Origin of the sequence: Paenibacillus tundrae (assembly GCF_030812775.1) — a bacterium.
GTDB classification, from domain to species: Bacteria; Bacillota; Bacilli; order Paenibacillales; family Paenibacillaceae; genus Paenibacillus; species Paenibacillus tundrae_A.
In genome coordinates this window covers 1-57,671 of record NZ_JAUSTI010000027.1, presented here as the reverse complement: position 1 = coordinate 57,671, position 57,671 = coordinate 1, and the positions used below count along the sequence as shown (strand labels likewise).

At 45.5% G+C, this 57,671-nt stretch carries 48 protein-coding genes, 2 tRNA genes and 1 other annotated feature (1 of these 51 running past the window's edge); of the genes, 3 read left to right on the top strand and 47 right to left on the bottom strand.

The features are described from left to right. The 44 genes from J2T19_RS27010 to J2T19_RS26795 form a co-directional block, all read right to left on the bottom strand. Window positions 1-469: the beginning of a LysM peptidoglycan-binding domain-containing protein gene (locus tag J2T19_RS27010; protein ID WP_307221440.1), read on the bottom strand. It extends 1,151 nt beyond the left edge of the window; 469 of the gene's 1,620 nt are visible here — the first part of the coding sequence; it begins with the start codon at window positions 467-469; its stop codon lies off the left edge, out of view. A gap of 198 nt (window positions 470-667) precedes the next feature. Then, window positions 668-1,552 carry a branched-chain-amino-acid transaminase gene (gene ilvE / locus J2T19_RS27005; protein WP_056697918.1) on the bottom strand — a complete coding sequence of 295 codons (885 nt, stop codon included), beginning with the start codon at window positions 1,550-1,552 and terminating at the stop codon, window positions 668-670. Window positions 1,553-1,696: 144 nt separating this feature from the next. Further along, complete coding sequence (pheA, locus tag J2T19_RS27000) at window positions 1,697-2,578, bottom strand: prephenate dehydratase (protein WP_307221437.1); 882 nt, start codon at window positions 2,576-2,578, stop codon at window positions 1,697-1,699. Beyond that, window positions 2,575-3,543 carry a homoserine kinase gene (gene thrB, locus J2T19_RS26995; RefSeq protein WP_307221436.1) on the bottom strand — a complete coding sequence of 323 codons (969 nt, stop codon included), beginning with the start codon at window positions 3,541-3,543 and terminating at the stop codon, window positions 2,575-2,577. Before thrB ends, pheA begins: the two co-directional genes overlap by 4 nt. Continuing rightward, window positions 3,540-4,610 carry a threonine synthase gene (gene thrC / locus J2T19_RS26990; RefSeq protein WP_056697925.1) on the bottom strand — a complete coding sequence of 357 codons (1,071 nt, stop codon included), beginning with the start codon at window positions 4,608-4,610 and terminating at the stop codon, window positions 3,540-3,542. The genes thrB and thrC overlap by 4 nt, the downstream gene beginning before the upstream one ends. A gap of 33 nt (window positions 4,611-4,643) precedes the next feature. Next, the gene (locus tag J2T19_RS26985) at window positions 4,644-5,930 is read right to left on the bottom strand and encodes a homoserine dehydrogenase (RefSeq protein ID WP_307221433.1); all 1,287 of its coding nucleotides are present in this window, start codon (window positions 5,928-5,930) and stop codon (window positions 4,644-4,646) included. A gap of 103 nt (window positions 5,931-6,033) precedes the next feature. Next, on the bottom strand, window positions 6,034-6,471 hold the full coding sequence (locus J2T19_RS26980; protein WP_056697934.1) for an ACT domain-containing protein: 438 nt from the start codon (window positions 6,469-6,471) through the stop codon (window positions 6,034-6,036). A 315-nt stretch (window positions 6,472-6,786) separates the two neighbouring features. Next, window positions 6,787-8,097, bottom strand: coding sequence for a GTPase ObgE (gene obgE / locus J2T19_RS26975; RefSeq protein WP_307221432.1), 1,311 nt, complete (start codon window positions 8,095-8,097; stop codon window positions 6,787-6,789). Between the two features lie 17 nt (window positions 8,098-8,114). Next, window positions 8,115-8,852 (bottom strand): Spo0B domain-containing protein, encoded by a 738-nt coding sequence (locus tag J2T19_RS26970; RefSeq protein ID WP_056697940.1) that lies wholly within the window; start codon window positions 8,850-8,852, stop codon window positions 8,115-8,117. 151 nt (window positions 8,853-9,003) lie between these two features. Next, complete coding sequence (gene rpmA, locus J2T19_RS26965; protein WP_128103291.1) at window positions 9,004-9,315, bottom strand: 50S ribosomal protein L27; 312 nt, start codon at window positions 9,313-9,315, stop codon at window positions 9,004-9,006. A gap of 23 nt (window positions 9,316-9,338) precedes the next feature. Further along, window positions 9,339-9,668 carry a ribosomal-processing cysteine protease Prp gene (locus J2T19_RS26960; RefSeq protein WP_307221430.1) on the bottom strand — a complete coding sequence of 110 codons (330 nt, stop codon included), beginning with the start codon at window positions 9,666-9,668 and terminating at the stop codon, window positions 9,339-9,341. 14 nt (window positions 9,669-9,682) lie between these two features. After that, the gene (rplU, locus tag J2T19_RS26955; RefSeq protein ID WP_056697947.1) at window positions 9,683-9,994 is read right to left on the bottom strand and encodes a 50S ribosomal protein L21; all 312 of its coding nucleotides are present in this window, start codon (window positions 9,992-9,994) and stop codon (window positions 9,683-9,685) included. 155 nt (window positions 9,995-10,149) lie between these two features. Continuing rightward, window positions 10,150-11,400, bottom strand: coding sequence for an Rne/Rng family ribonuclease (locus tag J2T19_RS26950; protein WP_307221428.1), 1,251 nt, complete (start codon window positions 11,398-11,400; stop codon window positions 10,150-10,152). Between the two features lie 107 nt (window positions 11,401-11,507). Continuing rightward, window positions 11,508-12,368: a M50 family metallopeptidase gene (locus J2T19_RS26945; RefSeq protein ID WP_307221426.1), complete on the bottom strand. Its 861-nt coding sequence runs from the start codon at window positions 12,366-12,368 to the stop codon at window positions 11,508-11,510. Beyond that, window positions 12,361-13,245, bottom strand: coding sequence for a M23 family metallopeptidase (locus J2T19_RS26940; RefSeq protein ID WP_307221425.1), 885 nt, complete (start codon window positions 13,243-13,245; stop codon window positions 12,361-12,363). Before J2T19_RS26940 ends, J2T19_RS26945 begins: the two co-directional genes overlap by 8 nt. 270 nt (window positions 13,246-13,515) lie before the next feature. Continuing rightward, window positions 13,516-14,310: a septum site-determining protein MinD gene (minD, locus tag J2T19_RS26935; protein ID WP_056697960.1), complete on the bottom strand. Its 795-nt coding sequence runs from the start codon at window positions 14,308-14,310 to the stop codon at window positions 13,516-13,518. A gap of 3 nt (window positions 14,311-14,313) precedes the next feature. Beyond that, window positions 14,314-14,976: a septum site-determining protein MinC gene (minC, locus tag J2T19_RS26930; RefSeq protein ID WP_056697963.1), complete on the bottom strand. Its 663-nt coding sequence runs from the start codon at window positions 14,974-14,976 to the stop codon at window positions 14,314-14,316. Window positions 14,977-15,049: 73 nt separating this feature from the next. Continuing rightward, complete coding sequence (gene mreD / locus J2T19_RS26925) at window positions 15,050-15,583, bottom strand: rod shape-determining protein MreD (RefSeq protein ID WP_239293676.1); 534 nt, start codon at window positions 15,581-15,583, stop codon at window positions 15,050-15,052. Then, complete coding sequence (mreC, locus tag J2T19_RS26920; protein WP_307221420.1) at window positions 15,583-16,455, bottom strand: rod shape-determining protein MreC; 873 nt, start codon at window positions 16,453-16,455, stop codon at window positions 15,583-15,585. The genes mreD and mreC overlap by 1 nt, the downstream gene beginning before the upstream one ends. Window positions 16,456-16,642: 187 nt before the next feature. Next, window positions 16,643-17,677, bottom strand: coding sequence for a rod shape-determining protein (locus J2T19_RS26915; protein ID WP_056697973.1), 1,035 nt, complete (start codon window positions 17,675-17,677; stop codon window positions 16,643-16,645). A gap of 205 nt (window positions 17,678-17,882) precedes the next feature. Then, window positions 17,883-18,572, bottom strand: a complete 690-nt coding sequence (gene radC / locus J2T19_RS26910; RefSeq protein WP_128103300.1) for a RadC family protein — start codon at window positions 18,570-18,572, stop codon at window positions 17,883-17,885. Between the two features lie 34 nt (window positions 18,573-18,606). After that, window positions 18,607-19,218: a Maf family protein gene (locus J2T19_RS26905; protein WP_307221417.1), complete on the bottom strand. Its 612-nt coding sequence runs from the start codon at window positions 19,216-19,218 to the stop codon at window positions 18,607-18,609. 93 nt (window positions 19,219-19,311) lie between these two features. Further along, entirely contained in the window at window positions 19,312-19,554 is a 243-nt protein-coding gene (locus tag J2T19_RS26900; protein ID WP_056697981.1) for a DUF4321 domain-containing protein, read from the bottom strand. A gap of 143 nt (window positions 19,555-19,697) precedes the next feature. Further along, on the bottom strand, window positions 19,698-20,918 hold the full coding sequence (locus tag J2T19_RS26895) for an SPOR domain-containing protein (RefSeq protein WP_307221415.1): 1,221 nt from the start codon (window positions 20,916-20,918) through the stop codon (window positions 19,698-19,700). A gap of 218 nt (window positions 20,919-21,136) precedes the next feature. Then, window positions 21,137-22,507 carry a UDP-N-acetylmuramate--L-alanine ligase gene (gene murC / locus J2T19_RS26890; protein ID WP_503128758.1) on the bottom strand — a complete coding sequence of 457 codons (1,371 nt, stop codon included), beginning with the start codon at window positions 22,505-22,507 and terminating at the stop codon, window positions 21,137-21,139. Window positions 22,508-22,512: 5 nt separating this feature from the next. Then, window positions 22,513-23,889 carry a bifunctional folylpolyglutamate synthase/dihydrofolate synthase gene (locus tag J2T19_RS26885; RefSeq protein ID WP_145049913.1) on the bottom strand — a complete coding sequence of 459 codons (1,377 nt, stop codon included), beginning with the start codon at window positions 23,887-23,889 and terminating at the stop codon, window positions 22,513-22,515. 79 nt (window positions 23,890-23,968) lie between these two features. Then, window positions 23,969-26,635, bottom strand: a complete 2,667-nt coding sequence (locus J2T19_RS26880; protein WP_307221412.1) for a valine--tRNA ligase — start codon at window positions 26,633-26,635, stop codon at window positions 23,969-23,971. A 58-nt stretch (window positions 26,636-26,693) separates the two neighbouring features. Then, window positions 26,694-26,971, bottom strand: a binding site (T-box leader). 229 nt (window positions 26,972-27,200) lie between these two features. After that, complete coding sequence (locus J2T19_RS26875; RefSeq protein ID WP_307221410.1) at window positions 27,201-28,730, bottom strand: LysM peptidoglycan-binding domain-containing protein; 1,530 nt, start codon at window positions 28,728-28,730, stop codon at window positions 27,201-27,203. Between the two features lie 200 nt (window positions 28,731-28,930). After that, window positions 28,931-29,833, bottom strand: coding sequence for an RluA family pseudouridine synthase (locus J2T19_RS26870; protein ID WP_307221408.1), 903 nt, complete (start codon window positions 29,831-29,833; stop codon window positions 28,931-28,933). Next, window positions 29,830-31,137 carry a glutamate-1-semialdehyde 2,1-aminomutase gene (gene hemL / locus J2T19_RS26865; RefSeq protein WP_307221406.1) on the bottom strand — a complete coding sequence of 436 codons (1,308 nt, stop codon included), beginning with the start codon at window positions 31,135-31,137 and terminating at the stop codon, window positions 29,830-29,832. Before hemL ends, J2T19_RS26870 begins: the two co-directional genes overlap by 4 nt. Window positions 31,138-31,173: 36 nt before the next feature. Then, entirely contained in the window at window positions 31,174-32,178 is a 1,005-nt protein-coding gene (gene hemB / locus J2T19_RS26860) for a porphobilinogen synthase (RefSeq protein WP_307221405.1), read from the bottom strand. A gap of 143 nt (window positions 32,179-32,321) precedes the next feature. Then, on the bottom strand, window positions 32,322-33,884 hold the full coding sequence (gene cobA, locus J2T19_RS26855; RefSeq protein ID WP_307221404.1) for a uroporphyrinogen-III C-methyltransferase: 1,563 nt from the start codon (window positions 33,882-33,884) through the stop codon (window positions 32,322-32,324). 4 nt (window positions 33,885-33,888) lie between these two features. Beyond that, complete coding sequence (hemC, locus tag J2T19_RS26850) at window positions 33,889-34,845, bottom strand: hydroxymethylbilane synthase (protein ID WP_307221402.1); 957 nt, start codon at window positions 34,843-34,845, stop codon at window positions 33,889-33,891. A gap of 2 nt (window positions 34,846-34,847) precedes the next feature. Further along, the gene (locus J2T19_RS26845) at window positions 34,848-35,498 is read right to left on the bottom strand and encodes a precorrin-2 dehydrogenase/sirohydrochlorin ferrochelatase family protein (protein ID WP_307221400.1); all 651 of its coding nucleotides are present in this window, start codon (window positions 35,496-35,498) and stop codon (window positions 34,848-34,850) included. A 5-nt stretch (window positions 35,499-35,503) separates the two neighbouring features. After that, a complete protein-coding gene (gene ccsA, locus J2T19_RS26840) occupies window positions 35,504-36,331 on the bottom strand; it encodes a cytochrome c biogenesis protein CcsA (protein WP_307221444.1) in 828 nt (275 codons plus the stop codon). A 14-nt stretch (window positions 36,332-36,345) separates the two neighbouring features. Next, complete coding sequence (gene hemA, locus J2T19_RS26835) at window positions 36,346-37,734, bottom strand: glutamyl-tRNA reductase (RefSeq protein WP_307221398.1); 1,389 nt, start codon at window positions 37,732-37,734, stop codon at window positions 36,346-36,348. A gap of 405 nt (window positions 37,735-38,139) precedes the next feature. Further along, entirely contained in the window at window positions 38,140-38,775 is a 636-nt protein-coding gene (gene yihA / locus J2T19_RS26830) for a ribosome biogenesis GTP-binding protein YihA/YsxC (protein ID WP_145049895.1), read from the bottom strand. Window positions 38,776-38,926: 151 nt separating this feature from the next. After that, the gene (gene lon / locus J2T19_RS26825) at window positions 38,927-41,266 is read right to left on the bottom strand and encodes an endopeptidase La (protein WP_145049893.1); all 2,340 of its coding nucleotides are present in this window, start codon (window positions 41,264-41,266) and stop codon (window positions 38,927-38,929) included. A gap of 86 nt (window positions 41,267-41,352) precedes the next feature. Further along, a complete protein-coding gene (gene lonB, locus J2T19_RS26820; RefSeq protein ID WP_307221395.1) occupies window positions 41,353-43,110 on the bottom strand; it encodes an ATP-dependent protease LonB in 1,758 nt (585 codons plus the stop codon). 214 nt (window positions 43,111-43,324) lie between these two features. Further along, on the bottom strand, window positions 43,325-44,422 hold the full coding sequence (gene ispG / locus J2T19_RS26815; RefSeq protein ID WP_128103314.1) for a flavodoxin-dependent (E)-4-hydroxy-3-methylbut-2-enyl-diphosphate synthase: 1,098 nt from the start codon (window positions 44,420-44,422) through the stop codon (window positions 43,325-43,327). A gap of 122 nt (window positions 44,423-44,544) precedes the next feature. After that, window positions 44,545-45,798: an ATP-dependent protease ATP-binding subunit ClpX gene (clpX, locus tag J2T19_RS26810; RefSeq protein WP_145049891.1), complete on the bottom strand. Its 1,254-nt coding sequence runs from the start codon at window positions 45,796-45,798 to the stop codon at window positions 44,545-44,547. Between the two features lie 12 nt (window positions 45,799-45,810). Then, on the bottom strand, window positions 45,811-46,401 hold the full coding sequence (gene clpP, locus J2T19_RS26805) for an ATP-dependent Clp endopeptidase proteolytic subunit ClpP (protein WP_056698043.1): 591 nt from the start codon (window positions 46,399-46,401) through the stop codon (window positions 45,811-45,813). A 374-nt stretch (window positions 46,402-46,775) separates the two neighbouring features. Next, window positions 46,776-48,116, bottom strand: coding sequence for a trigger factor (gene tig / locus J2T19_RS26800; protein WP_145049889.1), 1,341 nt, complete (start codon window positions 48,114-48,116; stop codon window positions 46,776-46,778). A gap of 138 nt (window positions 48,117-48,254) precedes the next feature. After that, window positions 48,255-49,187, bottom strand: a complete 933-nt coding sequence (locus J2T19_RS26795) for a hypothetical protein (RefSeq protein ID WP_370874966.1) — start codon at window positions 49,185-49,187, stop codon at window positions 48,255-48,257. Window positions 49,188-49,547: 360 nt separating this feature from the next. On the opposite strand from J2T19_RS26795, the gene J2T19_RS26790 reads away from it, so the two are divergent. Then, window positions 49,548-49,621 (top strand) — tRNA-Arg (locus tag J2T19_RS26790). Between the two features lie 294 nt (window positions 49,622-49,915). Beyond that, entirely contained in the window at window positions 49,916-51,145 is a 1,230-nt protein-coding gene (locus J2T19_RS26785) for a CynX/NimT family MFS transporter (protein WP_307221388.1), read from the top strand. Window positions 51,146-51,306: 161 nt separating this feature from the next. On the opposite strand, the gene J2T19_RS26780 is transcribed toward J2T19_RS26785, so the two are convergent. From J2T19_RS26780 to J2T19_RS26770, 3 genes are all read right to left on the bottom strand, one after another. After that, window positions 51,307-55,353: a S8 family serine peptidase gene (locus tag J2T19_RS26780; protein ID WP_307221386.1), complete on the bottom strand. Its 4,047-nt coding sequence runs from the start codon at window positions 55,351-55,353 to the stop codon at window positions 51,307-51,309. 397 nt (window positions 55,354-55,750) lie between these two features. After that, entirely contained in the window at window positions 55,751-56,524 is a 774-nt protein-coding gene (locus tag J2T19_RS26775) for a class I SAM-dependent methyltransferase (RefSeq protein WP_307221384.1), read from the bottom strand. A 333-nt stretch (window positions 56,525-56,857) separates the two neighbouring features. Continuing rightward, window positions 56,858-56,931: transfer RNA gene (locus J2T19_RS26770), tRNA-Arg, on the bottom strand. Between the two features lie 308 nt (window positions 56,932-57,239). Here J2T19_RS26770 and J2T19_RS26765 point away from each other — a divergent pair. After that, window positions 57,240-57,533 carry a magnetosome magnetite crystal formation protein family gene (locus J2T19_RS26765; protein WP_145049880.1) on the top strand — a complete coding sequence of 98 codons (294 nt, stop codon included), beginning with the start codon at window positions 57,240-57,242 and terminating at the stop codon, window positions 57,531-57,533. Window positions 57,534-57,671: the final 138 nt, after the last annotated feature.

The following is a 57,671-nucleotide window of genomic DNA, read 5'->3' as shown; positions in this document are numbered from 1 at the left end:
GTGGCGGGGATGATGGTACTGGAGCTTCCGGTGTTACCGGTTCCTCTTTTACACCTGTATGTTCTTTTCCCTCAGGAGAGAGCTTTTCATGAGCTGCAACATTACTCGCTCCGCTCTCTGTTCCTGTGTTGCCCTGAACTTGCATGGAAGGAATGTATACTGTCTCCCCCACCAGTAGAGCATTTGGGTTTTTCAGTTGTGGATTGGCATTGATCATATCCTTCAGCGGGACTCCCCATGCCTGCGACAACTTCCACAACGAATCTCCTTGCTGAACTTTGTGACTGTGTAATACTCCCTCAGGTTTGGGTGTCACAGGTGCAGCAGGAATTTTCACTTTCATCCCAATATCCAACTTATCAGGATCGCTGATTTGCGGATTAGCCGCAATAATTTTGTCGAGCGCCACATTATATTTTTGGGACAGCAGATACAATGTGTCGCCTTTTTTCACCATGTGTATTTTCACTGGGAACTAACCTCCTAGACGTGATACTTGGGCAGTGCATTCGCCCATACCGTTACTACATCCTATGCAGAAATTAGGCTAATGACATCACCTAAACAAAAAAAATCCTTCTCTCTTCAAAAACCGCATACTTTTGGGTATGACGATCCCTGATAGATCAGAAGGATTTCACGTTCTATATTCAGCTATATTCGTTGTTTAGGCTTCCCAAACTTTGTATCCGTCTTTGTCCACAATTTGTCGGAACGCTTCAAGAAGTTTTAATGTTATCGGGCCTGCAACCCCTGAACCGATCGTTCTTCCATCCACCTCATAGGCAGCGATGACTTCTGCAGCCGTACCTGTGAAGAAGACCTCGTCCGCGATATACACATCATGGAGGGTAAACGGAATCTCTTTCAGCTCGATGTTCAGCTCACCACATAGATCAATAATTGCCTGACGCGTAATGCCTTCCAAGGCACCAAGGTAACAAGGCGGTGTGTAAACAACCCCATTTTTGATAATAAAAATGTTATCGCTAGAACCTTCAGTTACATAACCTTGAGAATTCAGCATGATCGCTTCACCAGCACCTGCATAGTTGGACTGGATTTTGACAAGTACGTTATTAAGATAGTTCAACGATTTAATTTTGGGATTAAGTGCATCTGGAATATTACGACGTTGAGAGACAGATACAGCTTTCAAACCAGTAAGATACGCTTCTTCTGGATAGATGGCCAGTTGCTCCACAATAATAATCACAGATGCTTTTGGACAACGCAGTGGATCTAATCCCAAGTTACCCGGCCCCCGCGAAACAATTAAACGAATATAACCATTACGCATATCGTTACGACGTACTGTTTCAGCCATCACGTCTAACATTTCTTCGTACGATAGAGGGATGTTTAGATTAATGGATTTGGCTGAATCATACAATCGATCCAGATGCGCCTTGCATCTAAAAATGTTTCCGTTATATATCCGGATACCTTCGAAAATCCCATCTCCATACAAAAAACCATGATCGTATACCGAAACAGTTGCGTTCTCCTTGGTCACAAATTGACCGTCCAAATAAATCCACTGTTCTGACATGGATGACTGCACCTCCGTTAAATGTCCTATCCTTCACTCACGAAAAATATCATCAGATTCACTTATTGTACAACAATTGACAAGCATTCACGTGTGAGATTTACCCCATTTTTTAGTCCCAACCTCTATAAATCCAGCCTATGATTAGGTTGTTTTCAAAGAGGGATAAGTAAAACAAGGATAGCTTCCAAGGACACGCACCTGGCAATTCAAAGCCTCGATCTCTCCCATCGCTGCCGTCAGCAGCACAGAATCAACAGCTTCTTTTACATCAATATAAAAATAATAACTGCCGAGCCGCTTCTTCGTCGGACGCGATTCGAGCCTGGTCAGATTCAGCTTACGCCAAGCAAACGCGGACAACACCTGATGAAGAGCACCCGGTGCATCCTCAGGTAATGTAACCAATAGACTCGTCTTTACATGATCCGGTTCACGCGGAATCTGAACAGGCTCATGACCAATCAAAACAAAACGAGTGTAGTTATTGTCATGATCAGTAACTCGATCAGCCATAATATCCAAGCCATGCTTCTGAGCGGCTAATCTTGTACCAATTGCAGCCCAGCCTTTACCTGGATTCTTCTTAACCAGTTCCACCGCCTCAGCTGTGCTGTTCACTCCCTCTAGATCCGCATCAGGGGAATGTGTACGAATGAAGTTCTGGCACTGTGGGATGGCTACCGGATGAGACATGAGCTTGGTGATTTTTCCAAAATCATATCCACCCTCATCATTCCTGAACTCCGAGCCATGTCCGATCACATTCTGAATGGATGGGTATACCCATTCGGCTTGCATCGCAATATCCACTTCATTAACGAGCCAGTCCATATGTAGACTAACCGAGCCTTCAATCGTATTTTCGATTGGAATGACACTAAATTGGGAATTCCCGCTATCTGTCGCACGGAAAACATCTGAAATGAGTTTGGAGTGAAGCAATTCTAACGGTTCACCATTAAACAGGAAATCGACTGCTTCATGGGAGACTGAACCTTCTGGCAATACTGCAATTCGTTTCATGCTTTAACGTCCCCTTTAACTCTGTGCAAAAAAGGTATGTCGCCTTGATCAGGCAACACCGTGACACCATCGAGATCCGGATCAAGCCACATTGCCGTTGACGTGATGCCTTCACGTCCCATGGTATCGATTAAATATTGCTCAAGTTCTTTTTTTCGTTGACTATGGCGATCTACAAAGGTAATAACGGTTGGACCAGCACCACTCAATGCAGCACCAAGAGCCCCGTAATCTACCGCATGCTCCAAAATCTCTGCCATCCCGGGAACTAATGAAGCTCTGTAGGGTTGATGCAAACGATCGGACATCGCTTTATGAATCATATCTAACCGGCCACTCGACAGTGCAGCAACCAAAAGAGAAGACCTGCTGATGTTGTGCACAATATCAGACATGCCGAACTGTTGTGGAATGATACCTCTCGCTTTGGTTGTGGATAGTTGAAAGTCCGGGACAATCACAAGCGCCTCTAAATCCTGTGCTGGCTCAATGCGAATATGATCTACATGATCTCCATCCCAGGCCGCAGCGATAATCCCGCCATACAAGGAAGCACCTACATTGTCTGGATGTTTCTCTAGCGAAGTAGCCATGTCCAGAAGCATCGCGTCCGATAAAGGTGAACCAATTAACGCATTAGCTGCGGCGAGAGCACCAACAATAGCGGATGCACTACTTCCTAAACCACGTGTCAATGGAATATTGGACAGCATAGAAATCTCCAGTTCGGGAACGGAGACTCCTGCTTCATTGAATACCATCTGCGCAACCTCGTATATCAGGTTAGATTTATCCGTAGGTAAACCCGTTAGATGGTCTCCATGCAGATGAAAGGTTGTCTGCTCAGCAGGTTTCATTTCAAGCCAAGCATATAAAGATAAAGCCATACCCAGGGTATCAAACCCTGGGCCTAAATTTGCTGTACTTGCAGGTACTTTGACTGTAACTTTTTGTTTCAGGCTCATACGGATTGTTGCTCCAGTTGTGCAATCGCCGCCATAACCGCTTCTTCCGTATCTTCCACGACAAGCGGTTCTGTTGCTACTGTTTTGATTGCGATATTTGGATCTTTCAAGCCGTGACCTGTCAATACACAGACAACAGTCTCTCCACCTTTAAAGTATCCTTCTTGTTTTAATTTATATACTCCTGCGACCGAAGCAGCAGATGCAGGTTCAGCAAAGATACCTTCACGGGCCGCAATGGTGCGGTATGCTGTCAAAATTTCTTCATCGGTTACGTAGTTGATCTGTCCACCGGACTCTTCAGCTGCAGCAACCGCTGTTTTCCAACTTGCTGGATTACCAATTCGAATAGCTGTAGCCACAGTTTCAGGTTCCAGGATCGGTTCACCTTTAACGATAGCCATAGCACCCTCAGCCTCAAAACCAACCATACGTGGCAAGGAATTCGACTTACCTGCCTCTTTGTACTCTTTGAATCCTTTCCAGTATGCAGAGATATTCCCCGCATTGCCCACCGGAATCGCCAATACGTCAGGAGCTTGACCCAATTGATCTACTACTTCAAATGCAGCTGTCTTTTGTCCTTCAATACGGAACGGATTGACAGAGTTTACAAGCGTGATTGGATGTTTGGCTGTGATCTCACGAACAATCTCCAAGGCACGGTCAAAGTTACCATTGATCGCAATAACTTTAGCTCCGTAGATCATAGCTTGAGCAAGCTTACCCAGAGCGATGTTGTTATTCGGAATCAACACGATACAATTCAATCCACCGCGAGCCGCATAGGCAGCAGCAGCAGCAGATGTATTACCTGTTGAAGCACACATGATCGTGCGGCTTCCTTCTTCCATAGCTTTTGCAACAGCCATAACCATACCACGGTCTTTGAACGAACCACTTGGGTTCAAGCCTTCATATTTGAAATATAAGTTCAAGCCAAGTTCTTTGGACAGATTTTCTGCATGAACCAGAGGTGTATTTCCTTCTTGCAGCGTAAGCATAGGTGTATTTTCATTAACCGGAAGGTATTCTTTGTAAGTTTGCAGTAGTCCTTGATATCTCATTGTAAGTAAGCTCCTTTGTCGTTTAAAGTTCTGTTAGCCTTCAACTCGGTAAACACTCTTAATTCGGCGAATAACGTTAAGTGATTCAAAGTGCTTAAGCACCTTGTCCATGCTGGCCTTACTTGCATTATGGGTAACAATAATAATCTCGGCATCAGGGTTAGTCTCATTAGGTTGTTGAACAACCGACGCTAGACTCACCTCATACTCTGCAAAAATTTGCGTGATTTGTGCGAGTACTCCTGCCTTATCGTCTACATGTAACAAGATGAAGTTCTTCGACAAAATCTGTTCGTCACTTTGGAGCCGTTTAGGTTTATAAGGCACGATTGCTTTAAGACCATTTACCCCAAGCTTAAGGTTTTTAATGACAGCCACGATGTCAGCTACAACAGAAGTTGCTGTTGGAAGCTCTCCTGCTCCTGCACCATAGAACATCGTCTCCCCTACCGCTTCACCATGAACATAAACGGCATTGAAAATCCCATTAACGGAGGCAATCGGATGATTTTGTCTAACCATTGTAGGCTGTACACTAATCGTGATCTCGTCATCTTGACGATCAGCAATACCGAGTAGCTTCATTTCGTATCCGAGTCTTCTAGCATACGTAATATCTTCACGGGTCACGGATGATATCCCGCGGACTGTTACATCCTGCAACTCAACATTGGTACGGAAACCTAATGTGCTCAATATCGCCATTTTACGAGCGGCATCGAGTCCCTCTACATCTGAAGTAGGGTCAGTCTCTGCGTAGCCAAGTGCCTGTGCTTCTGCCAAGACTTCCTCATATGAGGCGCCTTCCTGGCTCATTTTAGTCAAAATATAGTTCGTTGTGCCGTTCACGATCCCCATAATTCGAGTAATTCGATCCGATGAGAATCCCTCAATTAGAGTACGGATGATGGGAATTCCACCAGCTACGCTGGCTTCATAAAATACGTCACACTGTTTCTCCTGTGCCTTCGCCAATATCTCAGACCCATGCAGAGCCATTAAATCTTTGTTAGCTGTTACAATGTGCTTGCCGCGCTCCAATGCTTCCAGAATATACGCTTTCGTCTGATCAATCCCACCCATAACTTCGACGATTACATCGATATCGGGGTGTCGAATAACTTCCCAAGGGTCTTCTGTGAGCTTTGCACGATCAACGGCAATAACGCGATCTTTCTCTGTATTCTTTACAGCAATCTTCTCAATAACAATGGGAGAGCCGACCTGACTGCTCAGATCCTCCTGGTTCCCCTCTACGATGCGAACGACCCCTGTACCTACAGTTCCCAAACCCAACAATCCTACTTTTACTGGTTTCACTAACGACATACCCCCTATATCTCTTCTTGCTGTCACCTCTGTACTGTTGTACATCTGAACAACTTGTTCAACCTATATTGAACGTTATGAAGATAACGTCTCGTTAACCTTGCCCTACAATGCGGGTGCGACGAACACCAGGCATTTCCTGCATTTGCTCCAACATATCGCCAATCTCTCCGTGAAGATGCGATATTTCTACCGATATAACAACGTTCGCTCTTCCTTGAAGAGGAATACTCTGATTAATGGTAAGAACGTTAGCACCATAACCAGCCACATGTCCTAACACACGAGACAATATTCCAGACTGATGCTCCAGATCAATGGAAATGGTAACGATTCGTTCTCGTTCCAATTGATTGATCAAATGAATGCCGTCCTTATATTTATAAAAAGCACTGCGGCTTAATCCAACCTGCTCTACGGCTTCATGCACCGTTTTGACATCGCCCGCAGCAAGAAGCTCTTTCACTTGCATCGTCTTCACGACAGCTTCAGGCAAAATGTCCTCACGTACCAAGTAATAGCGTTCGTTCACAGAACGTCCTCTCCTCAAAGACTCATGTATTCATATAGTGGACATTATATAGGATGTGGCGCAAAAGGGCAATACATTACATGTCTATTTTTTAAAAATATGTTCTTCACAGTATACAGCTCATCCTACGTTTATGTTATATCCATAGAACTAAAACCTATCTACACTGTATTCTCTGTCCTTCGTCGTTCTCATGTAAATGTCTGATTTCATTTATATAAAAAACAAAAAAAAGCACAGAACTGCGGGTTGTTATCCCACTGCTCTGTGCAATTATTTAAATCACATTATGCATCGATCCAACATGAATGACGCTTAGTAGTAACTGCTACTCTCAACGAATTCAAATTCAAAGTCGCCGATCCGTACAATGGTACCCTCTTCTGCACCACGTTTACGCAACTCATCATCCACACCCATATAGCGCAATGTACGCGCAAGTTTAAGGATTGCCTCATGTGAGTTCAGCTGCATACGTTTCATCATGCGATCAATTTTGGCACTTTCAACAATGAAGGTATCATTCTCACGCACAATGCGGAAACCTTCATCCTCTTTTTTGTCCAAACTAAACACTTTACGTTCCGAAATATCCGCTACTTCTTCAACAACCGGTTCATCCGGAATCTGATCCAACAGATCAGCCGCACGGTACAACAGCTCTTGAATCCCTTGGCGAGTAAGCGACGAAATTGGCATAACTTCAATATCCGGATGAATCTCACGAACCTGTTGCAAGAACTTTTCTAGATTCTCTGCAGATTCCGGCATATCCATTTTGTTTGCTGCCACAATCTGTGGTCTCTCAGCCAATGCAGGATTGTACTGTTTCAATTCATCGTTGATTTTTTGCCAGTCTTCAAAAGGATCGCGTCCTTCTGAACCAGACATGTCAACCACATGCACAATGATACGGGTACGCTCAACATGGCGTAGGAACTCATGTCCGAGTCCGACCCCTTCATGGGCACCTTCAATGAGTCCTGGCAAATCTGCCATGACGAAACTACGACCTTCGCCCACACCAACCACACCCAGATTAGGTGTTATTGTTGTAAAGTGATATGCACCGATCTTTGGTTTAGCTGCTGAAACGACAGACAGCAATGTCGATTTGCCGACACTTGGGAAACCCACAAGTCCTACATCTGCCATTACTTTAAGTTCAAGCACGATGTATCGCTCTTCGCCTTCTTCACCGTTCTCGGCAAGTTCAGGTGCAGGATTATTTGGTGTGGCAAAACGAATGTTACCGCGTCCACCTCGGCCGCCTTTGGCAACAACAACCTGCTGACCGTGACGTGTCAGATCGGCCAATACTTCGCCGCTGTCCTCATCAACAATAACTGTTCCTGGCGGAATACGAACAATCATATTCTCCGCATTGGCACCGTGTTGACTTTTGTTACGGCCTTTTTCACCACGTGGAGCCTTGAAGTGTCGCTGGTAACGGAAATCCATCAACGTCCGCAAACCTTCATCTACGCGGAAAATGATGTCAGCTCCTCTGCCCCCATCGCCCCCGGCAGGTCCGCCGTTTGGTACATATTTCTCACGACGGAACGAAATAATTCCGTCTCCCCCGTCTCCGGCTTTCACATAAATCTTCGCTTTATCTACAAACATTGGTTAACCCCTTCTTCCTATATTCCACACGGCATTCGGAATTGTATAAACGTATCCTCAGACGGAAGTTGCTCCGTTCTGACTTTTTTTCCTTTAAGTACGGCTTCAAGATGCCTTACCGTTTCTGGATCGGGGGTTTGATCCCCGTCCAATCGGACAACCACATCTCCATGATCCTGTCCGAAGCTCAAGGTCAGTTTGCGAACCTCTCCCCAAGACGACCGGCCGCCGCCAAATTGATAGGCTCGAATTGCATCCGCAATCGCCCCCGTTAGTGACTCGCCATCCTCGGGAGAAACCAGAGCATTAAGCTGCAACTCTTCCTCAACTTCAACATGCAATTCCAATGCAACTCCGCTAGCTCGGAAAGATTGCAGGTAAAACACGAGTGAAGGAATACCTAATTTTGAAATTCGGCTTTCCTCAGTAACCCGTTCCTTTATTCTTTCCACACATTGCACTGATTTATCAAGTTTGCCTAGTCGAAGATATCCATACAACACCTGAAGATCGTTCATCCAGTCATGCCGATGATGATTTAATGATGCGATTGCTGTCTTTTCCATAGATTGTACAATTGTTCTGCGTTCTGCCTCCGCTTGTCTGTTCATCAGATAGAGCGAAACCACCAGCACTGCAACGGACCACAACGCACACACAATACCTGAAATGACTGATGGATACAGCATAACGAAAACCAAAGGAATCAGAAGCGAACATGCCGCAATCCACGGCACTCTTTTCCAAGATTTCATGGCTTCTCCCCGTTCTACACTAACTCGGCTAGTTTAACCCCACCGTATCCAAGTATAACATGTCTTTTCTGTCAGTTCATTAGCGATTACTCTTAAAATACAAAAAGCCTCCGGCAAAAATGCCGAAGGCTCCTTAGGCGGAATGCCGATATTATGCTTCTACTGTAGCTGCTACTGGAGCAACGTCTACAGGATAGATGCTTACTTTTTTACGATCGCGTCCCCAACGTTCGAATTTCACAACGCCGTCAACTTTCGCAAACAAAGTGTCATCTTTACCGATACCCACGTTAGTACCTGGGTGAATTTTCGTTCCGCGTTGGCGAACGAGAATGCTACCACCAGTTACTCTTTGGCCGTCAGCACGCTTAACGCCAAGGCGTTGCGCATTACTGTCACGTCCGTTCTTCGTGGAACCTACACCTTTTTTCGATGCGAACAACTGAAGATTTAATTTCAACATGATTGGTTTTCCTCCTTCTTAAATTATTTGGATTGCTCTATCTTAATATACTTACCGTATGACTCTGCAATATTAGAGAGCATAACTACCATGGATTCGAGTAACAATTGTACCTGAGAAAAAGTTTCCTCTCTTGGAAGCGAAGGTAAAGAACCACTTAAAAAGCCATTCTTCATTTTGGTATCCATCTCGACACCAGTCAATGCCTCAATCGAGTTAACTGTACCTACTGTAACAGCAGACACCCCGGCACATACGATATCTTCTCCCCGCTTGGCAAAATTAGCATGCCCTTGGATTGAGAAGCGTTCGATGTTCCCATCCTCATTACGAAAGATCTGAACGATAATCACTTATCGCACCTACCTTACGCTTTGATTTTTTCGATAGTTACTTTAGTGTACGGTTGACGGTGACCTTGCTTCACATGGTAGTTCTTTTTCGGTTTGTATTTGTATACAACAACCTTTTGACCTTTGCCATGTTTCTCCACTTTAGCCGTTACAGTAGCTCCGGAAACCAATGGTGTACCTGCTGTCAAACCTTTATCGTTAGATACAGCCAGGACACGGTCGAACGTTACGCTTTCGCCATCGTTCGCAGTCAATTTCTCGATGAACAGAACATCGCCCTCTTGGACTTTGTACTGTTTACCACCTGTTTCAATAATTGCGTACATTTGCCTTGCACCTCCTCATGTCTCAGACTCGCCCGGTCTCAGGTGACAGCTCCTTGCGGAACCATTCTTGTACCCGGCCAGTGCGGTTACAGCATGTGCAAGACCAAATAGGCTAAACACATACCTGCTGATTATATCACGCAATATATTAAAAATCAATGCAAAGGTGAAATATATCTTTTCCCCGTCCCATGACAGGATGAACATAGCTCTACATAAGGTAGAGTGCTCTCTTCACGCACCTTTTTACGCGTTAGTTCCAACAGTCCCAATTTGGTCCAGCCCATTACAAACGCTTTGGTGCGATCCTTCTTGAGCTCACTCTCCAGTGCTGCGGATACTTCATGACGATTCGAGGCTTCCGTCATATCGATGAAATCTACGATAATCATGCCACCGATATCTCTCAACCGCATGAGACGCGCAATTTCAATCGCTGCCTGCATGTTCGTTTCCGTCACAGTCTCCTCAAGACTATCTCCACCCGCGCCAGTATATTTGCCTGTGTTCACATCAACCACCGTAAGCGCTTCTGTGTGCTCTATAACAATGTACCCACCTCCGGGTAACCACACCTTACGAGCAAAATCCTTGTTCAATTGCTCTTGCACCCCATAAGCAGCGAATATCGGTTCTGGCCCCCGGTGAATCTGTACTTGTGGCTGGTGTCCTTGACTGATCTCCTCAAGCAGAGCTGTCACTTCACGGGCTTGCTCCTCGCTATCCGTAATCACCACATCACTACCTGGCGTGTATACATCTCTGATAATCCGCTGTACCATACTTTGATCCCGATGAAGCAAGCTTGGAGAAGGCAAACTGTTCGCTTTTTCACGAATCAAGCGCCACTGCTCACGCAATGTTTCAAGGTCAGATTCAATCGCCTCACGCTGTTCCTCTGCAGATACGGTGCGGATAATAAGCCCTTCTTCATCCCTCTTGAGCTGATCACCAAGTGCTTTGAGGCGTGAACGATCCCCTTCGCGGGCGATCTTCTTAGACACGGCTATATAATCTGCTATCGGCATATAGACAAGCCATCGACCCGGCAGTGAATAATGAGTCGTCACCCGGGCTCCTTTACTTCCTACGGGTTCTTTCAGAACCTGAACAATCACATCCTGACCCGGACGAAGCAATTCTGAGATCGAAGGCTTCACTTTGGGCTGCTTCTCCAAATTAGGATGTAACACGTCATCAACGTATAGGAAAGCATTTTTTCTCTGACCAATATCCACAAAAGCAGCCTGCATACCCGGTAATACGTTGACTACACGCCCTTTGAAAAAGGAGCCTAGCAGCCCTCGCTCTCGTGTACGCTCTGCTGTAAATTCCACAGCTTTGCCTTCTTCCAGAAGCGCCATTTGCATGAGGTTATGTTCATTATGTACAATCATTTGTTTCATGGCTTCACCTCTAGAAGACAATTCACATCATCCACATCCATTTCTATATCATTGCAATACCCATATGTACATGTATTACCCCAATGAAGGGCAGGTTCACCAGCAACTTATGACTTATCAGCATTTTGTTTGAAATAGGAACTGATAATCCGTTGCTCAGGCAACACAGCTAAAATTCGCCCCTGTCGATTCATCACATATACCATATGGTACCTCTCTCTCTTTAATAGACGCAAAATGGTGTCCAAAGGTTTCGCCGGAAATGAGATTATCGGCTGTGCCAAACTGCCTATAGCTGCATGATGAACAAAAGCCCCTTCTCTATTCATTAAGAAGCGGATAAATCGATAAGGAATATTACGATAATCTGTAACGTTGGAGTAGAACAGAAACAACCCGACTAAGAGAATATTTAATGGGAGTCCGTAATCGCCAGCAATCCAGCGCACCACAGCATACACAATAACCCCTGTACTGACGAGAATACTTATTCTGTACGTCCACATGAGGGTTGTATAATAAGGAGCAATCAGACTGACAAGTGCCTGTACAATTTTACCACCATCCAGTGGCAGGATCGGCAACAGGTTGAATAAGGCAATAAGCAGATTCCCTTGGATAATGTAGGATAAGAAGATTGGATCTCCAACCTGCATGTATTGCAATAGCAATACTACGCCCACCATAAATATGTTCTGCAAGGGCCCTGCCAGCGCAATCGCAATCTCTCGCCAAGCCGTAAGTTTGCCACCGTCCTCAATTACCGCTACCCCGCCAAAAGGGAGCATCTGAATAGATACAACACGGCAACCCAGAAGAGCTGCCGCTGCTGCATGTCCACACTCATGGATGAACACAATTGCAAACAATGTGATAAGTTCAATAAAATGACCGGTTACAAGTGAAGCGAGCATGATGATGACAAAGAATGGATGCATGGAAACACGTACACCCCATAATCTAATCAAGGGCAACCACTTCTGCTGGATCTATGTATTGTTCGCCCTCTTTAACAGCAAAATATAAGGTAGCGGGTTGTCCATCATTGCTTGATTTCAGGCTCCCCACTGGAGACCCTACCTCCACCCAGTCATTCACTTCAACTTCACTCTCGTGTAATCGCCCATATATAGCAGTCACATTGCCGGTATGCTGAATTACAACCGTTATACCACTTTCCGCGTCCCCCAGAACCTGAAGTACACGCCCAGCATCAGAGCTGGCTACTTGTACAAGGCTTGCACCAGCAGCTTCAGGTACGATTTCCACACCCTTCATGCTCAGGGCAAAAGGCTGAACAATGGTTCCCGAGATCGGTTTTGCCATAAGTGAACGAATCCCTGATCCATTGACAACATCTGTTGTATGTCCTAACACAGGTAAAAAGGAGGGTGGGCCACCAAAGTTCCGATTATACCAAGCGGCCATGGAGGCAAAGTCCATGTCACGATGAAGTGCGTCCGTAATTACTGTTTTGGGTGAGACACTCCATGCATTGTTCAACTGAAACAATCCCCATACCGCACCGAAGACAACAGCACTAATGACTATACGACGTGCTAACGACTTCACTAGATTAAAACGAACCGGATGATCTGATCCGTAGTATCCATTCTCTTTTTTCCATAAAGTCTCCGGATCTCGCTCTTGCTCCGCCCCCAAACTCTTCACACTGAATAGCCCATTCTGACGATCTGCCACCGGATCGGCCGGTTGTTTCCTCCATGCATTCGAATCTGTCCTAGAACTGACTTCCCGCTCTTGGATAATCTCCCTCGTTGCATCATTTAGTAAACGCCGGATGCGCTCTTCTCTTCTCTGCTTGATTCTGAGTTTGGCATTCATAACATATCCTCCCGCCGAGGCTTGTTTAAGATATTCACCTAGATAAGAATCAGAATTCTCTTACTATATCCTATGAAGGTTCTACTCATAATATGAACAAGCCCTAGGTTATTGCGTAAGACTACTGCAGCACGCTCCTTGCTTTTGCTAATTCAGTTCTGATGACGTTTCTATAAAAGTTTAAATAGAGTTTCTATAATGGAGAAAACGCAAAAAAACCGGGCTGTTTGCCCGGCTTTATGTAATAGCTATCTCATCATAGGGTCGTAATTAACCCATACCAAAGAATTTTTTGAAGCGTGTGAACGCGCCCTTTTTCTGCTCTAACTGCATCAACGGAACGGTGTCTCCCAAAATACGACGGGCAATATTGCGGTAAGCAATCGCTGCATTTGAGTCTGGATTCATAACCGTTGGCTCTCCGGAATTCGCCGCTTTGATAACCAGTTCGTCATCAGGAACAATACCGATTAGATCAATGTTAAGCACCTGCAGTATACCGTCGATATCGAGCATATCGCCCGACTTCACCATGTTGTTACGGATACGGTTCACGACAAGCTTCGGAGATTGGATATGTGAGCTTTCCAGCAAGCCGATCACACGATCTGCATCTCGCACAGCAGCGTTCTCAGGTGTAGTTACTACGATCGCTTGGTCTGCACCTGCAACTGCGTTCTTGAACCCTTGCTCAATCCCTGCAGGACAGTCAATAATGACGTACTCAAAATCTTTTTTTAGCTCCAAAATAATGTCCTTCACCTGTTCTGGTGATACGGAGTTCTTATCTCTCGTTTGTGCTGCAGGCAGCATATATAATTCTTCGAAACGCTTATCTTTTACTAAAGCTTGATTCAGACGGCAGCGGCCATCTGCCACATCACACAGATCATAAATGATCCGATTTTCGAGTCCCATAACGACATCAAGATTTCGAAGGCCGATATCCGTATCTACTAGACAAACTTTTTTTCCGAGCAATGCCAGCGCAGTCCCGATATTTGCTGAGGTGGTGGTTTTACCTACGCCGCCCTTACCCGAAGTGATCACGATTGCCTCTCCCATGAGCTACACTCCTTTAAACACATTAAAATCTCGGCGCAACCGAACGATATTGCTCATCTTGTCGATCTGCATCTGATTGTCCTGCAAATAAGCAAATTCCATCCCAGCCTCTCGACTCTCCCATTCATCAGGTGGACGACTGATAATATCTGCAATACGTAGCTGAGTCGGTGCAAAGACCGATGCCGCTATGATCGCAGTTTCGTCCCCACTGATGCCTGCATGAGCCATACCTCTGAGTGAACCCATTATATATATATCCCCGGTACACGTCACCGTGCCGCCCGGATTGATATCTCCAAGAAACAAGAGATTTCCATCATGATGAAGCACCTGACCTGAACGCACCATACCACACATCGTCATAATCGGCGGTGGCCCTTTAACCTCTGGTTTAAGGGCTGGTGAATCAATGGAACGAATGAGTAAATTACCTTTTTGCTTCAATATATCCAGAATCGATTCTTTCTGGTTCTCCGTGACCTCACGACTGCCTAACTTAATATCCACATGAACGATCGGCCCGGTCAAAATATTTTGATGGCTGTGTTCCAGCTTATAGCGGAGCTCATAGAGCAATTCCTCGAATTCACATTGATCGTCCAACAGGAAAACCAAGCCGTCTCGGATGCCTTTAATCGTTACGTGATTCGATTTTACCGTCATAAGCCTGTCCCTCCCATCTCATTACATTTCGTGCCGGAGCCCTCAAGTTCCTGCTTCTGGTCTCACAAATGGTTCAGGATGCTTCTTGTGGCTTTTTCTGCCTCTTCGTAATCTGCTCCAATTGCTTGCGCAAAGGAACATAAATGATCAATGTGAACACAAAATGAATAAATAAATTAGGAATCATATATTCAAACAACGCCCAATCAAATGTCACATGGTTCAAACGGAAAAGCTTGTATAAGAAAAATAGTACCGTGTCATTGAGCAAACTCCCTAAAAAGACAACCGTAACCATGATGGGCAGTGGTGCACGCGGAGCCTGAAAAATGAGTCCGATCATATAAGCAGACAGCCCCATGGAGAATCCATAAGGTCCGATCATTTCACCATAGAATACCACATCATGGAGAAGCCCAAACAGTATACCGAGCACTAACGCTGTATGTCGATGATGATAGACAGCGAAAAAGAGAATCACAATATAAACCAGATTGGCGGAAATCCGCATCTGCCATGCCTCAGGAATCAGCAGGGGGAGTATTGTTCCCTCAGCAATGAACAGCACGAACAACAACAGAATCAAGACTTGCTTACGTGTAACCACTATTCCTTCACCTCAGGTGGAATGATCACGATAAGCTCTTTCCAATCTAGAAAACTGGCATAAGGCTCAATAGTAGCCGTGCTTGTTAAACCAAATTCACTTTTCTCAACACTCTTGACCTCGCCAATTCGCATGTATTTCGGAAAGTTATTAATGATACCTGAAGAAATAATTTCGTCGCCTTCTTTGATATTCGAATCTTCAGCAATCTTCGTCATTTTCAGCATACCTGTCTTCGGATCATAACTCTCGATCATCCCAAACACTTTCTCCTTGCCAACGGCTGTAGCCGCAATGGCATTCGAATTGGGATCATTCGCATCCATCGAAGTCAACAAATTAACGGTTGAAGTGTATGAGCTAACATGACTGACTACACCAACAAGCCCCTGCTGTGAAGTTACCGCCATTCCAGGCTGGATGCCTGCATTTTCTCCAATGTCGATGTTAATCGTTCTACTGTTAGGATCAGAATTGGCACTAATAACTTGTGCAATACGTGACCCGTAATTATAGCGGTTCTTCTGTTCATCGGTAAAATTAAGTGCTTCTTGTAATTGCTTGTTCACTTGTTCCATATCATTATACTTCAATCGATCTCGGGTGTAGTGACCCAATGCAATCCGGAGTTCTTCATTCTCTGAATATACCGCACGCATGTTCGCAACATCTTTGAAAAAGCCCGCTACATAAGAAGCGGGCTTGTAAAATACATATTGTACAAATCCGACTGAATCCTTCAGGAATTTCTCCGGCCAGGATAGAGCGGTTCGCGGACCGAGCGTAAAGCCCATCAACGCGATAAATGTAACAAGGCCCACCAGCAAAACAAAAAGTCTTTTGTTGCCCAGCAGCTTAAACAGTTCCAACACCCTCTAACATCCATTATTCTCTTCCGAGCCATGCCCGGTGGGGAGACTGTCAGATCATAGTCCCGTCGAGAACATTCACAAGCCTCCCCGGGCAGCGGGTAATAGCTCTTTCGGCTGTACCGACCCTCTTCATTGGCTATTGTCCCTTGAGGATTTCGATCTACCTCAAGAGACAATTCGAATACAATTATCGTTTAGAACGAACTGCTGAACTGCTTCTGCTTTTGAATAAATGGATGTTCTCAAGAGCTTTTCCTGTCCCGATTGCCACGCAATCAAGTGGGTTCTCCGCCACAATAACCGGCATACCTGTCTCGCCTGCAAGCAACTTGTCCAAGTTACGCAGCAAAGCACCTCCGCCCGTTAGAACGATTCCACGATCCATAATATCCGCTGCGAGCTCAGGCGGACACTTCTCTAGTGTAACTTTAACTGCGTCAACGATCGCATTTACCGTATCTGCCAGTGCTTCACTGATTTCGTCAGATGTAATCGTAATTGTTTTTGGCAGACCTGTAACCAGGTCACGACCGCGAATTTCCATGGTCTCCACTTGCTCAAGCGGCATAGCTGATCCAATGTCCATTTTCAATTGTTCAGATGTACGCTCACCAATCATCAGGTTATATTGACGTTTAATGTACTGAATAACGGATTCATCCATCTCGTCACCTGCCACACGAACTGAACGGCTTGTTACAATCCCGCCGAGGGAAATAACCGCTACTTCCGTCGTACCGCCACCAATATCTACAACCATACTGCCCGTCGGCTCCCATACAGGAAGGTCAGCACCAATTGCAGCAGCAAAAGGCTCTTCAATGGTGTATGCTTCACGAGCTCCAGCTTGTTTGGTCGCATCTTCTACAGCACGTTGTTCAACGGCTGTAATGCCGGAAGGTACACACACCATTACGTTAGGATGACGTTGAAACATCGAACGTTGTTTTTGTGCCTGACGAATGAAATATTTAATCATCGTTGCCGTTGTATCAAAATCAGCGATAACGCCGTCTTTCATCGGACGAATGGCACGGATGTTCCCCGGCGTACGACCAATCATTTTTTTAGCAGATTCACCCACGGCTTCAATGCTTTTAGTATCTGTGCGCAGAGCGACTACGGAAGGTTCCCGCACCACAATTCCTTTTCCACGTACATAAACCAATGTATTCGCTGTCCCCAAATCAATCCCCAAATCTTTCGTAAAACCACCAAACATGACGTAATCTCCTTTTCTGCCTCATATAGCCGCCCCAGCTTGAGAGCTAGAGCGTTTCATTTGCATTCATACCGCAATCGCGGAGCTAATATTTGCATTCATTTTTTTGTTGTATCCATCGTTTAGTTGCATCAGTAAAGTGAACCTATCTTCTACGGACAACGCCGTCATCATTCATAGGAAAACATCAACGCCAACCATTATATTATACTAAGCCCTTCTCCTTCAAACTTACGTATGTTCCATCTCCGATAATAAGGTGATCTAGCACGTCTATACCTACGATGCTACCGGCTTCAATCAGTCTCTTGGTGATTTGGATATCCTCCGGGCTTGGCGTTGGATCACCGCTAGGATGGTTGTGCGCACAGACAATAGAGGCGCTACTACATTTGATGGCAGCTCGAAACACTTCACGTGGATGGACAATCGAAGCATTAAGGCTACCCATGGAGAGTGTTTCCTGGGCAATAATATGATTTTTGCTATTCAAAAAAAGGCATACAAAATGTTCCTTTTGCAAATAACGCATTTGTTCAACCAGAATATCCGCCGCATCACGTGGTGTCCGGATGGACGGCGATTGTGTCAGCTTGCTCTTGGCAATGCGATGTCCAAGCTCAATACTCGCTTTTAATTGCACAGCCTTCGCTTTACCGATACCCTTCATGGCGGTCAGCTCTTCGAGACTTTGATCCATTAACGAACGGATCCCACCGGCGTCAGTTATAATCCGCTGTGCCAGATGCACTGCAGATTCATTCTTCGTACCTGTCCGAAGTAAAATAGCCAGCAGTTCTGCATGGCTTAATGCGCCCGCCCCATATTCCATCAAGCGTTCTCTCGGGCGTTCTTCTTGGGGGATGTCGCGCATCATATACTGAGCCGACTCCATAGGTTCCCTCTTTTCAATCGTCAATCCTCAAGATTCATGCTCTTGGCAATACATGGATTCCGAATCCATCTAACATGTCACTTAGCAAAGGTAAAGACAAGCCTACCACATTAGTGTAGCATCCTTCAATGCGGTCTACTAGTGAAGCGCCAATACCTTGAATCGCATATGAACCTGCTTTGTCCATCGGTTCTCCAGTCTGAACATATCCACGAATGGTCGCTTCAGACAATTCCTTCATGGTCACATCTGTCTGTCGGTAATTAACCACAGATTGCCCATTACTAGCATCAATACACGCTATCCCCGTAAATACACGATGTGCACGACCCTGAAGTTTGGTCAACATTCGTACAGCATCCTGTTCATCTACGGGCTTCCCTAAAATTTCGCCATCCAGAACCACAATGGTATCACTACCTACAATGACCGCGTCCGATCCACGACCATTAAGATCCCGAAAGACTGCTAGCGCTTTACGCATCGCAAGTTCCTGAACCGTCTGTTCAGGCGTCCATTCTAAGGGTGTGTCTTCATCTGCATGACTTGGTATTACTTCAAAAGCTAAATGAAGTGAAGCGATCAGCTCTTTGCGCCGCGGCGAAGTGGAGGCAAGAATTATAGGGCGCTGTTGTACATTTTCCACAATAACTGGCTCCTTATGCTACAGCGACATCTGCTCGTATCACAAAAATTTGATGTCGTTTGTCTATTTTTCTCGTCATAATCCGTCATTCTCCTACAGTCTGCGATACAGCCATACGGCAAATATAATCCCAAACAGACTTAGGAGGCTCATTTGAAATTGAAGTGAAATGTCGTAACTAAAAATATCTAGATCAGCCTGAGGCGACCAACGAATGGTCGTGGCTTTAGTCAGAAAAGCTACAGCCTTAACGGGCTGTAGTGCCTTGGCGATCCAAGCTCCGGCTAACCAGCCGAGCAATAGGAACAATATTAACATGCCGAAGTTTTTTTTCATCGGTTATCTTCCCTCGCCATTTTTTGACACCCACATTATTATACGGGGTTTTGTACGTCAATACAAACACAAATCCGGCAAGGGGAACTATTTCCAGTTCCTTGCCGGACAGGGATTCCAAGTCATTGTTATGCGAAGAAATGTTATTGTTTCATCATCTCAATCCACTGCTTCTGCTCCAAAACATATTCCATCAGATTAGCCTGAACCGTCCACATGTGCACATCAGCCGGGTTTTTATTGTATTCAGTCACCGCTGTAATTGCATTGTTCATTGACTTCTCCATGCTAGAAACAATCGTACTCGCCTCAGGATTAAGCCCTTGAGCCAAGCTGTTAATACCGCTAAGCCACGATTCATGCTGGTTCTGCAATACACTCATTGTTTCAGCAGGAACGGCCTGAGGTGTGGTTTGTCCAAGTTGATTGATCGAGAGTGTGGATAACTGATCTACCAGCGCCGAGCTACTCGCAAAGAGATTCTCCACATCCTTTTCTAATCCACCCCATGCAGCTAAATTAATGGCAGGCACTGTGATTTCTTTGACATATAATTCAACGCCCTCAGCCTTCAATCTTGAGCTTAACAATTTGGCTTCTTCACGATCCGCAGAGATACCTGCATACACCCGATTTCCATCCTCCGGATCAGTACCTGCCGCTATCCCTACCTGAGCCAATTCAAGCTTGGCTTGTTCCGCACGTTCAGGTGAACTGAAGACGCCATATTGCAGAGCATAATAATTGCCTCCGGTCATTCCCGCCTGATTCGATTCTCCTGCCGCTGCTGTTATTTCTTGTTCCGCCACGGTAGACACCGTCTGATTCCCTGGTAAGTTTACAATGGAGTCTGTGCCATCTTTATTAAAAAAGGACAGGATCACTATTCCAAAGAGTGCCCCGGTGACTAGAGCACCCGTCACTGATCCAATCATTTTCCAACCTCTTGGAGGACGATTGCGCTTATACGAATACTGATCATGGGTTGCTAACCAGTCATGGTCTGTGTATTCCGGGTTATTCCTTGTCGATGCTGGGTCATCTTCATGGAGGTAATCAAACGGTTCTGAATACGCATAAGGAGACTCTGTAGCATTAGGCTTATGATCTTGTCCTCTTTTGGGATTGGAACGAAAATCAGAACCGGGCTCGGATGGGCTCATGCTAGTTAGAACCGTCTCACCCCAATCTACAGGGATAACTTCTGGTTCCCATGCTGGTGTTTTGGCTATATGCAAAGGCTCTTGGTTCTGTGGGATCTCCTCTTTTAACACAAAAGGCTCCTCTACCACTGACTGTCCTTTGTTTACAGGCTTGTCCGACTCCTTATCCCCAAAACGAAACGTCATTCTAGCATTACTCACCCCGAACCCTCTCCTTTGTCCCATAATAGAGGTTGCTCAAAAAGGATCATTTTACCTTACGATCATGAAAACCGGTCTTTTTGAACAAGCATGTATTACAGCTATATGCATTGAACGGGCAGATTAGAACCTTTTAAATACAAAAACCGCCTGCTTCACGAAGAAGACAGACGGCTTGCATGACACATATATTTTCGGTTCTCTGAGTACAAAATGAGCTATTTCAAAGATTTGGCCAGCGTGTCGCCAACCTTCCAAATATCCCCTGCACCCATTGTAAGTACAAGATCTCCTGGCTGTAAACGGTACTGCAGATCAGCCACAACATCTTCCTTCGTTGGAAGATATCGCGCTGAAGCATTGCTGTTCTGAACAATCAATTCTACCAATTTCGCAGAATGAACACCTTCGATTTCTTTTTCACCAGCAGGTGAGTAAATGTCTGTAATCAGCACCTCATCTGCTTCCGCAAAAGCACGACTGAACGCATCCAGCAAGAAGAACGTCCGTGTGTAACGCTGCGGCTGGAACACGGCAATAATCCGTTTTCCTGTCGCTTTGGCTGCACTAATGGTCGCTTCAATTTCCGTTGGATGGTGGGCATAATCGTCGATAATCAACATATCACGTGCTTCACCCAGCACCTGGAATCTGCGTTTGGCTCCATGAAACTGAATAATCGCAGCCGTAATTTGCTCGAATGGAATACCTGCTTCCAGACAAGTAATGACTGTAGCCATAGCATTATAAACGTTATGTTTACCCGGTACAGACAGTTCAACGGTTCCCATCGCAGCACCTTGGTGACTCATCGTGAATGAAATGCGGCGATCGCCCAGCACAATATCTGTTGCTGTATAATCCGCAGCATGATCAATACCATACGTGGTCACACGTGACTTCAATGCCGGAAGAATGGCTTGCACATTCTCATCGTCAGCACATACGATCGCCGTGCCTTCTGGACGAATCTGACTCAAAAACTGCACATACGCTTTTTTGAGTTCCTCGAAGTCGCTGTTGTAGTTCTCCAAATGATCAGCTTCAATATTGGTCACAATGCCGAGCCATGGATGATATTGTAAAAATGAACCATCACTCTCATCGGCTTCAGCAACGACCCAGTCGCCTTGACCAGCCTTCGCGTTGGTGCCCACATTCATAATCTCCCCACCGATAATATACGTTGGGTCTGTATCACATTTTTCCATAACAAGGGCAATCATAGACGAGGTTGTAGTTTTACCGTGCGCCCCAGCAACAGCCACTCCCTTACGCTCGTTCAACAGACGCGCAAGCATCTGAGCTCTGTGCAAAATCGGGATATTGAGCTGCTCTGCCGCAACCCGTTCCACATTGTCAGCCGGAGCTGCCGTTGAGTACACAACCAAGTCAGCGCCGTTAACGTGCTCTGCCGTATGTCCGATATATATTTTCGCTCCTTTGGCTGCCAACTTCTCGGTCAACTCCTGTGAAGCGACATCCGATCCGGTAACGGTGTATCCCATCTCAAGCATAACTCTGGCGATGGCACTCATACCATATCCGCCAATTCCTATAAAATGAACGTGTTCCGATGTATTTAACAAAACTTTCACCAACCTTTTTCAGAATCGGTTTGATGCAAAAGGGCTGCTCGCACATCTGCAATTAAATACAGTGTACCAGACACTACCCCCAGATCCTCCGCTTCCGTCCGTGACTTCAATAGATCAAGTGCCTTCGCCCATTCAGGCTCGACGATGATTTCCAGCTCCGGCTTCGCAATGGCAGGACGTACTCGTTCGACAATCTGCAGCAGATCGGCCGCATCCATTTTGCGTCGGAAGTCTGGTTCGGTCAGGATCAGCGTATCCACTAGTGGCAGTATATGCTGCAAATACGCTTCGTGATGCTTATTCGCCAGCATACCCATCATCAAATTTAACTTATTGTGGGGATATACGTCGATAATGCTCTTGGCTAGGGATTCAGCACCTTCAGGATTATGTGCTCCGTCCAGAACAATTCGGGGTTCGTCGATGACTTTCTCGAACCGTCCTGCCCAGAAGGCATGCTCCATTCCAAGTAGAATATCTTCTTCATCCAACATAAATGCCATGTACTGGCGTAGCAATTCAAGTACCATAAGCGCACCCGCTGCATTGTCGCATTGATGCACACCTTGCATACGAATACGAACGTCCAACTCACGGAAAGGTCCTGTAAAATGAATAGATTGACCCTTCTCGTCGCTATCCAGCCTATGATAAGTAAACTGTCTACCAGCCAAGTATACGGTTGATCGAAGTCGTTCTGCCGTCTCCTCAATCACCTTCACTGCTTCAGGTTGAGTTGCGAGAGTAACGACCGGCACACCCGGTTTAATGATCCCCGCCTTCTCGCTTGCAATCAATTCAATGGTATCGCCGAGTACATCTGTATGATCCATACCAATGTTAGTGATGATCGATACGACAGGTGTAACAATATTCGTTACGTCCATCCTTCCCCCCAGCCCGGTTTCCCATACTACAACATCGGGGTAACACTCTTCCGCGTAGTAAAGGAGGGCAAGTGCCGTCGATACCTCAAACATTGTAGGTGAACCAAGCTCGGTATCCGCCATATCATGTACCAAAGGATGTAATCGATTCGACAATTTCAACAACGTCTCTTCAGGAATATCTTCCCCGTTATACTGAAAACGGTTCGTAAACTTCGTGATATACGGGGATGTAAATGTGCCAACATCATATCCCGCCTGAAGAAGAACTGACGTCAAAAAAGCGCAAGTCGAACCTTTGCCGTTCGTTCCCGCGACATGAATAAATTTAAGACGTTGATGTGGATTACCGAGTCGGGACATCAATTCTATGATTCGCTCCAGTCCGGGTCTGATTCCAAAAGGAATAAGACCATTAATCCAGTCCACAGCCTCGTTATACGTTTGTAAAGGCGTATTTACACCTGTCTCATTAAGTTCAGTCATCTGCTTCACCTTCGGTCATGAGTTTGATTGAAAAAAGCGGCCGGATGGCGTCATTCATGTCCACCCGACCTAGATATTCTTAACCTTTCAGTTCCTTGATCCGGGCAATGACTTTATCCCGTTTATCGGAGTAATCCGCTTGTTTGGCACGCTCTTCTTCGATAACCTTGGCCGGAGCCTTAGCAACAAAGCCTTCGTTTGCCAGCTTTTTCTCTACACGGAGTACTTCGCCTTCAAGGTTCTGTAACTCTTTCTCCAGGCGAGCCACTTCCTGCTCAATATCGATAAGTCCTGCCAGCGGCAAATACAGCTCAGCACCTGTAATGACAGCAGTCATTGCTTTATCCGGTGAATTGAGATCAAGCCCGCTGTCGAACTCGGACGTATTACAGAATCGTTGGATGTAATGGCTATTGCGCTCAATGATGCTATACGCCTCTGGGCTGTTCGCTTTCACCATCAACTCAATCTTCTTACTCATTGGCACGTTCACTTCAGCGCGAATGTTACGAACGGCACGAATCGTATCCATCAACAGATTCATCTCTGCAACAGCTTCCGGGTTTTCCAAAGCTGGATCATATACCGGCCAAGCAGCCAGTGTGATGGTCTCGCCTTCATGCGGCAGATGCTGCCAAATTTCTTCGGAGATATATGGCATAAACGGATGAATCAAGCGCATGGTCTGATCCAGCACATAAGCCAATACGGATTGTGTTTTTTTCTTCGCCACAGGATCCTCGCCGTAGAATGACAGTTTGGCAAACTCAATGTACCAGTCACAGAGATCATCCCAGATGAAGTTATACAGCAAACGGCCTGTTTCCCCAAACTCGTATGCTTCGATTAGACGCGTAATATCTCGGGAAGTTTCGTTCAGACGGTGCAAAATCCAATAATCTGCTGTTCCAAGCTCTCCAGAGATGTCGCGATCTTCGAACGTGAACCCTTCTAGATTCATCAGAGCGAAACGAGAAGCGTTCCAGATTTTGTTTGCAAAGTTACGCGCCTGCTCTACACGCTCCCAGCGGAAACGCAAATCCTGACCTGGCGTACTGCTCGTTGAGATCATATAACGCATTGCATCCGCGCCATATTTCTCGATAACATCAAGCGGATCTACACCGTTACCCAGTGATTTGGACATTTTGCGTCCATCTGCATCACGAACAAGACCATGCATCAAGACATCCTTAAACGGAACCTCATCTGTGAACTCCAATGCTGTAAAGATCATACGTGAGACCCAGAAGTAGATAATGTCATAACCCGTTACAAGTACACTTGTTGGGTAATAACGTTGCAGATCTTCTGTGTCTTCCGGCCATCCAAGTGTAGAGAACGGCCATAGAGCAGAGCTGAACCATGTATCCAATACATCCTCATCTTGTCTAAGCTTACGTCCAGCATTTTCAGGCAAGGTCGTTGGATCTTCTGCGGATACGATGATTTCACCTGTCTCTTCGTCATACCAAGCAGGGATACGATGTCCCCACCACAACTGACGGGAAATACACCAATCGCGAACATTTTCGATCCAGTTGAGATATGTTTTCTCAAAGCGATCTGGGACGAAGTTTACGCCATCTCCACCTTTTTGCTTCTGAATGGCTCTTTCTGCAAGAGGTTTCATCTCTACGAACCATTGCGTGGACAAATAGGGCTCAACTACAGCTCCAGTCCGTTCGCTATGTCCAACTTGGTGTGTATGATCCTCAATGTTAATCAGTACACCGAGTTCCTTCAGGTCCGCTACAATCTGCCTACGGCAGTCGCTGCGATCCAGTCCTTGATATTTGCCAGCCTCTTCATTCATCGTACCGGTCTCATCCATGACCGTGATCTGAGGCAGATTATGACGCTGACCTACTTCAAAGTCATTCGGATCATGGGCAGGCGTAATTTTAACCGCACCACTCCCGAACTCTTTATCCACATAATCATCGGCAACAATCGGAATCTCGCGTCCGATAATAGGCAATACGAGCATTTTGCCAATCATATCTGCATAACGCTCATCCTTTGGATGGACAGCAACCGCTGTATCGCCAAGCATCGTTTCAGGACGTGTTGTAGCTACGGTAACGTAACCACTTCCGTCTTTGAGTGGATAACGCAGATGATACAAGTGACCCTGTACTTCTTTGTATTCAACCTCAATATCGGACAATGCTGTCCGGTTTACTGGATCCCAGTTGATAATACGTTTGCCTCTGTAAATGAGACCTTTCTCGTACAATTGAACGAAGACTTTGCGCACTGCTTGAGACAACCCTTCATCCAGCGTAAAACGCTCACGGGAATAATCGAGAGAAAGCCCCATTTTACCCCATTGCTGACGAATGGTTGTTGCATATTGATCTTTCCAGTCCCATACTTTATCCAAAAACTTCTCGCGTCCAAGGTCATAACGAGTTAGACCTTCTTCACGTAGCTTCTGTTCAACTTTGGTTTGTGTAGCAATACCTGCGTGGTCTGAACCCGGCAACCATAGTGCATCATACCCTTGCATCCGTTTGGTACGGATCAGAATATCCTGTAATGTAAAGTCAAGTGCGTGCCCAATGTGCAGCATTCCTGTTACGTTAGGTGGCGGGATTACAATTGTGAAAGGCTCAGCGTCCTTACGTTGTCCTGCCTTGAAATATCCACGCTCCGTCCAAAAGGAGTACCATTTCTGCTCGGCAGCTTTTGGATCATAGGTTGTTGGCATTTCAGGTGTAGCTGAATTTTTTTGTTCAGACATGTGTCATTCCTCCGTTACTTAATCATCATCGCCAAAAAACAAAAAAACCTTTCATCCATCAAAGGACGAAAGGTTAGCTTTCGCGGTACCACCTTTGTTTCACGCAGACCAAAAAATACAGATCTCCCTTACGGGTACACGTGACACTTCAAGCAGATAACGGCTGCTACCGGCCTATCCTACCTCACAATGAAATCATCCATCAGATCATTCCGTGAATTCAAATAGGCAACTCCCGGGCGACTTCGAACAGTTGGTTCCTGCGGAATTTCTCAGCGATACAATCCCACTCTCTGAAAGGTCATCCTGTCTACTACTCCCGATCCAAGTTATTCTTCAAAAAACCTAAACACATCATACCCTGACCATGCGCGATAGTCAACCTGGTAACGGCGGAATAAGGCAACCCCATGCATACTTAGCCAATAAACTTAACCACTAAGATGTCGTCAATGAAGCCCGCTTCAGAACACAAACGAACATAACATTTTCGCTTTTTCAAAAAAAGCCGCAAAAAACCCGCCATCTCTAGAGATAACGGGTGAAGTTCACTCATTAATTTCGGTTACGGTATATATAAGATCTGCCCTTCTTCAACAACCTGCTCGGATAAACGATTATAGAGCTGAAGCTCCCGGGTGCTTAACTGGTACCGATCTGCAATCGTATCCAGCGTCTCTTCTCGCTGAACTATGCATAATTTCACTTTACGGAATGGGGTCTGTTCCACAATTGTACCAAGGAATAGATTCTTCCATTGCCCGTCATCAGACGAATAAGCCTCTACCGGCGCTGCATTTGTGGACACGTCATCTTCACGATCTGCATCTGCCTCACGTACAGCTCTGCCAGAGGATAACAAGGAGGAGATACCCACTCCATTTTCCTCTCTTAGAGAGGATTCTTTTTTGCTACCAAAAGCCACTTTGAGCTCCGGCTTGTCTTCCGTCTCAGCTACAGGTTCAGGGATAAGCGCACTTTGTTGAGCAATTACTTCTGCATCCAAAGCCTCCTGTAAAGGTCGGTCTGCTCCTTCCGCTTCTAAATCAGAAGGGGCAAACACTTCCTGCCAGTTCTCCTGAGCTTCGGCAACTGGGGGATCCTCCTGTTCAGGAACCGATCGAGCAGATTCAAAATGCCACACATTGGGCGTCTCTTCTTGAGCTGTTGGCTGGTCTAATCCAGCATTCGTATGTAAGGTCTCCACAGAAGGCTCGGACCAAACAGACGATGGTTCTTCAGCCAGCGGTACTAAGGGCTCTGATTCAGGATAAGAGGCTAGACGATCCGCAGTTTCAGCCAAAAAGGAAGATACCGATGATGGCGTGTCAGCGACTTCATTCTGAGCTGGTTCCTCTCCTTGGAAAATGAAAGAGGTATACGCCTCGTCCACAGCGTTAGGTCTGTACGCTTCATCCTCGGCTTCCGGTTGCTCTGCATAGGTAGGCTCCGCGAAGGACTGGGATAATAGCTCTGGTTGCTCCGCATCTTCGTTGCGAATCGGCTCATCCGCTGCTTGCTGTGAACCATCATCGAACTGACCATCCAATGCAGCATTTGCTGACTCGATAAGTCCTTCCTCTTCACTTCGCTGCAGCAAGTATTCTTGTGCAAAGGTATTCAGGTTATTTTCCTGCTCTAATTCTGAATCTGTGGAACGCTGACCCTGCTGCTGATCTGGCGAATGTACGACCGTAAACTCATCGGCTGTCCATACTTGGGGTTCTTCGACTGGGAAACCTTCAATACCTCGAAGGGATAGAACTCCTGTAATATTCAGACTGCGATTCGATAACAAGTCGACATCAAAATTTTCGATTTCAATAGAAATGTCCTCAATGGATCTTACTCGATTCAAGGGTACCGTGATTTCAACAGGAATAAAATGCTTAAGCTCTTCTGAAGCTGTATCCTCGCCGCGGTACGTACCTGTGAGAAGAAGATGACCTCTCAGTGTGGCATGATCATCTTGACCAATGACTTGAATACGTGGGTATAACTCAATTTCCTCCAACTCTTCAATTGCAGGGACTCCCTCAGACAAATGAACGCGCTCATAAATATCGAACCGTAAACCATATGGTTGATTCAACAAAGGTGGCGTCCTCCTTTCGGCATATGTTCACCATGATCCTTCTCATGGGACTGATCCATGGTCTAAATCCTTCGTTACCCAATCTATATGCCATGGATGAGATGAGCATGCCACCTTTGTTCAAACCTTCTGTATTTATTACCTATTAGAGGTTGTTCAAAAAGTCCGCTTTTGATGACGAAGGATGTTTTGAACACGCATTATTTGCTTACACGATCAATCAGTTGTTTAAAATCATCGGGCCAAGGATCAGCGACTTTAATTACCGCTCCGGTAAGAGGGTGCTTGAACACTAATAGCTCTCCATGGAGAGCTTGACGTCCAATGCGATCCGGCGCACCCCCATACAATTCGTCTCCAATTAGAGCATGTCCCGCATAACTCATATGAACCCGAATCTGATGTGTGCGCCCAGTATCCAACGTCAGTCGAACTAAAGTCGCTTTCGGAAAGACTTCTACAAGCTGAATGTGAGTGATCGCCTCCTGTCCATTCGGAGAGACACGTCTACGTTGCTTATGATGCCTGTCCTTACCAATGGGCGCATTAATTAGCTGTAACGTCTGGGGTATCTGTCCCCCAGCAATCGCCACGTAATGGCGTCCAATCTCTTTATTGCGCATCGCTTCATCCAGTTTGGCGAGGGCAAAAGCATTTTTGGCATATAACACAGGGCCGGTTGTATCTTCATCTAATCGGTGCACATGACGTACGCTTGCCTGAATGCCGCTCATCTCATAATAGGAAGCAACTGCATGATCCAGTGTAATTGAAGTGTCTGCTCGGCTCCCATCCGGGTGCAGCTTCATCCCGGCAGGTTTGTGTACAACCAGACAGAAATCATCCTCATATAACACATCAATCTCCGCCCAGCGTGGTTCAACATCAATGGGGCGAGATGCAAAAAGGGCCAGCCGAAGTCGGTCCCCTGCAAGTTGTATGCCCTGATTCGCTTGTAACTGACGAAGCATTTTCTCAGGGAGCTGTAGTTCAGATTGCAGCCATTGCTCTGCAGCCATCTGCTTGTCCGAACTACCCGTCACCACTTTACCAGGCATCAGTTCAAGCCAATCCCCGCGGCGTTTCCAACTTTTGATGCTCATAAGGATAAGAGAGCTTTACGGTTAGCTTCGATCGTATCGTCGATATCTTGCTCTGTATGCACACCAGAGACGAACATTCCTTCATACTGAGATGGAGCTACACTCACACCCTGATCAACCATTGCAGCAAAGTAACGACGGAACTGATCCAGATTACTTTCTTTAGCGATATCATAATTGGTTACGGGTACGCTACTAAAGAATGGGCATACCATCGAACCAACCCGGTTAATCGTTACTGCCACACCTGCTTCTGCTGCATTCTTCTCGAATCCAGCCTGCAAGCGAGCGGATAGCAGCTCCAAACGATCATAGACTTCCGGTGTGAGCAGCTTGAGAGTCGTATATCCTGCCGCCATTGCGAGCGGATTGCCGCTAAGTGTACCTGCTTGATAGATCGGTCCTGATGGCGCCATTTGCTCCATTAAATCACGTCTGCCGCCATATGCACCTACAGGTAGTCCACCACCAATGACTTTACCAAGACATGTTAGATCTGGTGTCACACCATAACGCCCCTGTGCACAATTCAGACCTACACGGAATCCCGTCATAACTTCATCAAAAATAAGTAAGCTGCCATACTTCGTTGTTAAGCTGCGCAGTCCTTCAAGAAAACCTGGAGCCGGAGGAACAACGCCCATATTACCTGCAACTGGCTCCACGATTACAGCTGCCAACTCTTCACCGAAGCGTTCAAAGGCAAGATTCACAGATTCCAGATCATTGTAAGGAACTGTAATCGTATTTGTTGCCACACCTTCAGGCACACCCGGACTGTCCGGAAGACCCAGTGTTGCAACACCTGAGCCTGCTTTGATGAGCAAGCTGTCTGCATGCCCATGATAAGAGCCTTCAAATTTCAAAATTTTGCTACGTCCCGTTACACCACGAGCCAATCGAATGGCACTCATCGTTGCTTCCGTACCCGAATTTACCATCCGCACAATATCAATCGATGGTACGCGTTCACATACGAGCTTAGCCATCTCTGTCTCAAGCAACGTTGGTGCACCAAAACTTGTTCCTTTTAGCGCTGTTTCTCGGAGAGCCTCTACAACGTCAGGATGTGCATGTCCCATAATAAGCGGGCCCCAAGAACCTACATAATCAATAAACACATTGCCATCAATATCGTAAATCTTAGAACCTTCGCCGCGTTCTGCATAAATAGGTGTAAGTCCCACCGATTTGAATGCTCGAACCGGACTATTCACCCCTCCCGGTATGTACTGCTTCGCTTCTTCAAATGCGCTGCGTGAGCGCTCATCATTTCGACGATTTCCTTGTTGTTGTGTAGTCATGAATATCCTCCTTAATATCCTGTAATTAAACGCAAGTCATGATTTCTCTGCCAGCCAGCGAGAAGCATCTTTTCCGTAGTAAGTAATAATCATATCTGCTCCTGCACGCTTCATACTAAGCAGGATCTCCATCGCAACCTTTTTCTCATCAATCCACCCTTGGATAGCTGCTGCTTTCACCATAGCGTACTCCCCACTTACGTTATAAGCTACAAGAGGCAGATCGAACTGATCTCTAATCGTACGCAAGACGTCCAAATAAGAAAGTGATGGTTTCACCATAAGCATGTCCGCACCCTCAAACACATCCGTTTCAGCTTCACGTAGAGCCTCACGCGCATTGGCCGGATCCATCTGATATGATTTGCGATCCCCAAACTGCGGTGTAGAGTCAGCTGCTTCGCGGAAAGGGCCATAGAATGCCGAAGCGTATTTTACGGAGTAAGACATGATTGGGATATGACTAAATCCATTTTCATCGAGTCCAGCTCGAATGGCTTGTACAAATCCATCCATCATGTTGGAGGGAGCAATAATGTCTGCTCCTGCTTTAGCCTGGGATACTGCTGTCTTCACCAATAGCTCCAATGACTCATCATTTAGAACATCACCACAAGTATGACCATCCACCTCAAAAGTGTGCACCATACCGCAATGTCCGTGATCTGTGAATTCGCACAGGCAGGTATCCGCGATAACGAGCAGCTCTGGATACCAGGATTTGATCAATCTCGTAGCTTCCTGCACAATACCATCTTCGGCAAAACCAGACGAACCAACACTATCCTTCGTCTCTGGAATACCAAACAACAGCACAGCCGGAATACCTAGCTCTGCAATTTCGGTCACTTCTTCTTGAAGACGATCTAACGAGAAGCGGAATACACCTGGCATTGATTTTATTTCAGATTTTACATTCTCTCCATACGTCACATAGATCGGCTGAATAAAATCATTCACACTCAGCTGATTCTCTCTGACCATGTTACGGATACCTACAGATTGACGCAAACGACGATGTCGTACAATTGGAAAACTCATCGTTGAAACCTCCTTCAAAAGTTAAATCGAGCAAAAAGGGAAGCGCGCTGGTTCTTAACGAATTCAGCACGCTTCAGTCATCCAGATTTATGCAATCGCTACGAAATCGCAATGTTTAACCACTTGCGATTCTGAAGTATTAATCAGAGTGAGGAAGATTCGACCGTCATCGGTGTCCGCTTCCAATCACACAATACGGAGATCATACTCTCGATTGTTGCCTCTTCCGCCATCAAAGTGACTTTCAACCCAGCAGCCTCTGCCGTCTTCGCCGTGACCGGCCCGATGCAAGCAATCTCCACATTTTTCAATAAAGGCAGTGGATCTTGAATCCCCATGCGCTTTAGAATGTTCATAAAGTTCGTAACTGTTGATGAGCTTGTGAACGTTACAGCATGAATACCGCCCTCTTCTAACAGTTTCAGTAACTCATCGTCATCCTCGCCAGCAAGGATTGTATCGTAAATAATCGCTTCCGTGACGTGAAGTCCCCGCTCCTTCAGTTGCTCTGGCAACCAGGAGCGCGCAAGGTCACCATGAGGAAGCAGCACACGCTGCCCCTCTTTCAGCTCGCTTTCAAATGCTTCAAGCATACCTTCCGCTTGGAAAGGACCTTTGACCATTTCGGCTGCAATGCCATGTTTGCGCAGTGCTTCTGCGGTAGAAGGGCCTACGGCTGCAATTCGGGCACGATGGATGGAGCGAATATCTTTGCCTTCTTGCTCCAAATGACGGAAGAAAAACTCAACGCCATTCACACTCGTAAAAAATACCCAATCAAATGTATTTAACGCATCAAAGGCTTGTTTGACACTTTGTTTGGAAGACTCAGATGTTGGCATAATCGTCTCAATGACTGGGAATTCGTAAGGTTCGCCACCAAGCTCCTCAATCCGATCTACTAATTCACTGGCCTGACTTCGAGCTCTAGTCACCAAAATCCGTTTACCAAACAACGGAAGTGCCTCTGCCCACTTCAATTGTTCCCGTTGGTTCACCACATCACCAACAACAATGACGGCAGGAGGCTGAAAATTGGCTGCCAGCACTTTGGCTTCTATATTCTCAAGTGTGCCCGTAATGGTGTCCTGCTCTGCTCTTGTTCCCCAGCGGACTAATGCCACTGGCGTCTGAGCTGGTCGACCATGACGAATCAACTGCTCACTAATATAACCAATTTTGGCGACACCCATCATAAATACAAGTGTACCCGTAGCATTCGTTACTTTATCCCAATGGATGCTGCGATCCAGCTTGTCCGGGCTCTCATGTCCTGTAATAATAGAAATTGACGAAGCATAGTCACGGTGGGTCACTGGAATTCCGGCATAAGCAGGCACACTTATCGCTGCTGTCACACCTGGTACGATCTCAAAAGGAATACCATTCTTACGTAACAAATCCGCCTCTTCGCCAACGCGTCCAAATATGGTTGGATCCCCGCCCTTAAGTCTGACAACTACTTTTCCTTCTAGAGCTAGATCCACCAACAACTGATTGATCTCTTCCTGTTTCATTGTATGTCGGTCAGGTCGCTTACCCACATAGATCTTAACAGCCCCTGGCTTCATTTGCTTCAACAGCCTTGGACTAGCCAAGCGATCATATACCACCGCGTCTGCCTTGCCGATTGACTCCCATCCTTTTACGGTAATCAGCTTAGCATCTCCCGGGCCTGCTCCTACCAAAAAGACCTTTCCCACCATGTCTTCATCCCCTAACTTCTGCCAGTATCTGCTCTGCTCCCCGTTCAATTAGCCTCCACGCGACTTCTTCTCCTAGACGAACCGGATCTTTACCGGTCAGAGCTTCTTTAAGTATCAGTCCACCATCAGGCGTACCGACCATACCTGTTAATTGTAACTTGTTTTGTCCATTCGGGGAATCCGTATCTTCCTGTGGCACCCAGACGGCATGCGCCCCAATCGGAACCTGACAACCCCCATTCAAGACGCTTAGGAAACGACGCTCCGCAAGAACAGGCTCCGCCGTTTCTGGATCATTGTACAATTGTAATAAATGCAACAGCTCTGCATCATCTTCACGGCATTCGATGCCAAGTGCACCTTGACCTACAGCAGGTAGACAAGCCGTCTCGGACAGATATTCTGTAATGCGATCCTCCCAGCCCATACGATATAGCCCAGCAGCAGCCAATATAATCGCATCCAAACCTTCCGTCTCCAGTTTACGTAGACGAGAATCGATGTTACCGCGCAGGGACTCCAGTTGAAGGTCGGGACGATAAGCTTTCAGCTGGCTGGAACGACGCAAGCTACTTGTTCCGACTCTAGCCCCTTCTGGCAATTGATCCAGTGTGAGGCCTCCATTCGAGATCAAGGCATCGCGCGGATCAGCACGACGAGGCACCGCTCCGTTGATCAATCCCTCAGGTAATTCGGATGGCATGTCCTTCATGCTGTGTACAGCCATATCAATTTTGTGATCTAACATGGCTTGCTCAATTTCTTTTACAAACAGCCCTTTGCCTCCCACTTTAGACAGCGTCACATCGAGGATCAGATCTCCCTTTGTCACGATCTTATGTACTTCAAAATCAAAAGCTAATCCTTCCCGCTCACAAATCTGGCGTAAATCGTTAATAACATGACCTGTCTGGGTTAAAGCAAGAGCGCTCTGTCTACTACCAACTTTAATTGTACGCATGTCTATATTTCCTCCTGATTGCGGGATATCCATTCCCCGATTTGTTCTTCTGTCCACCATCGAAATTGTCCACTGCGAATGTCTTCAAGTACGTTCATTTCCGTCAATTGACGAAGTAAAATACTACGCTGACGTGAGGAAGAGACACGAGCCTTCACTTGGCCTCTCATCTGATGCAAGAATTCGATATAAGTCTCATATTCATCTCCGAATTGCTCTTCCAGTACAGCACGTATCTCAGCAGCAGCCGCTGGTCCTGCCCCAGCTGTTGAGATGGCAATGCTCAATCTTCCCCGTCTCACCACACTGGGAGTAATGAATGTACTGTTGGATGAGGAAATGGCATCATTCACCAATATGCCCTCATTCATCGCCTCTTGGACTACAGCCGTGTTAACTTCAGCACGGTTCGTCGCCGCATATACGAGAAAGGCCCCCCGCAAATCACCTTTGCGGTAGGACCGGTCTATCCACTCCAATCGGGAATCTTGATGCAGTTGTTTCAGCTCGGCTGTGATGTCCGGACTTATCACTTTGATATGCGCCTCCGCATGGAGCAGACCTTTAATTTTACGTGCAGCGACACGACCGCCACCAATGATACAACATATCTTTCCTGAAGTATTCACATATATCGGTGTGTACCGATCCATAGGATTCACTCTCCCGTCCAACGATGAAACGCTGAATACGCATTGGATAAAAAACTGATAATGACTAAGGCATAACCAATCAATGTCCATCTCGCCATAATGATCATGGAAAATTGTTTACGTTGCTTCGCAACGAAGTATCCTACATATATCGCTATCGCGAGAAATGTCGCAATCACTTTAAGATCCAAAAGTAAATTCCAACGTGTCTCCGCAACAATTGATAATACCGCCAACATCACCGAAACACCTAACAGTGGGGTTCCAATTAACGTTGCTCCGTCCATATATTTGCCGATCACTTCAAGACTAGGCATACGTCGTACGGTATCATTCCATTTCTTGTTCTTCAGTTTACGATGCAAAAACAGATATAACAGAGCAAATACCGTTCCTACCGTCAAAGCGGCAAAGCCAAGATTCGCTAGTGTAATATGCATAATCAGCAACCCATGTACGGTCTGCCAATTGTGCAAAGAGATCTCTCCGCCTGTAAACCACAACCGGTTTAGCACGGTAACCGAGAATCCTACAACATTCAGTAACAAAATGGCGAACTCAGAACGCTGTACACGTGTCATCACTAATGACATTAGTACAATGCTGAATGAAAATAAAAATAAAAAGTCAAACGTTGTATAGATCGGAAAATGTCCTTCTTCCCACATTCGCATAATTACATGCGCGATCTGTAGCAGAAGTACAACTACAAGAAACCCTGTGCCCGTTCGCTTCGCCCCCGCATTGCGTCGAATGCAGTCCGAGAAATAGAACAGAAGGCTCAGGGCATACAAGTAAATTAGAGCTTCGTAAATTTGTTCAGCGAGGGTCAAGCTGCCCACCCGCCTTATACGCCTGCCGGGACATAAGCCGGCATAGCATCTTGCCGGTTGTCGTTAAGATGAACAGCGGCTGGTTTGCGTAAAGCCGAGGCGTCGCTTTGATTTACTTTCTCCGCGGCCGTCTCCACTGCATCCTCCAAGGCAAAAATTTGGGTGAACATGTTCAAAGCTTCATCACCATGCTTCGTACCGGCCATTTCCTTGATTCGATTAATCGGATCAGTCGTCATTTGGTTGACGATACTTTTGGTCAGGCGACGGATTACTTTGCGTTGATGTTCATCAAGCTCTGGCAACTTGTTGAACAGACTTTCCATTGTCTCTTCATGAATCGATGCACCCTTCTCCTGCAAGGCACGAATGACAGGGCGAACACCTAATGTTTTGAGCCAGTGATAGTAGTCTTCCATCTCCAGTTCAATCATCTTCTCAATCTTGGCCGCTTCGACCTTGCGCATCTCTAGGTTGCTCTCCACAATACCTTCTAGGTCATCAATATCATAGAGGAAGACATTAGAGATCTCACCGATTGCCGGATCGATGTCACGTGGAACTGCGATATCAATCAAGAACAGTGGGCGCGACTGCCGACGCTTCATGCTATCGCGAACAACGGAGGCATCCAATACATATCGATCAGCCCCAGTAGAACTAATAACAATATCCACTTCATTCAGTCTCTCTAGTGCTCTTTCCATCGTGCACGGCGTTCCTCGAAACTTCGCTGCAAGCTCCTCTGCCCGTGCAAGTGTACGGTTAGCAACAATTACTTCAGAAGCACCATTGGCATACAGATGTTTGACGGTCAGCTCACTCATCTTACCAGCTCCCAGAATGAGAACCTTCTTATCCGTGAACATCCCAAAAATCCGTTTGCCTAGCTCTACTGCTGCATAACTGACAGACACCGCACTCTCACCAATCGACGTCTCTGAATGCGCTCGTTTACCTAAGGTAACCGCCTGCTTGAATAACATATTAAACCAAGTTCCAGTCGATTTCTCTTGCTGTGCAGTGAGAAAAGCCTGTTTTACCTGTCCGAGAATCTGCGTTTCTCCAATGACCATCGAATCCAATCCGCAAATAACCCGGAACAAATGACGGATCGCTGTATCATCTTCATATATATATAAGTGTTGCGTAAATTCTTCTCGCGGAACATTAAACCATTGCTCCATAAACGTACGAATAAAATAACCACACATGTGCAGACGGTCTACCACAACATACAGTTCTGTACGGTTGCATGTGGCCACGATTACACCTTCCAATACACTCTTGGTCAGCTTGAGCTGCTGCAGCGCTTCGGACAAATCCTTTTCTGCAAATGTGAATCGTTCCCTAATCTCTACAGGCGCCGTGCGATAATTCAAACCAACAACAACGATGTGCATTGCAAGTTCACCTGCCTAATAAATTTCCAATCAAAGTGTTTTCTACATATATACATCCATCTATAACGGACATGGTTAATTATATCACACATCATGTCCAGGGCCGGGGGATTTTTATGAAATGTTTATGAAATTCACATGTAAATCATCTTATGCATTGTCATATATTGTAGTGTCTCACCAATCTTCGCCGTTATGCGTTACGATCCTATTTCGTAGATTTCCATATTATAATCCGTTACTAAAACAAATAGCCATGGAATAATTCCATGACTATCCAGACTAAGATTGATGCGCGCTTGGCTTACATTAACACCCAGCCAATCTCTAATGATCTATTAGTTGACTGTAAATGCAGCTCGCTTCATCCATGTTGCCGAGAAGGGTGTGATCGCCCGTCACCCATTAAGCTTCGTTATTCTCTTCGAGTTCAGGATCCACAGGTGCATACTTGCCTACAGCCGCATGACGTGAGATGATCTCCCATAATTCGTCTTTGCCTATTCCTTCTTCTGATGAAAATGCTACAAACAGATCCCCCGAACGAAGACCCAGTCCTTCTTTGATGATCTTAATATGTTTTGGTCGACGTGTTTTTGGGATCTTATCCAGCTTGGTTGCCACAACAACAAGAGGAAGCCCATGATGGCGCAGCCACTCGTTCATCATCTTGTCATCCTTGGAAGGCTCATGACGGATATCTACCATCTGCATAACAAGCTTCAATTCCTTGCGCTGCAACAAGTATTTCTCCATCATTTTACCCCAGGCGAAACGTTGCTCTTTGGATACCTTGGCGTACCCGTAACCTGGGAAATCGACGAAGTAGAGATCCTGATTAATTTTATAGTAGTTGAGTTGCTGCGTCTTACCCGGCGTAGAACTTGTCCGCGCCAAATTTTTACGACTGATTAAACGGTTGATCAGGGATGACTTCCCCACATTGGAACGTCCCGCCAGAGCAATCTCTGGTAAACCGTCATCTGGGTATTGTTCAGGCCGAACGGCACTGATTATAAATTCGGATTGGTTTACTTTCATGATATATCTTTCCTCTCTTGATCTCCTGTAGAACGTACTGAAGGTATTATGCCATGGTTTGTTGTTCTATCATACCAAAAAAACCGTTCATGCGGACGCCGAAGCCTCCGCAAAACGGTTTATTCTTCATACGCTCCCTTAGATATTAGGATTACAGGTGAATTCCTGCCTGCTCTACAAGTGCGTGCTCTAACACCTGATCCATATGGGCAACCGGGACAAATTCCACATCTTCCTTGATGCTGTCTGGAATGTCTCGTAAGTCCCTCTCATTATCTTTGGGCAATAATATTTTTTTGTAGCCTGCACGGTGAGCTGCGAGTGATTTCTCCTTCAGACCACCAATTGGCAATACACGACCACGGAGTGTAATCTCTCCAGTCATGGCAATGTCTTTCGATACATGTTTGTTCGTGAGTGCAGAGATCAATGCCGTTGCCATTGTGATCCCGGCAGATGGACCATCCTTCGGAATAGCCCCTTCCGGTACATGGATGTGAATGTCATTTTTCTCATGGAAGTCCGATGCAATCCCCAGTTGAGCCGCTTTGGAGCGAGTATAACTGAAGGCTGCCTGAGCCGATTCCTTCATGACATCGCCCAATTTACCTGTCAGCGTTAGTTTGCCTGATCCAGGCACAACGGTTACTTCAATAACAAGGGTATCCCCGCCTACCTCAGTCCATGCGAGTCCAGTTACTGTACCGATCTGATCTTCCAGTTCAGCCATTCCATAGCGGAACTTGCCTGGGCCAAGATAATCTTTCACTTCATCTGCTGAAATATTAATCTGACCTTCTACTCCAGATACGATATTCTTAGCTGCCTTCCGGCATAAGGATGCCATCTGTTGCTCCAGATTCCGTACACCGGATTCACGTGTATATTCACGAATGACACGAAGTAAGCTGTCGTCTCCTACATTCAACTGATCCTCCTGCAGACCATGATCTTGCTTCTGCTTCGGCAACAGATAGTTTTTGGCAATCTGCAGCTTCTCCAGCTCCGTGTATCCAGGAATATTCAGCATTTCCATCCGATCTAGAAGCGGACGAGGGATACTGTGTACGGTATTAGCCGTTGTAATAAACATGACGTTAGATAAGTCAAACGGCAATTCTACAAAATGATCACTAAACGTATTGTTTTGTTCTGGGTCAAGCACCTCTAGCAATGCTGCGGAAGGATCTCCACGGAAGTCAGAGGCCATTTTGTCAATCTCGTCCAGCAGGAACACGGGATTAAGCGACCCTGCTGTCTTCATCCCTTGAATAATACGTCCTGGCATTGCCCCAACATACGTCCGGCGATGTCCACGAATCTCAGCTTCATCCCGTACACCACCAAGTGAGATTCGAACGAACTCTCGTCCCAGCGATCTGGCAATCGAACGAGCAAGGGATGTTTTACCTACCCCTGGCGGCCCAACAAGGCATAGAATCGGCCCTTTGAGCTTTTTCACAAGCTTTTGCACAGCCAGGTATTCAAGCACACGTTCTTTAGGCTTTTCCAAACCATAGTGATCGGCGTTCAGGACATCCTCAGCCTTTTGAATATCGAGGTCATCCTCAGTCATCTGGCTCCATGGTAGAGCCAGCAGCCAATCCACATAGTTACGGATCACTCCACCCTCAGCAGAGCTTGCAGGCATTTTCTCTAAGCGATCAATTTCTTTTTCTACCTTTTCCTTCACTTTCTCAGGCAGATCAAGAGCCTCCATCTGATTGCGAAGTTCTTCGACTTCACCCGCGCGGCCTTCTTTTTCACCTAGTTCTTTCTGAATCGCCTTCATTTGCTCACGCAGATAATATTCCTTCTGGGTTTTCTCCATCTGCTTTTTCACACGTTGACTGATTTTGCGTTCAAGCTCCAGCACTTCACGTTCATTATTAAGAATATCGAGAAGTTTCTCCAAGCGTTCACGTACGTCCACCGTCTCTAGGATCTCCTGCTTATCCTTAATCTTCAGAGACAAATGACTCGTAATGACATCAGCCAACCGACCAGGCTCTTCAATATCAGACACGGCTGCCAGTGTCTCGGGTGTCACTTTTTTGGACAGATTAATATAATTTTCAAACTGGTTGAGAACAGTCCGCATCAGAGCATCCGTCTCTGGATGGTTATTCTCCTCCTCAGGCAGCTCCTGCGCCAGCACCTCGTAATATTCCTCGTTGTCCATATATTCAATGATTTCAGCCCGTTCCAAGCCTTCTACGAGTACACGAATCGTACCGTTAGGAAGCTTCAGCATCTGTCTGACCTTGGCCACGGTTCCGATTCTGAAAATATCTTCTTGTGTTGGTTCCTCAATATTTACTTCGGCTTGAGAACATAGGAGAATCAAATGTTCCTCTACCATCGCTTTTTCTAAAGCCTTGACCGATTTCTCCCGGCCCACATCGAGATGCAGTACCATACTCGGGTAGACGAGAAGTCCTCTTAAAGGCAGTAAAGGAAAACGACGACCTTTCGCTTTGCTCGGTCCCATCGCTTTCGCACCTCCAATGGCTCTCAGGTTGTAGTCATTCATTATTCTATCAAATGTTCACATAAAAAACCAATGAAGGGAAGCGCTTAGCAGCTTCCCGAATCCGTAACTTGCCCTGGACGAGGCACATCCGCACGCAAAAATGATGCTGAAGCTGGTGGAAAAATCTCGGTTGCCGGAACTGGAGATTCTTCAACAAGCTGTGCCTGCTCCGATGATTGTATATCTGGAACCCACGCGAAAACTTCACGAAATACATCTTCAACCGTATCTACTGCAACAACACGTAAGCCCTCCAAATTTTCAAAAATGGATTGCCAGTTCTCCGCAGGAATGATCACGGTCTTCGCTCCTGCCTGAAAAGCCGCCTCCACTTTAGCCAGTACACCGCCAATAGGCTTCACGCGTCCATGAATACTAACTTCACCCGTCATCGCCGTCTCATGATCAACAGGACGTCCCTGAATCGCTGAAGTAATCGCAGTTGCCATCGCGATCCCTGCAGACGGGCCATCAATCGGCGTGCCTCCCGGAAAGTTGATATGCAAGTCATAATCCGTTGGACGAAGACCCATCGCTTTCAGGACAGTAATGACGTTCTCAACAGAACCTCTGGCCATACTTTTTCGCCGGAGCGTGCGTGAACCGCCTCCAATCTCTTCCTCATCCACAACGCCTGTAATATTAATGACACCTTGATCCTTATGCACAGGCACAGCGGATACTTCAATTTCGAGGAGTGTACCCATATTCGGTCCATACACCGCCAGCCCATTCACAAATCCAACCTGTGGCCGCGATGGCACCTTACGATCTGGACGTGGTTGAATCTGACTACTGCCTGCCACCCACTCCACATCAGAAGCTTGAAGCGTTTCACGCTTTTCAGTTAATGCCAGTCCCGCTGCTAACTGTATGATATTAACCGCCTCACGACCATTCGTTGCATACCGCTTAACTACCTCCACAGCCTCCGGACAAGGGCTAAACCCAATTTTCTGTACCGCGTCCTTGGCAATTTCTCCAATCTCTTCTGGCAATAACGAGCGGAAATACACTTCCATACAACGCGAACGCAAAGCTGGCGGTAGCTCATGAGGTGAACGGGTTGTCGCTCCAACCAGACGAAAATCGGCCGGTAAGCCATTTTGAAAAATATCGTGGATATAAGCAGGAGTATGCGTGTCTTCCGAGTTATAGTACGCACTCTCCAAAAAGACCTTGCGGTCTTCAAGCACTTTCAACAGTTTATTCATTTGAATAGAATGCAATTCACCAATCTCATCAATAAAAAGCATTCCACCATGCGCCTTCGTTACAGCTCCAGGCTTAGGTTGAGGAATACCGGCCACTCCCATTGCTCCTGCACCCTGATAGATTGGATCATGCACCGAGCCAATCAACGGGTCAGCAATACCTCGTTCATCAAAACGCGCTGTTGTCGCATCCAGCTCCGTGAATTTTGCATCCGGTTTAAACGGAGAAGTTGGATTTTTCTTAGCCTCTTCTAAAACCACCCTCGCGGCTGCTGTTTTCCCAACTCCAGGAGGGCCGTAAATAATAACATGCTGCGGATTAGCACTGCATAACGCCGCTTTTAGTGCACGCAGCCCATCTTTTTGCCCAACAATATCGTTAATTGTGGTTGGACGAGTCTTCTCCGCAAGTGGCTTAGTTAGCGAGATGGAGCGCAGCTTGCGCAATTTCTCCAGCTCTTTGCGTGACTCACGCTCAACCGCGCTGCGGTTCGTTTTCTGACCCCTTAACAGGTTCCAGAAATATAGGCCTATCACCACACCAAAAAATAACTGAATCAACATGAAGACCATTCCAAAATCACCCATGTCTCAACATCCTCCTGTTCTGTCTCCTATTCATATGTGATCATGCTAATACTTGGTAGTATGACCTTTTCGCGGAGACGTAAACGGGGAATTTAGAATTTCTGTCGGGAAATACACAAAAAGCCCGTCATGACTGACGGGCTTTCTCCGTAATATATTAAGGTGAGTTTGCAGACGGAAAAACGATTCTGAAAACAACCTTTGTATAAAATAATTAGTGCGAGCGACCAGGAATGACACCTGTAGCTTCATAGGACTCCACAATTTTATCGATTTCTTTTTTCAATTCTTCAACCATCGTTTCTTCCGGCACTTTACGAATCATCTTACCATGTCGGAACAATAGACCTTCGCCTCTAGCACCTGCGATGCCAATATCGGCTTCCTTCGCTTCACCTGGGCCGTTAACCGCACAGCCGAGCACGGATACCTTGATTGGCACCTTGAGCTTGGAAATGTACTCTTCGACTTCGTTAGCGATGGAGAACAGATCAATATCCAAACGACCGCATGTTGGGCAGGAAATCAATGTCGCTGCATTCGAAATCAGCCCAAAGGTTTTGAGCAAATCACGTGCTACTTTAATTTCTTCTACCGGGTCTGCACTCAGTGAAATTCTCATTGTCGAACCAATTCCCATGGATAACAGAGCGCCCATACCTGCGGAACTTTTGATCGTACCCGAGAACAATGTACCTGCCTCAGTAATCCCCAGATGCAACGGATATTGAATAACCTGAGCCGCTTTGGTATAAGCTTCAATGGCCATAGGCACATCCGATGCCTTGAGGGAAACGATAATATCATGAAAATCCAGTTCTTCCAAAATACCAATGTGATACAATGCACTTTCTACCATAGCATCAGCCGTAGGATACCCATACTTATCTAGCAAATGGTTCTCTAATGATCCCGCATTTACCCCAATTCGAATAGGGATTCCACGTGCTTTACAAGCTTTTACAACCTCTTCGACTTTCGCACGTTTACCGATATTCCCCGGATTAATCCGTACTTTATCAATCCCGTTCTCGATCGCCAGAAGAGCGAGCTTATAGTTAAAATGAATATCTGCTACTAGCGGAATATTAATGCGTTTCTTGATCTCTTTGATCGCCGCCGCAGCTTCTTCATTATTTACTGTTACACGAACCACCTGACAGCCTGCTTCCTCAAGTCGAAGAATCTCTGCCACGGTTGCCTCAACGTCTGCCGTTTTCGTTGTACACATACTCTGGATTATGACATCATTATTGCCACCAATCGTTAAGTTCCCCACTTTTACGGGACGTGTATCTTGTCTTAAATACATGAGTGATTTCTCTCCCCACAACGTCAAATCTCCACCCTGACAGAGACATCAAATTCGTCTTCTGCCAAAGTGGAGGACTGACAAGTCTATATTTCAGAGCTTACTGGAATACGCCACCTAAATTAGGCGCTTTCTTCCTGCTTATCGTCCTTAGATTGGCCGAGTTCAGGCACAACTCTTTTCTCAACGACTTCTTCCGTGATTACACAGTTGGTAACATCCTCACGTGAAGGCACTTCATACATGATTTCAAGCATGATGCCCTCAATGATTGCACGCAATCCACGCGCGCCCGTGTTACGTTTAATGGCTTCTTTTGCAATGGCGAGCAATGCTCCTGGTTCAAACACCAAGTTAACATTGTCCAGCTCAAGCAATTTTTGATATTGCTTCGTAAGTGCATTTTTTGGTTCGGAAAGAATCCGTACCAACGTATCTTCATCCAGCGGCTCCAACGTGGAGATGACTGGCAGACGACCTACGAACTCTGGAATCAGACCGAATTTCAGCAAATCTTCTGGCAATACCATGCCGAGATATTCGCCTGGTTTCAGATCCTTTTGCTCAGCGACTGTATTGAAACCAATGACTTTTTTACCAATACGGCGTTTGATCATTTGTTCCAATCCATCAAATGCACCACCGCAGATGAACAGAATATTCGTTGTATCAATCTGGATGAATTCTTGATGTGGATGCTTACGCCCACCTTGTGGTGGCACTGAAGCAACCGTTCCTTCCAAAATTTTCAGCAATGCTTGCTGAACACCTTCACCCGAAACATCACGTGTGATAGAAGGATTCTCGGATTTACGAGCAACTTTATCAATCTCATCGATATAAATAATGCCGCGCTCTGCTTTTTCAACATCATAGTCAGCAGCTTGGATCAGCTTGAGAAGGATATTCTCAACATCTTCACCAACATAACCTGCTTCCGTCAAGGACGTTGCGTCTGCAATCGCAAATGGAACATTGAGGATTTTGGCCATCGTTTGCGCAAGTAATGTTTTACCGGAACCCGTAGGTCCTAACAGCAAAATGTTACTCTTCGACAACTCAACATCTTCAATTTTGCTTTGGGTGTTGATCCGTTTGTAGTGATTATACACTGCAACAGACAACGACTTCTTCGCTTGTTCCTGTCCAATAACATATTGATCCAGAATTCCACGAATTTCTTTTGGTTTCGGAATATCTTTCAGGTCGATTTCTTCATCATGACCCAATTCTTCCTCAACGATCTCGGTGCACAATTCGATACATTCATCACAAATGTAGACGCCTGGTCCAGCGACCAGTTTACGCACCTGTTCCTGAGATTTACCGCAAAAAGAGCATTTCAGTTGCCCTTTCTCATCGTTAAATTTAAACATGAAACCACCCCTTTAGGAATTGATCGGTCTACTGAGCACCTGGTCAATAATGCCGTACGTCTTGGCCTCTTCAGCACTCATGAAAAAGTCACGGTCTGTATCCCGCTCAATTTTCTCAAGGGACTGACCTGTACGATCGACGTATATTTGATTCAGTTTCTGACGTGTTTTAATAATCCATTCTGCGTGTATCTTAATATCCGCAGCCTGTCCTTGAATGCCGCCGAGCGGCTGATGAATCATTACTTCACTGTTCGTCAGCGCATATCTCTTGCCAGGTGCGCCGGCTGTCAGCAATAACGAACCCATACTTGCTGCCATTCCTACGCAGATGGTAGATACATCCGGCTTGATATATTGCATCGTATCGTATATACCCATCCCTGCAGTAACAGAACCACCAGGTGAGTTAATGTACAAGCTGATGTCCTTTTCAGGATCGTCCGCTGCCAAAAACAAAAGCTGAGCTATGACAAGATTGGCTACATCGTCATCAATCGCACTGGTTAGAAAAATAATGCGATCCTTCAGCAAACGGGAATATATATCGTAAGACCGCTCGCCTCGATTGGTTTGTTCTACAACCATTGGCACCAGACTCATGAGACCAACCTCTTTTCTACATGTAATTAGACATAGGTTATTTGTAAAGCAAACCCAAATTCATTCTATCACGTTCCTGTTCCAATGTCATTTCTCACAGGTCGTGTACAGCATAGGTTTGTTTACTTTATAACCTGATCATATTTAACCATGTTTTCTATGTATGTGCAAATCGAAGCAATCCTATGCCGTTTAACCATTTTTTATTTGCATTAAGCACATAGGTAAGTATGCCATAAAAGCAATATGAATATGTTAACTATCCAGTTTATTAATCATTTTTCTATAAAATGGATGTCGCAATTTAAAAATAAGGCACGCAATGACTCACGTGCCTTATCGTTTATTCAACTGTTCATTAGTAACAGCTTGTCTTATTTTTCGGCAGATTCTGCAGCAGCTTCTTCAGCTGGAGCTTCAACTGGCTCAACCACTGTGCTGTTCTCAACGAGAACATCAATCGTTTTGCGCAATTTAACTTCATCACGAAGGCTGTCGAGGGAACCATTACCTTCGAGAATACCACGAATCTCTTCAACTGGACGTTTGTAAGATTCAGCCATTTTCTCGAGTTCTTGATTCACTTCTTCGTCAGATACTTCGATGTTTTCCGCTTTACCTACAGCTTCGAGAACCAGGTTGTTGCGAACACGTTTAGAAGCATCTTCTTGCATTTGTGCTCTCAGATCAGCTTGAGTCTGACCGGAGAAGCTCAGGAACATTTCAAGGTTCATACCTTGGTTGCGAAGACGGTTGTCGAAATCGCGCATCATGTTCTGTACTTCGCTATCAACCATTGCAGAAGGGATGTCCACTTCAGCGTTTTCAGCCACTTTTTCTACAACTGCGTTTTCTTGTGCACCTTTGAACTCATCCGCTTTGCGGGATTCCAATTGTGTTTTAAGATCAGCTTTGTATTCTTCAAGTGTATCGAATTCGCTCACATCTTTAGCAAACTCATCATCCAATTCTGGAAGCTGTTTGCGTTTGATTTCGTGTACTTTCACTTTGAATACCGCTTGTTTGCCAGCCAGTTCAGCTGCATGGTAGCTCTCTGGGAAAGTTACTTCAACGTCTTTGAAGTCGCCTGTGGACAGACCCACAACTTGCTCTTCAAATCCTGGGATGAATGTGTTGGAACCCAGTTCCAAGGAATAACGCTCTGCTTGTCCACCTTCGAAAGGTACACCATCAACAGAACCGTCGAAGTCGATTACGGCAACATCGCCGTTTTGAGCAGCACCTTCGTCAACTACAGTAAGTTCTGCGTGACGTTGTTGGAGACGCTCAAGCTCTTCTGTTACTTCTTGCTCTGTAACTTCACCTTTAGCTACAGCAACTTCAATACCTTTGTAGTCGCCCAGTGTAACTTCTGGTTTAACTGTTACTTTCGCTTTGAACTTGAATGCTTGTCCTTTAGCGAATTGCTCAATATCTACATCAGGACGATCAACTGGGAAGATATCCGTTTGATCGATAGCTTCTGTGTATGCTTCAGGAAGCAAGATGTCAATTGCTTCTTGATACAAGCTTTCCACACCAAAACGAGCTTCAAAGATTGGACGTGGTACTTTACCTTTACGGAATCCAGGTACATTCGCTTGTTTAACTACTTTATTAAAAGCTTTGTCGAGTGCTTCAGTTACACGATCTGCACCCACTTCAACTTCAAGAACCCCAAGGTTCTTCTCTATCTTTTCCCAAGTTGCTTTCATTGTATACTTTCCCCTCCAAAATTCACATGTTCACGTAGGCGATCACGTACAAAATAACCATTTTAGTATAAACAAGATTACATTCTTTTTCAAGGGGAATCCCTTGATGCCGTTTGAGGAAAACGTTTCCCGCCCTTTTTAGCCGTCCAAACCGGCAGAAACAAACTGTTTCATCGAACGATATGCTTGCTCTAAACGGAACCGCATAGATCCCGTCACGGCATACATAGAACGCGTATCTTCTTCATTATGTGTGCCGCTTAAACTATCCGCAACAGTCATATGTAATGCTGCAGCCCAAATGTCCGTCATGGAATCATTTTCCTCCAGCATGGATGCATAATCACGAGTACCATACACCGCCATGACAAATTGTATCCACAACTCCTGGGCAAAGTAAAATAGCGTAGGTTCATGAACCTCCGTCTGATCTGCTACCCTTTCCAGAATACGAACAATCTGAAGCGGAAACTCTTCTGGTCGCAGAGGTACTGTGTCAATCTCCACTTCAACCTGCTCCTCATTTCTGGTAAATATGACTTCACCATGAGCACCGCGGCGCCGCAAAGTCTGTAATACACGGAATTGTAGCAATGGATGAAGTGACTTATCCTTCAACCAGCTCGTTAGTGCGTCGTCAATCTCCGGAAGATCAAGATAGGCGAGTTGTTCCAGTGCTAACATCGTTTGCTCTGAAAGTGGTTCCTCCATAACTGTCCGAAGCAGCTTATCTGCATAACCTTCATCCTGCTCCAGCTTGGACTTCGCATGCTGACGTGCCATATCCTCTTCGCTGATTTCCTCTTCTTCTCGTACCTCTCCAATGACTGGAGATTCTTCCCCATAATTAGGAAAAGCAGCCTGAAGCCATTCAAGCAAAGCTCGCCATTCATCATAATGCCGTTCTTCCTGTCCCTGACATTGCAACAAAAAACGGAGCAATGAGATGGCTTCACCATACCGTTCATTTTCCAGCATCACCGTCAATTGAATCTGGTAATAGTCCAACGTTTTGGGAAACAGCACAATATTATTGCTGTGCTCGGTTTCCGGGTTCGTGGATTCCTTAATAAGAGCACCTCCTCTATTTTTTGATTTTCATATGGAAACGATGATAAATAGATGTATCCACATTTTGCATCACTCGATTGTCCTCTTAAGGAGTTCACGGAATCAAAATTCAGACGAACTGAATCACCTTGAACTACACCGTGCTCATCGAAAAAACGCTTAGCATGTGTTGCAAAAGGCTCGTATATTAAGCAAAAAGCGATCTATTTTCTGAGTTCTCCTGATATTCTAACATAACCTGAATTATAATGAAAAAAACACATTGGACGCCAAATTTCATATACAAAAATAATACGTTAATAAAATGTTTGATATTCATCATTATTTATGATAAAATCATTTTTGCTTGAAAAATTTCATGTCTCAGTAGCTCAGCAGGATAGAGCAACGGCCTTCTAAGCCGTCGGTCGGGGGTTCGAATCCCTCCTGGGACGTATCTAAGAAAACTTCCTTCGGGAAGTTTTTTTGCGTTCTAGGGATGAGAACCCCAATGGTTCGTCGGAGCATTCGCTTCGAGAGCATAAACTTTTCAGTCTCGACTGCAAAGAGTATCCCTCCTGGGACGTATCTAAGAAAACTTCCTTCGGGAAGTTTTTTTGCGTTCAGGGGGTGAATCCTCTTTCAATTGGATTGTTCTGACTTGACACAAAGTGTTATGCTTGGCGAATGGATATGTAACAATCCATACATATTAATTATCATTCTTTAGAAAAATAGGAGATCTAATTATGTCAGCTTCAACACATCAACAATCGTCAACACCTGACGAAACTAAACATTCCACCGCATCCAAAAGATACGGCTTATTGCTAGCAGGCATTATCGTTATAGCCGCAACGATGCGTTCCCCTATCACAGCAACAGGTCCCGTTGTAGAAATGATCCGGGCAGATACGGGGATCGGACATACGTTGGCAGGCCTCCTAACCTCGCTTCCCTTGCTAGCTTTTGCAGCAGTATCTCCATTTGCACCCCGCCTAGCTAAACGATTAGGAATAGAGTCCGCACTGCTGATGGCTGTGCTCATTGTAACGATAGGTGTACTTTTACGTCTGTTGCCCTCGGTTATTTCTCTGTATATTGGAACTGGTATTTTGGGGTGTGGCATCGCGTTAAGCAACGTATTGTTACCGAGTTTAATCAAACGTGACTTTCCACTACGCGTAGGGATCGTGACCGGATTGTACTCTGTGTCCATGAATATATTTGGCGCGATCTCTTCAGGTGTCAGTGTACCCATCGCCGGAGCAACCTCTATGGGCTGGCGTGCTTCGTTAGGCATATGGGCAGTGTTATCCTTGCTAGCACTCCTTCTGTGGCTACCACAAGTTGCTGCGGGACGCCAACGCCTGCTCTACGTTGCTTCTTCGAGCGAAGGCACACCTGTGCGTCTCCGATCTTCTTCCCTAGCTTGGTATATTACCTTGTTTATGGGGCTACAATCTTTAATATTTTATACAACAATTACTTGGCTTCCAGAGATACTCACCGAGCAAGGTTTCAGTGCTACATCAGCAGGCTGGATGCTTTCGCTTATGCAAATGGTTAGCGTACCAGTAACCTTTATCGTTCCAATCCTTGCCGGCAGAACTCAAGATCAACGTATACTGACAACCGTAACGTGCTCATCGTTAATTGTTGGTTACGCCTTATTATTAAGCGGAGTTTCTTCCCTAGTGACTATAGGTGTCACATTGGCAGGAGTAGGCGCTGGTGCTTCGTTTGGATTGGTGACCATGTTCTTCGTCCTTCGTACAAAGGATGCAAGACAAGCCGCAAATCTGTCTGGTATGGCTCAATCGTTCGGATATATGCTGGCAGCAGTTGGTCCATTACTGCTAGGCATGCTTCATGACTGGACGAAAGGGTGGACTTTCCCATTATTAGTTCAAGTAGTCCTTGCCGTTGGTCTGTTAATCACAGGCATTCAAGCTAGCAAGAATCGAATGATTGGTTAGTTTCCCATTATACGAATCATAGCTAGACTTAATGACCTACACACATTGTCTTCTCTCTTCAGTACATTGATAAATAAAACGGCCCCCATCCTCAAATAAGGAATGGGGGCCGTTTTAGTACATACAAATTCCTTCATTAATACACTCTCAAGTAAGCAACTTTACTTCACTTTAACCGTGATTGTATCCGTGCTGGTCACTCCCGCTGCGTTGATCAGCTCTGCTCGATACGTATACGTGCCTGATGCCTTACCAGACAAAACACTTACAGCGCTTTGAGCCTGAGGCGTTGCCGCTTGGAGCTCTTGCGTATCGATCAACTCATCATTCTCATAAAGGCGGTATTCAGTAGCATTGGTTCCCCACCACAAGTTCATCGTTACTTTATAGTTGCCATCTCCATCCCAGTTATCTTGGGAAAGAACTGCTTTTCCTGGGGATGCATTTGCAACCCGTACAGTCAGCGTCTGGCTCCGCGTTGTTCCCTTGTCATTGGTTAGCTCAGCTACATACGTATATGTGCCATTAGATTTACCCGTAATTTTCGTCTGAGCAAACTGTGCCGAAGGAGCATTGTACGTCAATTTTTGCGTGTCAATTAAAACTCCATCTTCATATAACTTGTAGCTCGTTGCGTTCTCGCCCCACCACAAGTTCATGCTAACTGTGTACGTCCCTTCCAAAAGACCGTTGCCACCACCGTTATTGTGAGACAATACAGGTGTTCCAGGTGCTCCTTTTGCAGGAGTTTCCGGCTCAGTCACCGTCGATTGAATGGTCAGCGTAGTTGTCGCTGTACCAGAAAGCCCTTGTTGGTCTTTAACCGTCAATTCAACGGTATATTCACCTGCAGCGCTATCCTCCAACGAAAGATTGAAGCTACCATCGGCCTGTATTTCAAATGCATCTTCTTTAACAATCGAACCATCTTCCTTTTTCACCACATACGTAGCTTCCAAGGAAGCCGCTGGATCAAAATTAATGTCCCAGCCATTCGCAAGTGCAGGTGCAACTCGGAAATACAAGTCTTCTACGCTACCGTTAATGATAACAGATTCATCTTGCTTAAATTCCAACGCTTCTGGTGCCGTTACAATTGGAGCTGTTTTCTTCACCAAAAATGGAGGTGTATCTTCTTTATACGTCTTACCATCAGCACCGAGCGCAGTGATATCAACCGTATACAGACCATCCGGAATCTCAGTCACTTCGTCGGTAATATAATCTGAATAATTACCACTCCATGCTAGATTGTATCTGGCATTGGCATTGAAGTTGAAATAGTTACCAAAGATAGATCCGATGTATCCATCTTCATAATATCCACCCTCTGGGTCAAGACCATCATAGATTTCAATCAGTGCAAATGTCATTGGATTGTAAAATTCCATGGCTACATTAAGTGTGTCTAATGTTCCATCAGCCTTCAGTGGATAATGGAATGGATTTTTCACATCACCTGTTACTGTTTCAATGTATTTAACCCCACTCAACGTAACGTTGAAATGAGCTACATAAGGCACTGTAAAAGTATTCGTTCCATTCGATAGTTCAATGTATCCTTGTGCCTCAGTTACAGCAGTAACCCCTTGAGGAACTGTAATTGTAACTGCCAGCTCTTCCTCACCGTTCAGCGTGAATGAAGTCTTGTCTACAGCTACCGATACACCTGGAACCGTACGAGTTGGATTAACATTTACTGTGTAATCACCGCCACTACCGTTCAGTGCTTCAACTTTAATCGTTTTGGTAACTGTCTTTTCATCTGTTCTCAAAAAGTTACCGTAATTAATGCTACCGGTGATATTTTCTTTTTCGACAAGCGAGCCACTCTCTGTATACTGTGTTACATCCAGCACTTTAATCAGTGCAACGGGATCAATCGTATTTACAGCCTGAATACGACCTGCACCTTGATCAAACACATCAAATTGATTGGTATCGAGCACTTTACCATTGTTCATAAGTGCTACTTTGATATCAAATGGTGTCCAATCTGGATGTTTCTCAATCAACAGTGCAATAAGACCTGCTACGTGCGGTGTAGCCATACTTGTACCTGTTTTACGATCATAAGCTTGAGTGTAGTCTGCAGCAGGCTCGTCTTTGCCGTAAGCAGGAATTGTAGACAAGATACTTGTACCCGGAGCAACGATATCCGGCTTGATATCGAGAGTTACCTTCGCTGGGCCACGGGAACTGGATGAATTCATTTCATCGCCTGGTGTTTGATCACGTTCGAAATCACTAAAGCTTACTTCAATGGGTTGTCCCGCATCTAGTGCTGCCTTAATAACCTCTCCATCTTCCTTCGTCATACTCAGCGTCGGAATTAGCTCAAAATTATCACCCAGACTTACGCCGATTGGACCCGGAATATTGTTATATACAATAACAGCTACGGCTCCAGCCGCTTTAGCATTAGCGATCTTCTCAACAAATGCTAGCTCACCACGTTGGATCAAAGCCACTTTTCCTGTAAAATCCTTACCTTCAAACTCAGTCGGTTTACCAAGTCCTGCGAATTCCAACTTGTATTCATCAGTCAATACTGATTCAGGATCTGCTGACAGACTCCAGCCCATCAGATCTAAACGATAAACGGATTCTGTAACAGCCAGTGGAGCGATTTCCGTTTCAGTCGGTGCAATAACGGACTCCTCTTCTACTGGAGCAGCAGCTTTAGTAGAAGCTTCTTCTGTTGTAGAAGGCGAAACTGGTTGATCATTATTTTCTGTAACAACGTCTTCTTCGTTCGAAGCCTCGACATCAGCAGTTGCTTCTGTTTCACTTCCAACTTGCTCTGAATTAGTAGAAACTGTTTCGTCAGAAGTTATGGACTCCTCACTTGCTCCACCTTCTTCAGGAGCAGTCACGACCACTTCTTCCTCAGGGGTAGTTGTCTGCGTGTCTTGTTCTTGAACAACAGGCACTACTATTTCAGGCGCTGTTCCTAGTTCTGGAGACTGTTCTAACTCAGGTTGTTGCTCTGGTGAAGTTTCATCGCCCACATCACCAATTGAGAAATGAGTATTAGCTGTAATCAGCTGGCTAGGCCCAGTAGAGTTACCAACCGTAATAGCCATAGCGGATGCACCCGGAGATCCGAGTGTATAGCGATTCGGCCCATCGTTACCACTTGCCACTACCGCTGTAACACCAGAAAGCATTGCATTGTTAAGAGCTACAGATGTAACATAACTTGGGTCATTCGCTGAATTACCCAAAGAGAGGTTAATAACATCCATCCCATCTTTAACTGAACGGTCTATTCCTCCAAGTACCCAAGAGGTTTGTCCACTGCCGTAAGGCCCCAGAACACGATAAGCATAAATGTCCGCTTCTGGAGCAACGCCAACAATGCCATAATCTCCTGCTTCACGCGCTGCAATTGTACCCGCTACGTGCGTACCATGAGAAGTGTAATAAGCACTGCCATTAGCATTGAACTCAGGCTGTCCAGATGCTTTCCATTCTTGATAGGTCGCTTCATACGGATCACTATCGTTGTCTACAAAATCCCATCCACCCTTGTAAGCTTCTTGCAGGTTCGGATGTTCGTAATCGATCCCTGTATCAATCACGCCCACTTTGATGCCATTCCCCTTGTATCCCAAATCCCATACTTCAGGCGCACCAATAAAAGGAGCTGTGTCTTTCATATACGGATTTACTTCATCCGTTTCAGGGCCCAGTGTAACTTCCAGATCCGGATAAATACTGACTACACCAGGTATGCGAAGCAATTGTCCCAATTGGTTTCCCTTCACTTCAATGGCTACACCATTCAGGGCATATGCGTAATTTTCCAATACTTCATGTTTGATTTTTTTCTGAGTGAGGCTATGTACAAATGACTGTTGTTGCTGCTCGACTTGAGTCACAGCCTTTGTTTCCATAGAGGAGGTAAAAGATTTTCCTTCGAGGGTTGATTCACCTTGCGCTACAGCGACGGGTTTATCGGAAAGCTCAACGATGACTCGTGTATTCTCTCCGCCCAGACCTTCCAGGCTTTCATCCAAAAATGGATCTGCTGCAAGCCTAGCCTCTCGCCCTGCAAGAATATCCCTCCACTGTTTCGCTTCGGCCTTGCTTGGCATATTCTCAAGCAGAACAACTGAATCTGCGGGAGCGGCTCCAGCCGCTGGTAGAATAATAGAAAAAATCATAAGAACACTTAATAACATGGATATCAATCGTTTACTCAAGGCTATGCCCCTCCTTTATAATGTGAATACCTCACCAAATGATGGGTTCCTGCGCTAGCAAGCACTGCAATACCTGCGACAATTTCACCTTCCAATCTGCAAGAAGATTGACCCTTGGTAAATTATTCTACCAAAATACCACATTTTCCTTCTAAATAATAACAAAAATGATATAGAAATTACTTATATGGTTCTTATGTACCTAAAAAATATTAAAATTGCATTTTTTGTCGATTTAATTCTATGCCTGTAGAACCAACAAACAAATAGGATCAAAAACCTCTAACAAAAGAGGTATTTGATCCCTAGTCATCGTGAACTACCCTACATATATTGTTTTACTGCAAAAATTTCATTTCTTCATTTTAATTCACATAACAACTTAATTATCATTTTTTTAACTAATAGGTTTCACTGCTTCCACGCGTAAACGTTTATAATCAGCATAAATCGCGTCTTGTTTCCATAGCTTTGGCACAACAAGCTTACTTGTTTCAATGCAGATCTCATGTATCTGTTCTGAATGCAGCCCTTCAAAATAATCTCCGCCAAATTGGGCTAACCAGCCCTCGATTCCCTGTTCTCCATCTGACAGCTTAGTTGGTCGGTCATAATGATAGGACTGTCGCACCATAAATCCTTGTTTCTCCAAAAGCGAGCTATACTCTCCGATCGTTGGAAAGTACCACGGATTTCTAGCCGATGCATTCATACCTGTGCTGCGCTCTAACACCTCTTCCAGTACATGAATAATAATGTCAACATTCCCTTTCCCGCCAAACTCAGCCACGAAACGCCCTCCTGGCTTCAATGCATTCCATATGCTGCTGACTACAAGTTGGGGATTACGCATCCAATGTAGAGCGGCATTAGAGAAGATGGCATCAAAAAGCCTGTTTGTCTCAAAATGATGACCGTCCCCTTCCCTAAATTCAAGATGGGGATACTTGTCACGTGCACGCCGAATCATATCTGAGGATGCATCTATACCAACGGCCTCAACCTCGTACAAAGATATCTCATGTGTCAGATCTCCTGTTCCGCAGCCTAAATCTAATATATATTCACCCTTTTGAGGCTGTAACCACGAAATGAGATTTTTGCCGTACCCCGAAACAAAAGCCAGTTTATTGTCGTATTCATCTGCCTTCCATTGATTCAATGATTGCATCTATACCACCTTCGCTTTCATCGTTGATACAGTTCATTGTGGCACAAAACATCTTATCAATAAAATATATAAATGTTATATAATTGATAGTTTTAAACTATAACTTGCGAAGTAATCGTGCTAGAGAAGCCGATCTCCGACGAACCATCAGGGGTCTCATCCCTAGAACGCAAAAAAACTTCCCGAAGGAAGTCTTTTTCTTACGTCCCAGTAGGGATACTCTCCTTGCAGTCGAGACTGCGAAGTGGTGCTCTCGAAGCGAATGCTCCGACGAACCATCGGGGTTCTTATTCCTAGAACGCAAAAAGACTTCCCGAAGGAAGTCTTTTCTTACGTCCCAGGAGGGATTCGAACCCCCGACCGACGGCTTAGAAGGCCGTTGCTCTATCCTGCTGAGCTACTGAGACAAATATGTATTAAAAAATACCGCGTGATCTCTATTATACTCTCATTTCATTATTTTTCAATACTTTTATGAAATAATTAATAATTTTCATCATCAATGCTTCAAACACCTCGTTCAACTCCCTCCTGTCTCTACCACAAATAACACATATGCAATTCCTTCAGCGAATACGATGACAAAAAGCGGGCACGATGGATATCATACCCCAACATCTTATGAAAAAAGCTTTAGATCGATTTATGACTGAACCTGATGGGTAATCCATTGCATACATACTTATGAATGAAACGAATAAAGGAGAGATCTGCTATGAGACAGTTACTATCCGCATTATCCTATTTCAGTATTTTCTTTGCCCCTTTTCTGTTCCCGATCATTGTGTGGATTGTTGCACGTGACCGTTATATTGAAGGGCATGCCAAAAGAGCCTTATTTTCACACATCTTCCCCTTCATTGCTGCTATTCCTTTGATTTATTTTTTCGTGACTGCCCAGAACGTTGCTTCTGCTTTTGGATTTGTCATTCTGTTCTTTATTATTTATGGCTTGAGCTTTGTGTACAATGTGTTCAAAGGAATCCAAGTACTGCGCGAATATGCCTAAGCCACTTTGCCATATGGCTGGTAGCTATAAAGAAAAACCCGCTTAATGGTATTATCCCCTTTAAGTAGACACTTAAAAAAACCTTCATGTTATCATGAGGGTTCAAGTGAGACTTGGAGGGGATATTTTTTTATGGCG

Coding starts and splice junctions, on each gene's coding strand:
- minD (WP_056697960.1), bottom strand. CDS start 14,310: ATGGGAGAGGCAATCGTGATCACTTCGGGTAAGGGCGGCGTAGGTAAA.
- J2T19_RS26950 (WP_307221428.1), bottom strand. CDS start 11,400: ATGAAACAAATGATTGTACATAATGAACATAACCTCATGCAAATGGCG.
- hemB (WP_307221405.1), bottom strand. CDS start 32,178: ATGAGTTTTCCAATTGTACGACATCGTCGTTTGCGTCAATCTGTAGGT.
- clpP (WP_056698043.1), bottom strand. CDS start 46,401: ATGAGTCTGGTGCCAATGGTTGTAGAACAAACCAATCGAGGCGAGCGG.
- hemC (WP_307221402.1), bottom strand. CDS start 34,845: ATGCGTACAATTAAAGTTGGTAGTAGACAGAGCGCTCTTGCTTTAACC.
- lon (WP_145049893.1), bottom strand. CDS start 41,266: ATGGGACCGAGCAAAGCGAAAGGTCGTCGTTTTCCTTTACTGCCTTTA.
- J2T19_RS26765 (WP_145049880.1), top strand. CDS start 57,240: ATGAGACAGTTACTATCCGCATTATCCTATTTCAGTATTTTCTTTGCC.
- pheA (WP_307221437.1), bottom strand. CDS start 2,578: ATGAAACGAATTGCAGTATTGCCAGAAGGTTCAGTCTCCCATGAAGCA.
- J2T19_RS26880 (WP_307221412.1), bottom strand. CDS start 26,635: ATGTCTGAACAAAAAAATTCAGCTACACCTGAAATGCCAACAACCTAT.
- ispG (WP_128103314.1), bottom strand. CDS start 44,422: ATGTATTTAAGACAAGATACACGTCCCGTAAAAGTGGGGAACTTAACG.
- ilvE (WP_056697918.1), bottom strand. CDS start 1,552: ATGTCAGAACAGTGGATTTATTTGGACGGTCAATTTGTGACCAAGGAG.
- J2T19_RS26785 (WP_307221388.1), top strand. CDS start 49,916: ATGTCAGCTTCAACACATCAACAATCGTCAACACCTGACGAAACTAAA.
- J2T19_RS26970 (WP_056697940.1), bottom strand. CDS start 8,852: ATGAAATCTTGGAAAAGAGTGCCGTGGATTGCGGCATGTTCGCTTCTG.
- J2T19_RS26775 (WP_307221384.1), bottom strand. CDS start 56,524: ATGCAATCATTGAATCAATGGAAGGCAGATGAATACGACAATAAACTG.
- J2T19_RS26885 (WP_145049913.1), bottom strand. CDS start 23,889: ATGACTGAACTTAATGAGACAGGTGTAAATACGCCTTTACAAACGTAT.
- yihA (WP_145049895.1), bottom strand. CDS start 38,775: ATGAAAGTAAACCAATCCGAATTTATAATCAGTGCCGTTCGGCCTGAA.
- obgE (WP_307221432.1), bottom strand. CDS start 8,097: ATGTTTGTAGATAAAGCGAAGATTTATGTGAAAGCCGGAGACGGGGGA.
- hemL (WP_307221406.1), bottom strand. CDS start 31,137: ATGACTACACAACAACAAGGAAATCGTCGAAATGATGAGCGCTCACGC.
- J2T19_RS26900 (WP_056697981.1), bottom strand. CDS start 19,554: ATGAAAAAAAACTTCGGCATGTTAATATTGTTCCTATTGCTCGGCTGG.
- radC (WP_128103300.1), bottom strand. CDS start 18,572: ATGGAGTCGGCTCAGTATATGATGCGCGACATCCCCCAAGAAGAACGC.
- thrC (WP_056697925.1), bottom strand. CDS start 4,610: ATGAGATATCAAGGACTACTGCAAACTTACAAAGAATACCTTCCGGTT.
- hemA (WP_307221398.1), bottom strand. CDS start 37,734: ATGCACATCGTTGTTGTTGGTTTGAATTATCGCACGGCGCCTGTAGAG.
- lonB (WP_307221395.1), bottom strand. CDS start 43,110: ATGGGTGATTTTGGAATGGTCTTCATGTTGATTCAGTTATTTTTTGGT.
- clpX (WP_145049891.1), bottom strand. CDS start 45,798: ATGTTTAAATTTAACGATGAGAAAGGGCAACTGAAATGCTCTTTTTGC.
- tig (WP_145049889.1), bottom strand. CDS start 48,116: ATGAAAGCAACTTGGGAAAAGATAGAGAAGAACCTTGGGGTTCTTGAA.
- J2T19_RS26915 (WP_056697973.1), bottom strand. CDS start 17,677: ATGTTTGGTGGTTTTACGAAAGATTTGGGGATTGATTTGGGGACAGCG.
- J2T19_RS26870 (WP_307221408.1), bottom strand. CDS start 29,833: ATGAGCATCAAAAGTTGGAAACGCCGCGGGGATTGGCTTGAACTGATG.
- cobA (WP_307221404.1), bottom strand. CDS start 33,884: ATGGTGGGAAAGGTCTTTTTGGTAGGAGCAGGCCCGGGAGATGCTAAG.
- rpmA (WP_128103291.1), bottom strand. CDS start 9,315: ATGTTGAAATTAAATCTTCAGTTGTTCGCATCGAAAAAAGGTGTAGGT.
- thrB (WP_307221436.1), bottom strand. CDS start 3,543: ATGAGCCTGAAACAAAAAGTTACAGTCAAAGTACCTGCAAGTACAGCA.
- J2T19_RS26940 (WP_307221425.1), bottom strand. CDS start 13,245: ATGAATGCCAAACTCAGAATCAAGCAGAGAAGAGAAGAGCGCATCCGG.
- J2T19_RS26845 (WP_307221400.1), bottom strand. CDS start 35,498: ATGGATCGGTACACACCGATATATGTGAATACTTCAGGAAAGATATGT.
- minC (WP_056697963.1), bottom strand. CDS start 14,976: ATGACGGTAAAATCGAATCACGTAACGATTAAAGGCATCCGAGACGGC.
- rplU (WP_056697947.1), bottom strand. CDS start 9,994: ATGTACGCAATTATTGAAACAGGTGGTAAACAGTACAAAGTCCAAGAG.